The 57,671-nt window shown below is 40.6% G+C and carries 61 protein-coding genes, 2 pseudogenes and 2 riboswitches (2 of these 65 running past the window's edge); of the genes and pseudogenes, 9 read left to right on the forward strand and 54 right to left on the reverse strand.

All coding sequences use genetic code 11. The features are described from left to right. A protein-coding gene (locus NYE63_RS16965) for a WD40 repeat domain-containing protein (protein WP_342601997.1) crosses the window boundary here: on the reverse strand, positions 1-51 show its beginning. The gene continues 912 nt to the left of window position 1, outside the view; 51 of the gene's 963 nt are visible here — the first part of the coding sequence; its start codon is at positions 49-51; the stop codon falls past the left edge of the window. Between the two features lie 118 nt (positions 52-169). Next, a complete protein-coding gene (locus NYE63_RS16970) occupies positions 170-436 on the reverse strand; it encodes a hypothetical protein (RefSeq protein WP_342601998.1) in 267 nt (88 codons plus the stop codon). A 109-nt stretch (positions 437-545) separates the two neighbouring features. On the opposite strand from NYE63_RS16970, the gene NYE63_RS16975 reads away from it, so the two are divergent. Then, positions 546-788 carry a hypothetical protein gene (locus NYE63_RS16975; protein ID WP_048688669.1) on the forward strand — a complete coding sequence of 81 codons (243 nt, stop codon included), beginning with the start codon at positions 546-548 and terminating at the stop codon, positions 786-788. Positions 789-845: 57 nt separating this feature from the next. Here the strand turns inward: NYE63_RS16975 and NYE63_RS16980 are convergent. The 7 genes and pseudogenes from NYE63_RS16980 to NYE63_RS17010 all read right to left on the reverse strand — a co-directional run. Next, positions 846-992, reverse strand: a pseudogene (locus NYE63_RS16980) (hypothetical protein); the annotation flags it as partial. Positions 993-1,058: 66 nt separating this feature from the next. Then, on the reverse strand, positions 1,059-1,985 hold the full coding sequence (locus NYE63_RS16985; protein ID WP_342601999.1) for a CobW family GTP-binding protein: 927 nt from the start codon (positions 1,983-1,985) through the stop codon (positions 1,059-1,061). 431 nt (positions 1,986-2,416) lie between these two features. Next, positions 2,417-2,950, reverse strand: coding sequence for a cupin domain-containing protein (locus NYE63_RS16990; RefSeq protein ID WP_342602000.1), 534 nt, complete (start codon positions 2,948-2,950; stop codon positions 2,417-2,419). A gap of 24 nt (positions 2,951-2,974) precedes the next feature. Further along, entirely contained in the window at positions 2,975-3,604 is a 630-nt protein-coding gene (locus NYE63_RS16995; protein WP_342602001.1) for a methylthioribulose 1-phosphate dehydratase, read from the reverse strand. Continuing rightward, entirely contained in the window at positions 3,601-4,260 is a 660-nt protein-coding gene (locus tag NYE63_RS17000) for a 2-hydroxy-3-keto-5-methylthiopentenyl-1-phosphate phosphatase (protein WP_342602002.1), read from the reverse strand. The genes NYE63_RS16995 and NYE63_RS17000 overlap by 4 nt, the downstream gene beginning before the upstream one ends. Positions 4,261-4,266: 6 nt before the next feature. Further along, the gene (gene mtnW / locus NYE63_RS17005) at positions 4,267-5,499 is read right to left on the reverse strand and encodes a 2,3-diketo-5-methylthiopentyl-1-phosphate enolase (RefSeq protein WP_342602003.1); all 1,233 of its coding nucleotides are present in this window, start codon (positions 5,497-5,499) and stop codon (positions 4,267-4,269) included. A 106-nt stretch (positions 5,500-5,605) separates the two neighbouring features. Next, positions 5,606-5,758: riboswitch (SAM riboswitch) on the reverse strand. 132 nt (positions 5,759-5,890) lie between these two features. Continuing rightward, on the reverse strand, positions 5,891-7,063 hold the full coding sequence (locus tag NYE63_RS17010) for a pyridoxal phosphate-dependent aminotransferase (RefSeq protein ID WP_342602004.1): 1,173 nt from the start codon (positions 7,061-7,063) through the stop codon (positions 5,891-5,893). Positions 7,064-7,162: 99 nt separating this feature from the next. On the opposite strand from NYE63_RS17010, the pseudogene NYE63_RS17015 reads away from it, so the two are divergent. From NYE63_RS17015 to mtnA, 3 genes and pseudogenes are all read left to right on the forward strand, one after another. Then, a pseudogene (locus NYE63_RS17015) lies at positions 7,163-7,945 on the forward strand (carbon-nitrogen family hydrolase). 71 nt (positions 7,946-8,016) lie between these two features. After that, a riboswitch (SAM riboswitch) is annotated at positions 8,017-8,170 on the forward strand. A 78-nt stretch (positions 8,171-8,248) separates the two neighbouring features. Then, positions 8,249-9,451 carry an S-methyl-5-thioribose kinase gene (gene mtnK / locus NYE63_RS17020; RefSeq protein WP_342602005.1) on the forward strand — a complete coding sequence of 401 codons (1,203 nt, stop codon included), beginning with the start codon at positions 8,249-8,251 and terminating at the stop codon, positions 9,449-9,451. A 14-nt stretch (positions 9,452-9,465) separates the two neighbouring features. Continuing rightward, the gene (mtnA, locus tag NYE63_RS17025) at positions 9,466-10,512 is read left to right on the forward strand and encodes an S-methyl-5-thioribose-1-phosphate isomerase (RefSeq protein ID WP_342602006.1); all 1,047 of its coding nucleotides are present in this window, start codon (positions 9,466-9,468) and stop codon (positions 10,510-10,512) included. Positions 10,513-10,689: 177 nt separating this feature from the next. Here the strand turns inward: mtnA and NYE63_RS17030 are convergent, their stop codons facing one another. The 18 genes from NYE63_RS17030 to NYE63_RS17115 all read right to left on the reverse strand — a co-directional run bounded on the left by NYE63_RS17030 (position 10,690) and on the right by NYE63_RS17115 (position 28,477). Then, a complete protein-coding gene (locus NYE63_RS17030) occupies positions 10,690-11,577 on the reverse strand; it encodes an LCP family protein (RefSeq protein ID WP_342602007.1) in 888 nt (295 codons plus the stop codon). 117 nt (positions 11,578-11,694) lie between these two features. Beyond that, a complete protein-coding gene (locus tag NYE63_RS17035) occupies positions 11,695-13,152 on the reverse strand; it encodes a S41 family peptidase (RefSeq protein ID WP_342602008.1) in 1,458 nt (485 codons plus the stop codon). A 289-nt stretch (positions 13,153-13,441) separates the two neighbouring features. Continuing rightward, positions 13,442-14,146, reverse strand: coding sequence for a purine-nucleoside phosphorylase (gene deoD / locus NYE63_RS17040; protein WP_034307509.1), 705 nt, complete (start codon positions 14,144-14,146; stop codon positions 13,442-13,444). Positions 14,147-14,380: 234 nt separating this feature from the next. Further along, positions 14,381-14,551, reverse strand: coding sequence for a YozD family protein (locus NYE63_RS17045; protein WP_064505166.1), 171 nt, complete (start codon positions 14,549-14,551; stop codon positions 14,381-14,383). A gap of 179 nt (positions 14,552-14,730) precedes the next feature. Further along, positions 14,731-15,438, reverse strand: a complete 708-nt coding sequence (locus NYE63_RS17050) for a hypothetical protein (RefSeq protein WP_207440174.1) — start codon at positions 15,436-15,438, stop codon at positions 14,731-14,733. A gap of 150 nt (positions 15,439-15,588) precedes the next feature. Continuing rightward, the gene (locus NYE63_RS17055; RefSeq protein ID WP_342602009.1) at positions 15,589-17,355 is read right to left on the reverse strand and encodes an ATP-binding protein; all 1,767 of its coding nucleotides are present in this window, start codon (positions 17,353-17,355) and stop codon (positions 15,589-15,591) included. Between the two features lie 14 nt (positions 17,356-17,369). Beyond that, complete coding sequence (locus tag NYE63_RS17060; protein WP_342602010.1) at positions 17,370-17,612, reverse strand: YozE family protein; 243 nt, start codon at positions 17,610-17,612, stop codon at positions 17,370-17,372. A 467-nt stretch (positions 17,613-18,079) separates the two neighbouring features. Then, positions 18,080-18,355 carry a YokU family protein gene (locus tag NYE63_RS17065; RefSeq protein ID WP_342602011.1) on the reverse strand — a complete coding sequence of 92 codons (276 nt, stop codon included), beginning with the start codon at positions 18,353-18,355 and terminating at the stop codon, positions 18,080-18,082. 1 nt (position 18,356) lies between these two features. Continuing rightward, the gene (ablA, locus tag NYE63_RS17070) at positions 18,357-19,760 is read right to left on the reverse strand and encodes a lysine 2,3-aminomutase (protein WP_342602012.1); all 1,404 of its coding nucleotides are present in this window, start codon (positions 19,758-19,760) and stop codon (positions 18,357-18,359) included. Positions 19,761-19,879: 119 nt separating this feature from the next. After that, positions 19,880-21,265, reverse strand: coding sequence for a sigma 54-interacting transcriptional regulator (locus NYE63_RS17075; protein ID WP_342602013.1), 1,386 nt, complete (start codon positions 21,263-21,265; stop codon positions 19,880-19,882). 84 nt (positions 21,266-21,349) lie between these two features. Further along, complete coding sequence (gene ablB / locus NYE63_RS17080; protein WP_342602014.1) at positions 21,350-22,198, reverse strand: putative beta-lysine N-acetyltransferase; 849 nt, start codon at positions 22,196-22,198, stop codon at positions 21,350-21,352. A gap of 79 nt (positions 22,199-22,277) precedes the next feature. After that, positions 22,278-23,549: a peptidase gene (locus NYE63_RS17085; RefSeq protein WP_342602015.1), complete on the reverse strand. Its 1,272-nt coding sequence runs from the start codon at positions 23,547-23,549 to the stop codon at positions 22,278-22,280. Positions 23,550-23,558: 9 nt separating this feature from the next. Beyond that, positions 23,559-24,224, reverse strand: coding sequence for a 3-oxoacid CoA-transferase subunit B (locus NYE63_RS17090; protein WP_342602016.1), 666 nt, complete (start codon positions 24,222-24,224; stop codon positions 23,559-23,561). Then, positions 24,191-24,901 (reverse strand): CoA transferase subunit A, encoded by a 711-nt coding sequence (locus tag NYE63_RS17095; RefSeq protein ID WP_342602017.1) that lies wholly within the window; start codon positions 24,899-24,901, stop codon positions 24,191-24,193. The genes NYE63_RS17090 and NYE63_RS17095 overlap by 34 nt, the downstream gene beginning before the upstream one ends. A 1-nt stretch (position 24,902) precedes the next feature. Beyond that, positions 24,903-26,267 (reverse strand): aspartate aminotransferase family protein, encoded by a 1,365-nt coding sequence (locus tag NYE63_RS17100; RefSeq protein ID WP_342602018.1) that lies wholly within the window; start codon positions 26,265-26,267, stop codon positions 24,903-24,905. A gap of 180 nt (positions 26,268-26,447) precedes the next feature. Continuing rightward, positions 26,448-26,777: a hypothetical protein gene (locus NYE63_RS17105; protein ID WP_076366028.1), complete on the reverse strand. Its 330-nt coding sequence runs from the start codon at positions 26,775-26,777 to the stop codon at positions 26,448-26,450. Positions 26,778-27,001: 224 nt separating this feature from the next. Continuing rightward, complete coding sequence (locus NYE63_RS17110) at positions 27,002-27,976, reverse strand: S66 peptidase family protein (protein ID WP_342602019.1); 975 nt, start codon at positions 27,974-27,976, stop codon at positions 27,002-27,004. A 336-nt stretch (positions 27,977-28,312) separates the two neighbouring features. Next, positions 28,313-28,477, reverse strand: a complete 165-nt coding sequence (locus NYE63_RS17115; protein WP_342602020.1) for a YjcZ family sporulation protein — start codon at positions 28,475-28,477, stop codon at positions 28,313-28,315. Positions 28,478-28,782: 305 nt separating this feature from the next. Here NYE63_RS17115 and NYE63_RS17120 point away from each other — a divergent pair, with 305 nt between their 5' ends. Next, positions 28,783-29,871 (forward strand): GDSL-type esterase/lipase family protein, encoded by a 1,089-nt coding sequence (locus tag NYE63_RS17120; protein ID WP_342602021.1) that lies wholly within the window; start codon positions 28,783-28,785, stop codon positions 29,869-29,871. A gap of 51 nt (positions 29,872-29,922) precedes the next feature. Here NYE63_RS17120 and msrB read toward each other — a convergent pair whose 3' ends face one another. Beyond that, entirely contained in the window at positions 29,923-30,351 is a 429-nt protein-coding gene (gene msrB / locus NYE63_RS17125) for a peptide-methionine (R)-S-oxide reductase MsrB (RefSeq protein WP_342602022.1), read from the reverse strand. Beyond that, complete coding sequence (gene msrA / locus NYE63_RS17130; protein ID WP_342602023.1) at positions 30,341-30,883, reverse strand: peptide-methionine (S)-S-oxide reductase MsrA; 543 nt, start codon at positions 30,881-30,883, stop codon at positions 30,341-30,343. Before msrA ends, msrB begins: the two co-directional genes overlap by 11 nt. A gap of 186 nt (positions 30,884-31,069) precedes the next feature. On the opposite strand from msrA, the gene NYE63_RS17135 reads away from it, so the two are divergent. Beyond that, entirely contained in the window at positions 31,070-31,819 is a 750-nt protein-coding gene (locus NYE63_RS17135) for a DUF4397 domain-containing protein (protein ID WP_342602024.1), read from the forward strand. Positions 31,820-31,878: 59 nt separating this feature from the next. Here NYE63_RS17135 and NYE63_RS17140 read toward each other — a convergent pair whose 3' ends face one another. The 11 genes from NYE63_RS17140 to NYE63_RS17190 all read right to left on the reverse strand — a co-directional run bounded on the left by NYE63_RS17140 (position 31,879) and on the right by NYE63_RS17190 (position 40,486). Continuing rightward, complete coding sequence (locus NYE63_RS17140; RefSeq protein ID WP_342602025.1) at positions 31,879-32,463, reverse strand: YpmS family protein; 585 nt, start codon at positions 32,461-32,463, stop codon at positions 31,879-31,881. Further along, a complete protein-coding gene (locus NYE63_RS17145; protein WP_342602026.1) occupies positions 32,460-33,302 on the reverse strand; it encodes an SGNH/GDSL hydrolase family protein in 843 nt (280 codons plus the stop codon). The genes NYE63_RS17140 and NYE63_RS17145 overlap by 4 nt, the downstream gene beginning before the upstream one ends. A 287-nt stretch (positions 33,303-33,589) precedes the next feature. Continuing rightward, positions 33,590-34,180 carry an SCO family protein gene (locus NYE63_RS17150; protein ID WP_342602027.1) on the reverse strand — a complete coding sequence of 197 codons (591 nt, stop codon included), beginning with the start codon at positions 34,178-34,180 and terminating at the stop codon, positions 33,590-33,592. A gap of 151 nt (positions 34,181-34,331) precedes the next feature. After that, positions 34,332-35,174, reverse strand: coding sequence for a DegV family protein (locus NYE63_RS17155; protein WP_342602028.1), 843 nt, complete (start codon positions 35,172-35,174; stop codon positions 34,332-34,334). Between the two features lie 230 nt (positions 35,175-35,404). After that, the gene (locus NYE63_RS17160) at positions 35,405-35,668 is read right to left on the reverse strand and encodes a DUF2535 family protein (RefSeq protein WP_306668291.1); all 264 of its coding nucleotides are present in this window, start codon (positions 35,666-35,668) and stop codon (positions 35,405-35,407) included. A gap of 136 nt (positions 35,669-35,804) precedes the next feature. After that, entirely contained in the window at positions 35,805-36,551 is a 747-nt protein-coding gene (gene tatC / locus NYE63_RS17165) for a twin-arginine translocase subunit TatC (RefSeq protein ID WP_063234362.1), read from the reverse strand. 85 nt (positions 36,552-36,636) lie between these two features. Beyond that, on the reverse strand, positions 36,637-36,828 hold the full coding sequence (gene tatA, locus NYE63_RS17170) for a twin-arginine translocase TatA/TatE family subunit (protein ID WP_034307557.1): 192 nt from the start codon (positions 36,826-36,828) through the stop codon (positions 36,637-36,639). Between the two features lie 194 nt (positions 36,829-37,022). After that, on the reverse strand, positions 37,023-38,291 hold the full coding sequence (gene ilvA / locus NYE63_RS17175; RefSeq protein WP_342602029.1) for a threonine ammonia-lyase IlvA: 1,269 nt from the start codon (positions 38,289-38,291) through the stop codon (positions 37,023-37,025). A 150-nt stretch (positions 38,292-38,441) separates the two neighbouring features. Then, positions 38,442-38,927: a dihydrofolate reductase gene (locus NYE63_RS17180; protein ID WP_342602030.1), complete on the reverse strand. Its 486-nt coding sequence runs from the start codon at positions 38,925-38,927 to the stop codon at positions 38,442-38,444. Further along, entirely contained in the window at positions 38,924-39,718 is a 795-nt protein-coding gene (locus NYE63_RS17185; protein WP_063234359.1) for a thymidylate synthase, read from the reverse strand. The genes NYE63_RS17180 and NYE63_RS17185 overlap by 4 nt, the downstream gene beginning before the upstream one ends. Positions 39,719-39,775: 57 nt before the next feature. Beyond that, a complete protein-coding gene (locus tag NYE63_RS17190; protein ID WP_342602031.1) occupies positions 39,776-40,486 on the reverse strand; it encodes a toxin in 711 nt (236 codons plus the stop codon). A gap of 223 nt (positions 40,487-40,709) precedes the next feature. Here NYE63_RS17190 and NYE63_RS17195 point away from each other — a divergent pair, with 223 nt between their 5' ends. Next, complete coding sequence (locus tag NYE63_RS17195; RefSeq protein WP_342602032.1) at positions 40,710-40,952, forward strand: hypothetical protein; 243 nt, start codon at positions 40,710-40,712, stop codon at positions 40,950-40,952. A gap of 568 nt (positions 40,953-41,520) precedes the next feature. Here NYE63_RS17195 and NYE63_RS17200 read toward each other — a convergent pair. The 3 genes from NYE63_RS17200 to NYE63_RS17210 all read right to left on the reverse strand — a co-directional run bounded on the left by NYE63_RS17200 (position 41,521) and on the right by NYE63_RS17210 (position 44,085). Next, complete coding sequence (locus NYE63_RS17200) at positions 41,521-42,114, reverse strand: dihydrofolate reductase family protein (protein WP_342602033.1); 594 nt, start codon at positions 42,112-42,114, stop codon at positions 41,521-41,523. Positions 42,115-42,507: 393 nt separating this feature from the next. Next, positions 42,508-43,272, reverse strand: coding sequence for a TerC family protein (locus NYE63_RS17205; protein WP_342602034.1), 765 nt, complete (start codon positions 43,270-43,272; stop codon positions 42,508-42,510). 201 nt (positions 43,273-43,473) lie between these two features. Next, positions 43,474-44,085 carry a YpjP family protein gene (locus tag NYE63_RS17210; RefSeq protein WP_342602035.1) on the reverse strand — a complete coding sequence of 204 codons (612 nt, stop codon included), beginning with the start codon at positions 44,083-44,085 and terminating at the stop codon, positions 43,474-43,476. Between the two features lie 437 nt (positions 44,086-44,522). Between NYE63_RS17210 and ggt the strand changes: the two genes are divergently transcribed. Next, positions 44,523-46,211 carry a gamma-glutamyltransferase gene (gene ggt / locus NYE63_RS17215; RefSeq protein WP_342602036.1) on the forward strand — a complete coding sequence of 563 codons (1,689 nt, stop codon included), beginning with the start codon at positions 44,523-44,525 and terminating at the stop codon, positions 46,209-46,211. Here the strand turns inward: ggt and NYE63_RS17220 are convergent, their stop codons facing one another. The 9 genes from NYE63_RS17220 to NYE63_RS17260 form a co-directional block, all read right to left on the reverse strand. After that, positions 46,212-46,991 (reverse strand): class I SAM-dependent methyltransferase, encoded by a 780-nt coding sequence (locus tag NYE63_RS17220; protein ID WP_342602037.1) that lies wholly within the window; start codon positions 46,989-46,991, stop codon positions 46,212-46,214. A 67-nt stretch (positions 46,992-47,058) separates the two neighbouring features. Continuing rightward, on the reverse strand, positions 47,059-47,496 hold the full coding sequence (locus NYE63_RS17225) for a BrxA/BrxB family bacilliredoxin (RefSeq protein ID WP_342602038.1): 438 nt from the start codon (positions 47,494-47,496) through the stop codon (positions 47,059-47,061). 172 nt (positions 47,497-47,668) lie between these two features. Then, a complete protein-coding gene (gene ilvD / locus NYE63_RS17230; RefSeq protein WP_342605804.1) occupies positions 47,669-49,339 on the reverse strand; it encodes a dihydroxy-acid dehydratase in 1,671 nt (556 codons plus the stop codon). A 354-nt stretch (positions 49,340-49,693) separates the two neighbouring features. Further along, entirely contained in the window at positions 49,694-50,830 is a 1,137-nt protein-coding gene (locus NYE63_RS17235) for a conserved virulence factor C family protein (RefSeq protein ID WP_342602039.1), read from the reverse strand. A 130-nt stretch (positions 50,831-50,960) separates the two neighbouring features. Continuing rightward, the gene (locus NYE63_RS17240) at positions 50,961-52,838 is read right to left on the reverse strand and encodes an ABC-F family ATP-binding cassette domain-containing protein (RefSeq protein WP_342602040.1); all 1,878 of its coding nucleotides are present in this window, start codon (positions 52,836-52,838) and stop codon (positions 50,961-50,963) included. After that, on the reverse strand, positions 52,835-53,479 hold the full coding sequence (locus NYE63_RS17245; protein WP_342602041.1) for an HD domain-containing protein: 645 nt from the start codon (positions 53,477-53,479) through the stop codon (positions 52,835-52,837). The genes NYE63_RS17240 and NYE63_RS17245 overlap by 4 nt, the downstream gene beginning before the upstream one ends. Before the next feature lie 53 nt (positions 53,480-53,532). Further along, positions 53,533-54,378 (reverse strand): DegV family protein, encoded by an 846-nt coding sequence (locus NYE63_RS17250; RefSeq protein ID WP_342602042.1) that lies wholly within the window; start codon positions 54,376-54,378, stop codon positions 53,533-53,535. A gap of 140 nt (positions 54,379-54,518) precedes the next feature. Then, entirely contained in the window at positions 54,519-54,995 is a 477-nt protein-coding gene (locus tag NYE63_RS17255; protein ID WP_063234347.1) for a glutathione peroxidase, read from the reverse strand. Between the two features lie 78 nt (positions 54,996-55,073). After that, entirely contained in the window at positions 55,074-55,607 is a 534-nt protein-coding gene (locus NYE63_RS17260) for a hypothetical protein (RefSeq protein ID WP_342602043.1), read from the reverse strand. A gap of 169 nt (positions 55,608-55,776) precedes the next feature. Here NYE63_RS17260 and metA point away from each other — a divergent pair, with 169 nt between their 5' ends. After that, positions 55,777-56,685 (forward strand): homoserine O-succinyltransferase, encoded by a 909-nt coding sequence (gene metA / locus NYE63_RS17265; protein ID WP_098369307.1) that lies wholly within the window; start codon positions 55,777-55,779, stop codon positions 56,683-56,685. Positions 56,686-56,791: 106 nt separating this feature from the next. Here the strand turns inward: metA and NYE63_RS17270 are convergent, their stop codons facing one another. Together NYE63_RS17270 and NYE63_RS17275 are read right to left on the reverse strand one after the other, a co-directional pair. Continuing rightward, a complete protein-coding gene (locus NYE63_RS17270) occupies positions 56,792-57,487 on the reverse strand; it encodes an AIM24 family protein (RefSeq protein ID WP_342602044.1) in 696 nt (231 codons plus the stop codon). Then, positions 57,487-57,671 carry the final stretch of a class I SAM-dependent methyltransferase gene (locus NYE63_RS17275; RefSeq protein ID WP_342602045.1) on the reverse strand. 511 nt of this gene lie beyond the right edge of the window, so 185 of the gene's 696 nt are visible here — the last part of the coding sequence; the start codon falls outside the window, past its right edge; the stop codon is at positions 57,487-57,489. The genes NYE63_RS17270 and NYE63_RS17275 overlap by 1 nt, the downstream gene beginning before the upstream one ends.

A 57,671-nucleotide genomic window follows, 5' to 3' on the forward strand; every position in this document is an offset into this window, starting at 1 on the left:
ACACCCAGTAAGCAGTAAGATGGCAAGAAAAAGCCCAATGCCCCACTTCATATTTTAAGCTCCTTATTCATTAAATATCTATTTTTTAAAAATTTTAACAATGATTTGTGAAAAAAGTATGAAGCAGAAAAGAATATTTGCTAACAAGCATCCGTATCACAACCGGAAATCATAATCTTTCCAATTCAGTGATATAGGCCACGACGATCGCATTTTTCATTTCTTCCGATAGCGAAGATTCCATCACGCGTTTAATACAGAGGTAAAATTTCTCCAATACCGGTTTTCGGGCACGGGGATGGGCATTTTCATCCAAAAGCTCACGGCGGATGAGCTCCGATAACACTTCCCTTCCACCTCCATCGGTCACCTTACGATTGTTCCATATACTTAAATAAGCCACCAGTAATTCTTCTTGCCTAACATTTTCTTTCATAATATCCCTTCCATCCATTACTAATTTATACATATTAATGATCAAGTTTGTAAAGACTATCTTAATAATACGATTATGTTTTTCAAAATTCAAAAAAGGAGTGAGTATAATGTCTCAAGTATACCGCTGTCCGAATTGCCGGACAAATAAATCTCGCTTCAATCTCATTCAGCAAGTAGCAACCCCCATTAAAAAGGATCCGCAATCCGGTGAGATTGTCGAACAATATTCGAACGATTCCCTTCAGCCATTCCATCTAGCATATAATGGTCCTGAAGTTCGGGTGCAATGTGCCGCTTGCGGATTAATAGAAGACGAAAAGACATTTGCCGCCTTTGGAATGCAACAATAAAAATGGTCAGACCCATAAATGGGTCTGACCATTTTTTCACTCTTTTCCCACCGACATCTTAGCCCGGTCTATGGCAATTGGAATGGCTTTTCCATCCTCATATCCTTCATCCAATAATGCATTCGCGATCTCTATAGCCTTTTCCCTGACACCTTTATCTAGATTCTTCATCGAAATTGGGTAATCGCTCTTATTCCAAGGCACTAATACCGCCTCCTTGATAAGAAAGTCTTCTTATTATGTTTCCCTTCTTTAATGGGCGGTAAACGTTTATCGTGCTGCTTTCGCTTCCAAAGCTTTCAACTGACCGATCAACATTTCCTTATCCAACTTTTCCCCGATCACAACGATATTCAATGGCATTTTCATCATTTCATTCATATACATCGGCATTCCATAGGAGTATTGGAATAAATGTGGGTATTGTGAATGTGTAAAGGAAATATATCCTTTCATTCGATAGACTGTTTCCGGTAGGGCCCTAAGCCACTCTTCAAAGTCGGTTTGTGCCACGGCACCTTCAAATGTATGAACGACTGCAGTTAAATGCAAATGGTCATGTACATCAAGCTTTTGATGTCCATTATGCCGTTTTCTTTGCATCTGCTGCAATGATATCAAGGAAACGGCTGCAAACTCCGTCAATAAACATACAGCATCCGTATTCAGCGCCTGTATCGTATATATCAGCTGTGCGGCCTCCATCTCACTTACTAAATCCGCTTTATTCAATAATATGAAATCGGCATGGTGGATTTGCTCGGCAAGCAACTGTCTAAGCTGCGGAGACAGTTGCTCCCGATCGCGCCACCTTAATAAATCGACAACCGTGATAATCCCTTTATACTCCAGCCTTTTGGCGAAAAGCGGCGACATGATGCCATCCAATACTTCAACTGGATGAGCTGCGCCCGTCGTTTCAATATAAACTGCATCCAGTTCATTTTCGGTTAGCAGTTCATGAAGCTGAACCTCCAGTTTATCTTGAATTGTGCAGCAGATGCACCCGTCAAACAACTCCTTCAGAGGCACTCCATCACCAATGAGTCCGCTGTCAACCGATACACTGCCGAGCTCATTTAAAAGCACGGCCACTTTTCTACCCGCTTCACTTTCCTGTTTTAAAATATTTCGAAGAAGCGTCGTTTTCCCGCTGCCGAGAAAGCCGCCCAATATGTACACTTCGGTTGTTTTCATTCTTATCTGCTCCTATGATCCGGTTAAATTCGATTCCGTTAAATTTTATCATACTTATCTTACTAAAGCACTTGCCGGATCCACATAAAAAACCAGCTCGTAAGCTGGTTTCAGACATAGACAAATTCGAAGAAAAGCGAGTTCGACTGCAGTTTTTTATTTAAAAACGTTCCAGTCGATTTCAGAAATCCGCTCCCTTTCCGCCGACTGTCTGCCAAGCCTCCTCGACGCAAGCGTCTGTGGGGTCTCGGCTAGCCAGTTATTCGGCAGGAGTGTCGCAAATTTCTTCAATTCAATAAGGATTACAGTAAAAAACCATTAAGGATAATCTGGTCTTGTTTTTTAAAATCATGGTTCGGGATGAGACCATTTCGATTTCCCTTTTGTCGACAAATTGAACCCAGCTCGTAAGCTGGTTTTTCAATAATGATTCATGCTTGAACTTCGTCTTTTTCGTAAATCGGAACCCACCCAGCCGCTGTAACGAAGATACGGACAGCAACAGTTTTCCGATCTTCTGCCAGCGTGAAATAATGTCTTGTTGATTCTGGTACACTAATAAGATCTCCTGGATTAAGACGTACATCAAACCACTGTTTATCATTGCCTTCAATGGCAAAGATACTCGTTCCGCCTGCTATGAAACGCACTTCATCATCTTCATGGTGGTGTTCCTGCTTAAAGTTTTCAAGCATTTGATCCAAGTTCGGATTAGCATCGGATAATGTGATGATATCATGCGCTTTATAGCCTCTTCTTTCGGAGATTTCCGCTATCTCCGTTTGGAATGTTACAAGGATTTCCTCCTTGTCAGCATCTGTTAGATCGTATTTTTCCACAAGATGGGCCGGTAATTTAGAAATGTCCCATTGCTCATAAATAACCCCTTGTGTTTCTAAAAATCCTTTTACCTGTCCACCGTTTTCAATAACCTCGTTTGTTTCATGGAATCTGATCGTCGCCATCATTCATTCCTCCTCTATGAGTGTTTATCTTAAAGAACCTGCAAACGCCTTATGTTGATTAAGCAACAGTTGATATTGAAATAAAAATTCGCAAGCTTCAAGTATTCTTTTAGCTTCGAGTCCGCTTTTTCCCCAAACCGTAATACCATGATTGCGGATCAGCACGGCGCCAGAGTCTTCTTCGACATGTGGCTTGAACTTATCGGATAACAGCGGAATATCAGCGTGATTATATATGATTGGAATCCGAAACTCCGAATCCTCTTCCCACCGACCGGTCGCTTTAATGATTTCATGATTACGAAAGGAAACTTGGCCTTCATCTCCGTACAATTCTGATATCACATTATTTTCCACTGTATGGACATGGAGTACACAGTTCGCATTGGTTTTCCGGTAAATGACTGTATGAAGTAAAGTTTCGGCCGATGGTCTTAGGTTCGTCTCTTCAACTGGTTTTCCTTTTAAGTCCACCAGTAAAAAATCCGAATCCGATTGCTTTCTTTTATCCTTACCGCTTGCCGTAATATAAAAGAAGGGGCTTTTGGGCTCGCGGATGGACAAGTTCCCGCTAGTTCCCATAAACCAATCCCTTTCAGCCAATTCAGCTTTAATATCTGCCAACTCCCGCCATTCTTTAGAATGAGTGTTCACGCTTTAACTACCTCCTGCTGCTTTAAAATGTCAATTACATCAAAAAATGTTTCAAATCCTTGATGTGGAATTCCTTCCCTATCGCATTTTTCAAGCAATATGTCACGGGCTATGACAAAATCGGCCTGTTTTGCCGCTTCAAAGTCCGTGACTGAATCTCCAATAACGAGTTTAAAATCTTCCGCACCCGCAATTTCCCTCATAATGGATGGCTTGCAGCAACCGCAAGCATTATTACATTGATCATCACAGGCATTTGGCCACTCAATATAAATCTTTTCCTTATCAAAAAATGCATGGTTACAATAAACGGACTCTGTTGGCAAGATATCATTTAGAAAAGGTGCAATGAAAAAATCCATGCCCCCGCTTACAATATATAAAGGGATATTGGCTTGTTTCGTATACTCAACGAATTCATAAAACCCTGGACGAATGCCAGCCGTCTTTCTTACATATTGGATGATGTCATCCTTCAAGCCACTATCAAGCAGGGAAAACATATCCCCAACTCCTGAAGATATACTGATTTTTTGCTGAAGGACACCGTCTTTCAACGCTTCCCATTCCGGAGGCGCAAACTCTTTCATGATGGAAATGATATTATCTGTGTTGGTGATCGTTCCGTCAAAATCACAAAAGATGATCGGTTTCATTATTTCTTATAGGCCTCCCCATAATACAAGAGCTTTTTTTAGTGTTTCTTCCTCAGCCGCTGCTTCAGATAGATCCTTTCCTGCTAGAACGGCTTCCACAGCAGAACGGAAAGCCTTGGCCCCGCCCTCTGCTCCGTCAGGGTGTCCGTGAATTCCACCTCCGGCATTAATCACACTATCGAGTCCAAAATCCTTGATTAGGTCCGGAACCATGCCCGGATGAATGCCTGCAGAAGGGACAGGGAAGGCTTTTTTCCAGGAAAGTTCATCTTTTGTCAGAGCTTCAGCAATTGCCAATGTCTCCTTTTTTTCCAATGCGACATTTCCATATGGGGATGGGAACAAGGATAAATCCGCACCTGATAACCTTACTAATTTACCAAGTAATAATGGATAGCCGATCCCATAAAATGATGAGGATGCCAATGCCCCGCTATATGCGGGGTGCGCCATGATCGGCAGCTTGATACGATCATGTTCACTCAAGGCCTGCAATACATCCAAACCATATGTATGAACGTTGAACAATAAAGCATCTGCCCCTGCTTCAGCCGCTTGCTCTGCCTTATCCAATAATTCAAATGTTTTCCCTGATAGATTGACAGCATATAAAGTTCGGTGGCCAGTGGTTTCATAGACTTCATTCAATATTCTTTTTCCCGTTTTTATTCTATCGAAAAATGGAGTCAGTTCCTGGTCGAAGAGGATCTCATCATCTTTAACTAGGTCGACACCTCCTAATGCTTGTTGCCTCAGTTGCTCATTATGGAATGTTAGGTCCCTTCCTAATACACCTTTAAAGATGCTCATCACCAGGGGCCGGTTAAATACGCCAACCTTTTCCCTTATGCCTCCAATGCCAAATTGCGGCCCGGGAAAGGCTTTTTGAATGTCACCGACAAAATCCAAATCGATAAGTTTTATTTCTCCATCCAATGAAAGTTTGCCGAAGACCGTCGTGAGGATTGCAGGGAAATCATTGGAGAAATTCCCTGCCGGATAGGCAATTTTAATAAGCGAACGGTATACTTTACGATTAAAGTAGCTGTTTGCCCTCTCTTCTTCAGAAAGTGGTGTCACCGATACGACGCGTCCCTTATGTTTTTCCAGTTGTTTCTGGACCAAATTGGGAAGGTCCGTCCATGTCCCGACAGTCAAACCTAAGGCAATGCTCTCTGCTTTTTTCTCATGATTTCCATTGAAATCATGAATTAAATAAGTAGCGACTATCTCGCTCATCTGATCACTCCTATATCACGTTAGTAAACTCTCGATGTCATTGACCTGAAAATGGTCTCAAAATGGCAAAAGCCTCTTCATAAAGAAGAGGCTTTAAAAAGCCATCTTCTTATCTCCCAGCCATTGGCTGCAAGAATTAGCACCGTGCCTTGTGGATTTCAAGAAAATCCGGCGAAGAATTCCGCCCCATTTTACAATGGAATTACGGTCGGTTGCTGGGCTTCATAGGGCTAGTCCCTCCACCTGCTCAAAATAAGAAAACGCTGATATATAAATTGCATTCAAGTATCGAAAGATTAAGAATTTATTTTGTATTCTGACAGGTAATCCCTACTTTGTCAATAAGTTTTAACGATTTAAAGGTGAATAAATCGGATATCCCATTGCATCGTTAAAATAAATTTAATTTACGTATCCGTTCCACGGCTTCTTTCAGCCGTTCTTCCGTAGTCAGTAGCCCTACCCTGACGTAACCTTCGCCAAATTCTCCGAATCCATTCCCTGCGGCAACGGCTACGTGGGCATGCGTTAATAAATAGTCTGCAAAACTCTCAGACGTAAAACCTTTAGGTACTTTGAGCCAGGCAAAAAACGATGCCGCAGGAGCTTTGACATCCCAGCCGATTGCCCTCAATCCCTCAATAAAAACATTCCTTCGCCCCTCGTACATCTGCACTAACTGCTCTACACAGCTCTGCGAGTCAAGCAAAGCGCTTGCCGCAGCTTCTTGTATCGCCGGGAAGAGACTCACATAAAGATGGTCTTGTAATAGTTCAAGAGCTTCTATTACACTCTTATTTCCCACTGCGAAGCCGACTCTCCATCCTGCCATATTGTATGTTTTCGATAGTGTGTATATTTCTATTCCTACATCCTTCGCTCCCTCTGCCTGGAGAAAGCTTATCGGTTTTTTTCCGTCGAATCCTAACGCGCCATAGGCGAAATCGTGGACCACGCAAATTGAATGCTCTTTTGCAAAGGAGACGGTTTCATCAAAGAAACTTTCAGTTGCAGAAGCACCTGTGGGATTATTGGGATAGTTCAAGAACATCATTTTGGCTTTATCAAGAACTTCTTTATGTATGTCGTTGTATTTCGGAAGAAAATCATTTTCTTCTGTCAAGGGCATCAGTTCTGTCTTTGCCTGGGCTAAAACAACACCGGAAAGATAATCCGGATAGCCGGGATCTGGAACAAGGATCGTATCGCCTGGATTCAATAAACACTGCGGCAGTTCGACAAGACCTGCCTTTCCCCCGAAGAGAATCGCTACTTCACTATTCGGATCCAGCTTGACACCGTATTCACGTTCATAAAAGACGGCAGCAGCATCTTTTAAATATTGATGTCCCCGGAATGGCGAATATTTATGATTAATCGTTTTTTCAGCGGCAGACTGCAAACTTTTCACGATATGTTCTGGCGTCGGCTGATCAGGGTTTCCCTGGCCTAAATTAATGACATCATGTCCTTGCGCCGTGATCGCATTGACTTTTGCGACTAGTGAAGCAAAAAACTGCTTGGGCAGGTCCTGAAGCTGTCTGGATTTTTCAAATTGCACCATTTATACACCTTCTCTGAAATTTCTTGAAATTCTAGTCACAAATGATATATGTTTATCATAGTCTTGTAAAGCATTTTTTACATATGGTCGTTTTAAGCGATGAAGTGGAAAATAGCTTGTATTCAAATGGATATAGCCTTCGGGCAACCTGATTTCAATTTTCAGGTTGCAGAACAATGGATGGAAAAAGCTGCACGGTCAGAACCCGATATCGTCATATTACCAGAGCTTTGGACAACCGGATACGACTTGACCAGGTTAAATGAGATTGCTGATCAAGAGGCAGAAAAGACGAATGAATTTTTTAAAAGACTGGCAAAGAAACACCAGATTAACACAATAGGCGGGTCCATTGCGAAAAAGACAAGCAAAGGGATCTATAACACCATGATCATCATAGATTAACATGGAAATCTCATTAAAGAATATGATAAGCTTCACTTATTTCAGTTAAAGGATGAACATCATTTCCTGCAGCCAGGAGAAAAAGATGGTTTATTTACTCTTGATGAAAAAATATGTGCTGGATTCGTTTGTTATGACATCCTTTTCCCTGATTGGCAGCGAGTCCATACCGTACAAGGCGCGGAAGTTCTATTCGTTACGGCTGAATGGCCAAAGCCGAGACTCGATCACTGGAGAGCCTTATTGATTAGCCGTGCCATCGAGAACCAAGCCTATGTTGTAGCCGTAAATCGTTCAGGTTCGGATGTCAATAATATATTTGCGGGTCATTCCTTAATTTTTGATCCATGGGGGAATATCATAAGTGAAGCCGGAGAAGGAAACGAACTCTTGACAGGCATCTTGGACTTCAATAAAGTTACGGAAGCCCGTAACAAAATACCCGTATTCGAACATCGCCGCCCTGATTTTTATTAATTTACCCATTGACAAACTATTTAAAATGTTGATATTATTTTCCCGAAGATTAAAATTTCAGAAAACATTTACTCTTATCAAGAGCAGGCTGAGGGATAAAGGCCCTATGAAGCCCAGCAACCGACTGTAATACCATTGTGAAATGGGGCGGATTCACCGCCGGATTATAAAATCCACAGAGCACGGTGCTAATTCCACCAGAATTCATTTTCTGGAAGATAAGAGGTCCGAAGCCAAAACTTCTGCCTCTTTCTATTTGAAAGAGGCTTTTTTATTCTTATTTTGAATCTGGAGGGAAAAAGAATGACTCAAAACCATTCAAATTTTAAGAGATTGACAAACGAAACAGCTATAACCCTTGCAAAAAAACTTGGGTTGGTCAATGCGGATGCAAGTTTAAAGTGTAAAGAAATCGGCGATGGAAACTTAAATTATGTTTTTCATATTACAGACACAGTCACAAACAAAGGAATAATAATCAAACAAGCGGTCCCTTATGCCAAGGTACTTGGTGAAAGCTGGCCGCTGACATTGAAAAGGGCTTCCATTGAAGCGAATGCACTGATTCATTTCAGAAGCTATTGCCCCGAATTCGTACCGCAAGTCTATTATTCGGATGAGCAGCTTGCCATCACAGTCATGGAGGATTTATCACACTTGAAAATCGTAAGAACAGGATTGATCGATGGCGATTCATATCCTTTGCTTTCACAGCATATTGGTGAATATGTTGCGAAGACGGCATTTTATACATCCGATTATCATTTAGAACCATCCGCGAAAAAGGAAGTGGCCCGGCATTTCACCAATCCGGAACTCTGCAAAATCACTGAGGTCTTTATTTTCACAGATCCATTTTTTGAGGAACTCCCGGGAGATTTCGAGGTGGAATTGACTGATGCCGCCAAAAATATATGGAATGACCAAGATGTGATACTTGAGGTCGCTAAGCTGAAACAAAGCTTTGAAACCGAGCAGGAAGCCTTGCTTCATGGAGATTTACATACTGGAAGTATATTTGCAAGTGAAACTGAAACAAAGGTTATTGATCCGGAATTCGCTTTTTATGGGCCAGTTGGTTTTGACCTTGGTCAATACACCGCCAACCTTCTCTTTCAAGCAATTACACGAAATGGCGCTGGAAAGGAAGAGATTTTCTCACACCTTCATGAATTTTGGAATGCCTTTGAAGAAACTTATACCGAATTATGGGAAGACCAAAATAAAAGCCCATTCCGTCATGTGAAAGGGTATCTGCCTTATTTACTGACAAAATTCAAAAAAGATGCATTCGGTTTTGCCGGCTGTGAACTGATTCGGCGAACCATTGGCCTTTCCCATGTTGCCGATTTAAACGTCATTGATGATAAAGAAACAAGGATCGCTGCCAAAACGGCAACATTGGAAATTGGTGCTTTTTTAATTAAAAAACGGGAAGAATTAGATGTTCCAGCTGTCATTGAAGCATTGAAGCAACGTACACTGCCATCTTATTCAACCATTTAAAAGGAGACCTGCACATGACTACACTAGCACCCTTACCATATTCGGTACAATGGGATGATACCCATATTACATTATTAAATCAACAAGCCCTTCCTTCCATAACTGAATTTATCGAACTTCATTCTGTTGATGATGTATATGACAGCATTTTGACTTTAAAAGTTCGCGGTGCCCCTGCAATTGGACTGACGGCAGCATTTGGTGTTGCACTTGGTGCCAAACAGGAAACAACCGCTGAATTAGAGGAGTTCAAGAAAAATGTAACGAGGCATATTGAAAAACTCGCCTCTTCACGGCCAACTGCAGTCAACCTTTTTTGGGCTTTAAGGAGGATGGAAAACACCTTGCAAGCTGCGCAAAGCATTTCAACTGCCAAGGAAGCACTTGTATCGGAGGCTAAAGCAATCTTTGCTGAAGATGAAGAAATGTGCAGGAAAATCGGGGAACATGGTTTATCCTTATTCACTAGAGGAGATTCCATTCTAACGCATTGCAACGCTGGGGGAATTGCCACAGCTCGGTATGGCACAGCCTTGGCTCCCTTCCACCTGGCTAAAGAAAGGGACTTTCCGCTAAAAGTGTACGCATGTGAAACCAGGCCTGTCCTACAAGGGGCGCGTTTGACTGCTTGGGAATTGATGCAAGCGGGGGTTGATGTCACCTTAATTTCTGATAATATGGCTGCCCATACGATTCACCAGAAACGAATAAATGGAATTATCGTCGGGGCCGACAGGATTGCGGCTAATGGAGATACAGCCAATAAAATTGGGACATTGGGATTGGCCATATTAGCCAAGCACTTTGGTATCCCCTTTTATGTGGCTGCACCATCAAGCACATTCGACCTATCTATCGAATCCGGCACATCCATACCGATTGAAGAACGGAATGAAGCGGAAATCACCTTCATTCAAGGTGTAAGGATCGCTCCGGAAAACGTGAAGACTTTCAATCCAGCCTTTGACGTTACTCCGAATCATCTAATTACAAGCATCATTACCGAAAACGGCATCATAACACCTGATTTCATCAAAAACATTCCTCATTTTGTTAATTGATCAGGCTCCTTTAATGGTGATAAAAAACGAGAAGGATTTCGTATCCCTCTCGTTTTTTAAAGATGATCGATTATGATTATTCTTGCGAGGTCTATATTACAATAATTTAAGTGAATTCGAACATATTCGCTTAATATAAGGATGTTTTCGATAACAAAAGAGAATTGGAAATTCTTATTATTTTGAAAAGAATTCCTGAAGTTCCTTCTTATTTTTAGTGTAGTCCATTTCCAAAACAGCTCCGGACTGGGGATATATTTCATCTTTAAAGCTTCCTTCCACTGGAACCCTTAAGGTTTCGACAGTGTCCGGTGTATGGATGACAACTTTTGGACCCATCTCCATTATTGTTTTCAGTCCAATATCTGTATCCAAGTACGAGAGTCCTTGTTCGATGATACTAGGAAGGGCTGCCATCCCTTCGAAGGATGAGATCTGATTTATAAACGCTGTTTTTAATTGAACCATTACTTCTTGTTGACGCTCTACCCTTCCAAAATCACTTTCATCGTCATGTCTAAAACGGACATATTTCAATATTTCCTCACCATGTAAAACATTTTTACCGACGCTTGCTTGAATGCTCATATCATCAATGATTTCCTGATCCACATTCACCGCTACCCCCTCAGGTGCAAGTAAATCGACCATCTTCACAAAACCCTGGAAGTCAATTACCGCTACATGATCGACCTTCACACCGAAATTTTCCTGTATGGTTTTCTTGAGCAGTTCCCTTCCACCATAATAATAAGCTGCATTTATTTTGTTGTATCCTGATTTATTCCCGGGGATTTTCACATAACTATCACGCATAATGGAAGCCAGCTTCAGTTTCCCCTGCTCAGGAAAGTATTTTGCAAGGATAATCGCATCTGATCGAGATTTTTGCTCTCCCCTTGTATCAACACCGATTAACAGAAATGTTTTCACGCTTTCCTGGTTCTCTTCTTTGGTTAGTTTTTTTTCCGTACCTGCATTTCCATTTTGTTTGGGTAAAGGGGCATAGGTGCAGCCTGCCAGAATCAAGATCAATAGATATATGAACAATACCTTTTCTTTCATTACCTCACCTCATTGGAAAATTACCCCTATTTTCCGCCTAATGTTGGAATCCTATGCATTAAACGACAAAAAAGCCGGCTAACGATAATCGTTGGCCGGCTTTTCGGGCAAAATCATTTATTTGATTTCTTTCTTTAATACTTCTACCGCTTTTTTCACTTGTGTGTCGTTCTTAAGGATTTTCTCACGGATGACCTGCATCAATTTCACGGTAGTATCATCTTTAATCGTGCCAGTTTCTTTAATTTTTTGTTCCTTTTGGAATGCTATGACCGCATTCGAAGTTGCTTCATCAAAGAATCCATCTATCTTACCTGGATCATGACCCGCTTCCTTCAGCATCTCTTCAGCAGCTTTCACTTCACTCGAAGAATCGGATGCTTTCAATTCCTTGTCAGGCGAAATGTACGGAAGGCTGGCATAATCAGGAAGCTTCACGGTAATATCCGGCTTGATCCCTTTTTTATGAATCCAATTACCTTCAGGAGTCAACCATTTAGCTGCCGTATATTTGAAATTAGATCCATCTTTAAAGTCTTCGGCAGTCTGCACTGTCCCTTTCCCAAATGACTTGACCCCAATCAATGGGATGTCCGCAGATTCACTAACAGCCGCTGCAACGATTTCAGAAGCACTGGCACTTCCGTCATCAATCAACACGACTACCGGGATTTTCAGTTCTCCATCATTCTTCGATTTTTCGACTATTTTTTCCCCGCTGCGATCCTCAACTTGAAGGACCACTTCCCCATTAGGTATGAACAGGCTTGCCATTTCTATTGCTTGATCAAGCAGTCCCCCCGGGTTTCCCCGCAAATCCAATACGAGACCCTTCATATCCTTCTTGGACATTTCTTCAAGCGCCGTTTTCAGCTCTTGGACTGTATGTTCGGAAAAACTGGTCACTTGAATCTTGGCAACTCCATCATCAAGCATTTCCGCATATACCGTTTCAATCGGAATTGTATCCCGTTTAATGGTGAGCTCAAGCGGTTCCGACTCACCAGCTCTTGAGATGGATAGATCCACTTTCGTACCCTTCTCGCCCCTGATTTTCAGGACAGCTTCAGAAGAGCTTAGCCCTTCAACGCTTTTACCGTCCACACTTAAAATGATATCATTCGGTTTTACCCCTGCTTTTTCTGCTGGGGACCCTTTTATCGGTGAAACGACCATGATTTGTCCATCCTGCTCCTGAATCTCAGCACCGATTCCTTCAAAAGATGAAGAGATGCTCTCATGGAAACTCGATGCTTCCTTTTTATCCATATAAGCAGAGTAGGGATCATCCAATGATTTGATCATTCCATTAATTGCGCCGTCAACCAGCTTTTCTTCATCAACCTCTTCATAATAGTTATCTTTTATCTTATCGTATGTAGTATACAGCTTTTCAAATTCCGCATGCTTATCCGGTGCTAATGACTCTACTTTTTCATCTCCAAAGGTCAAGGCTATTGTAGTAATCCCTGCAGTTAGAAATATGACTAAGAAAATCCCCATAATGAACGTAAACTTCTTTATTTTAATGAATTTCCCTGCCTCTTTTGGCTGTTTTTGATTTTCTTCTTCCACTGAAGCCTCACCACTTTCATTCTTCATGACGATATAAACGATTTCTTTCTATTTTATCAGCTTTCATGCAAATCGAAAAATAATAGTTATCAAAAATAACAACTTATGTTCATATGTATTTTTTTACCCCTTCACAAAACGTTCAATATAGAGAAAACCTCCAAGGGAAACAGGCATCTCCTGACATTACAAAAATGCGGATACCAAGGAATAAATGAGCCTGTATCCAAACTGTCATTATACAGCATCACTTATTCCTGGTCACCCGCCTGTCATTCACATCCAATTATCAGTCCTGGATAGCTGCTTCCAATGCCACTTCAACCATTTCGTTAAAGGTTGACTGGCGCTCATCCGCCGACGTTTCCTCACCGGTTAAAATGTGATCGGAAATAGTTAATACAGATAAAGCTTGGCGGCCAAATTTAGCAGCAAGCGTGTATAGGGCTGCTGATTCCATTTCTATCGCAAGTATTTGGTATTTTGCCCATTTTTCCAATTCACTATTATCGTTATAAAACTGATCGGCCGTAAATACATTACCGACCTTCAATTGCAAGCCCTTAGCCGTGCCGGCGTCATAAGCTTTTCTTAGTAATTCGAAATCTGCGGTTGGGGCAAAGTCCACCCCGCCGAAAGTCATGCGGTTCATTTGGGAATCGGTGGAAGCACTCATGGCAAGGATCACATCCCTGACTTTTACATCTTTTTGAATCGCTCCTGCAGTTCCCACACGAATCAGCTTCTGGACATTATAGCTATTCATCAATTCATTCACGTAAATCGAAATGGATGGGACACCCATGCCTGTACCTTGTACAGAAATTCGTTTCCCTTTATATGTCCCTGTATATCCAAACATGTTACGAACTTCATTATAAAGTTTAGCATCCTCTAAAAATGTTTCAGCAATATATTTTGCACGCAACGGGTCCCCAGGAAGTAAGACCGTTTCCGCAATTTCATTTTCTTTTGCACCAATATGTACGCTCATACGACTATGTCCTCCTTAACTTGTGGTTGAAATGATATTCAAAAACTACTATACCATATCCACCACAAGTTAGGAAAATTGAACCTTATCCTAGAACTTGAAAAACTGGAAATCAGGAAAAGCCTTTTGGCACCCTCCCTCTAAACCGCAAACAAAACGGCGGAAGTCCGCCGTCTTTTTTTTAATGGTTAATAAAATTAAGGGAAAGGAAGCTGCTAACCGTCTAATGACAGGTTACTCATCGACTTCTTCATCAATTATGCATTTTTCAAGAAGATATTCGAATGTGATGTCAGCAAGATCTTCAACTTCAGCTTCTGTTGGAAGATAGCCCCGTCTTATCAATTCTTGAAAAAAGAATTCCGCTATCTCTTCTGTATCAATAAAAACCTCAATTTCTCGCAAATCATCGCCCCCTTATTTAAAGGTCTATGAATGTGTAGAGACAAATATACCAGTAAGGCATCCCATAATGGAAAATCATATGAAGTACCTATAGTTATCATGGTCCATTCGTGTTCAATTTGAATGGATGCTTCTATAGGACATTTAAAAATTGCCCTTTAAAAAGTTTGGGATATCTTTCACTTCGTTTGCTTCTTTTTATGATCTGGATAAATTTCCTCTGCCGCTTTTTCAATTTTAGCGAGGGCAATCTTCATGATATGACGATATTCATCATCGCCAAAATGTTCGTAGAGCTTACAATAATCATTATATAAATCCAACAGTCCATCAATCATTTCCTTTTTTTCATTTTTTGTCATTGTCATATCTCGCTCACCTTTACCAGGGTTGTTTTGTTTAGCAATGATAGCAAGCTCATTTTTCTTTTTAGGAAGGAGCAGACCCAACTTTTTAATGATTCCATCTGCACGTTTAGCATCGGCTATCAATGTCAGTTCTTCTTCATGCGCTTCAAGCCATTCACCATCCGAGATTCTTGATAACTCATAGATTACATCCTCCCAGGCATTTTCCTTATAGCGCCAAATTTCTGTTCGATAGCCGATAATCTTGAAATAATCCTGTTCATATCCATCCACCTGGACCAAGTCACCTAATAAATATTTATATTCAATATCGATTTGCTCTTTTTGATAAAGGATTTCACCTTCATATTCATTTATCGATTGCAATGTTTTTTCGATATAAAGACCTTCACTATAGTTCACTTCATACACATAAGCACCATCGAGAAATTTTACATCGGTTATATTCCCGACTGTCCCATACATTGTTATTACGACTGTATCGCCTAATTTAAATTTCGGCTGTTTTTTTTTGCCCATAAGAGACATCCCCCAATATGGTCCTTATCGTTTGATTAGTAAATTATATGCACAAACAAACATGGAGGTTAATGGAAATGAGAGGGCATTTTGCTCATTTAGATAAGTAACCTGCCAATTTATTAAAAGGCACTACAACCAAAAACCGCCTCATTTAATGAGACGGTTCGTAGTGGGGATGATGAGCGTCACTTTCGTTCCTTCGTCGAGAACGCTCTCAATTTGGAATTTCCCTTTTAATTCCTCCATTATCTGAATGCACGTCGCCACACCTAATCCGTTTCCATCCGGTTTGGTAGTATAAAAGGGCATACCGATATTTTTTAAATTCTCTGGACTGATTCCTTTTCCATCATCACTGATCACTAATTTTACATATTGGGACACCGAGGTCTGTTGAACTTCAATCTGCCCCCTTGCTTCGATGGCTTCACAAGAGTTATTCAAGACATTCAAGAGAACTTGCCTTAACCGGTTCCTGTCTGAATAAACAATGACGGATTGTGTCACCCTATCAATTATTCTTACGTGATAACTCGGCATTGAGGAAGTATATGTATCTATAAGTTCATCAAGGAAATCCTTTAAATCGATTCTTTCCCATTCCAGTTGATGTGGTTTTGCCAAATCAAGAAGTTGTGTCACGAATACATTCACCCGATCCACTTCATGAAGCATGACATCACTATATTTTTCTATTAATGTTTTATCATGATCCTGGCTCTTCAAAAGTTGGAAAAAGCCCTTTATTGTCGTCAGCGGGTTCCTGATTTCATGGGCGACACCGGCAGCAAGCTGGCCAACATATTTCAATTTTTCCGTACGGACGATTTCCTTCTCACGATCTTCTATCGTTTCCATCATTCTTAGAAAGGCAAGGTTCAATTTTTCCATTTCCTCGAAGCTTCTTTTGTCGGAAATGATGAATTCCTTTCCTCCAATGAAATCCTCTGTCGCTTCGACAAGCTCCTGAACTGGCCGCACGAGGGTCTTTGTTAGTAAATAGACAGCCAGAATGATAGATACAAAAACGATGCTGTAGATGGTCAGGTACCGTGTTAATAGGTCATTCAAAGGCTGAAACACCTGTTTCTTATCAGCACCCACAACAACAAACCATTTATTCTCCGTTTCTGCTATCGTATGGACAGGCTGGATGGAATATATTTTTTCCCCATTCTCTGCGCTGTACAAGTTATCCGATACCGAAGCTTCCATCAGCTTATCTTTCGTTAATCCCATCTCTTTCAAGGCAGAATCCTGCATGACGCCATGCGGGTCTTTTTTCGAAATCATGATACCTTCTTGATTGATCATGAAAAAGTTCACTGGGTATTTATCGCTAATTTCATTAGCCTTTTTCTCTATCATCTCCCAAAGGCCTTCCAATCGGAAAGCTGGAGATACGACACCGATCATTTTCCCTGCATTATCATATACCGGCGCACTCAGAGCTATTATGGGTTCTGAGTAAGCCCGGGTTTTATAAACGTCAGAAAGGAATTCATGACCCTCTATGGCCTCTTTGAACCATATTTTCTCCGCTAGGTTGTCCCCGATCATTTTATTGGATGTATCTGCAATGACATTTCCTTTCATATCCAAATGCAAGACACCGTAATAATTTCCTTTTGCATCGATAAACTTTTTTAGTTCATCTGACTTCTCTTCTTTTGAATGGCCAGGATTGATGATTACCGAATTTGCACTCATTAACTTCACATCACTGATTCGTTCGTTCAAATAGCTATATGTTTCATTTACTATATTCAGTGAACCTGCATTCAGGGCATTTTCTGCTTCCTTTTCCAGCAGGGACCTTTGCGATCCATAGGATATGATCCCCAATATCAGAAGCGGAACACTTGCTATAAGTAAAGAATAAAGCAAAATACGGGTTTGAAGGCTTTTAAGCATCCTTCCGATCCTCCCTATTCCTGATCTCCCAATATGAGTCCTTCTTCTATTTGGACATACTGTTCCCACGTTTGATCGAATACTGACATACTTTCGAGATAGTCTGCATTCAATTCCAAATAACTGCTCAGTTCATTATAATCAGTCGATTGTTTTGGGAAGCCATGATCCTCATAGGCATGATTGGCAAATTTAGTGATTGCATCAATTTCCTTTGGTTGTCGAAATTTCATTAAATATAAATAAAATGGTCTCATGATGTCGAGCCCCCCCTAAAATAACTATGATTTCTGCTTTAATATATCGGAAACTTTCGCTTCCGTCCACTTTTTTAAAAATCAATTTGGTTTTTTCTTCCTCATTTTATGAAATCCACGATTTTTCAACATAAAAAGCATTCGTTATATTACGGAATTACACTTAAATATCGTACTCATTCCATATTGATTACATCCTTTCGATAAAGGAAACAAAGTGTTTCAAACTTTTTTAACCTACTTCTGCAATCAAATGCCCAAGTCCCATAAAAACAGGCGGAGCATGTTTTGTCATGCAGCTTGAAGGATGGCGGAATTTCTTCAAAACCTTATTTTCCAATTTACCCGCAGGCTTTCATTTTGTGAAAGGGAAAATCCCCTTCATCTAAGATAGAAATAGTGGTTTACACTGTTCTGTCTAAAATGAGGGGATTTATTCATATATGGAAAAGTAATACACCCTGCCACTAAAAGTCAAAGTAATTACGTTTCAACAGCCTTTTCATGTTCATTAGCTCACTGTACTTCGTTTGTTTTTCAAGCTGTTTCGAATCAATTAAAAATAGTTGATTTTCAATTTCCTTCACTATTTCATCACTTTGAAAAAGAGCATCGCAACTCTCGCAATGAGATGAAGGGGTTTCCGTAATTTCAACCGCCCTCGTACCATCCGGCAGTTCCCAATACACAGTCCCCTTTACTGATGAAAGCTTACCTTTCTCACACCATGGACACGTCTCCATGCTATTCATCCCCCTTTGGAGTGCTCTTTTTTTGCTGTGCCTGGAATTTCTTTTCTTTTAACAGATCCCGCTTTTCCCGTTGGTTTTTCAACGAAGCATGCTCTGGGTTGGTCACGTAATTTTCCCGTCGATTCATTCGCTTCAGCCCTTCAGGCACTAAATTGAATTGCTTGTCGTTCATTAAACCCGATACACCTATATCTGACTGTTTTTCTTCCATATCAGGATATACCCCTTTGAAATAATCATCTGCAAGTCCCGGTGTATACTGCTCAGGTTCTGGATATGTGGTTATCACACCTTCAAAATTACGCAGCACCGTTTTTGTTGGAGATTGTGAAAGGATATAATTCGGCTGCAGTGTGATTTTCCCTCCCCCTCCTGGGGCATCGACGACGAAGGTGGGTACAGCATACCCGGATGTATGGCCTCGGAGCCCCTCGATGATTTCAATCCCTTTTGAAATGGGAGCCCTGAAATGACCGATGCCTTCCGATAGATCGCACTGATAAATATAGTAAGGGCGGACACGGATCTTAACAAGATCATGCATCAGCTTTTTCATGATTGCTACACTGTCATTTATCCCCGCTAAAATAACTGCCTGGTTGCCCACAGGTACACCTGCATCGGCAAGCATCTCACATGCTTTCTTTGACTCCTCGGTAATTTCTATCGAGGTATTGAAATGAGTATTCAGCCAAACCGGATGATATTTTTTTAAAATGGCACATAAATTTTCAGTGATTCTTTGAGGAAAAACAACCGGAGCCCGCGTACCTATCCTGATTATTTCAACATGAGGAATTTCCCTTAAGTTTTTGAGGATATATTCAAGGATCGTGTCATTGATCAATAATCCGTCTCCGCCGGAAATAAGAACATCCCGTACTGCCCGTGTGTCACGTATATAACCGATTGCTGCGTCCAATTGTTTTTTTGGCACACCCATGCCAATTTGGCCTGAAAAGCGTCTTCGCGTACAATAACGGCAGTACATGGAGCACTGATTCGTCACCAAAAAAAGTACGCGATCTGGATATCTATGGGTCAGTCCCGGTACAGGGGAGTCCTCATCCTCATGAAGGGGGTCTTCCATGTCATATTTGGTTTTATGCATTTCTTCCGAGATTGGGACCGATTGCATTCTGATTGGACACCTTGGGTCATCTTTATTCATTAACGAAGCATAGTATGGGGTGATATTCAATGGAATGGTTTTTGTGGAAATCCTCACACCTTCCTCTTCATCCGGAGTCAGGTTTATCACTTTTTTCAAATCATCAACAGTTCGGATCGTATTCGTAAGCTGCCACAGCCAGTTATTCCATTGTTCTTCGGTTACATCTTTCCATAGCTCTATATCTTTCCAATTGCGATCTGGCTTATATAAGTCAAATAACATGGTTATACCTCCTGAGTTATGATAGTAGTATTAAATGCAAGAAGGGTGCCAAAATGACCCAAAAATTCGAAGGCCCATAAAAAAAACCGGACTGCTGGCTGCATCCGGATTTTTTCCATTCAAATATGTTTTTTTATTTTATATTGCAAGGTCTGTCTTGGAATCTGCAATAGCTTCGATGCCTGAAAAACGTTACCATTCGTTTGAAGAAGGGCCTCGGTAATCAATTTCGATTCCATCTCAATCATGGCCTCACGAAGCGGAAGTATTTTTTCTGATGAAGAAGTGATGCGCTTTTTTAAAAACTGGGGGAAATCTTCATGGTTCAAAACATCTTTCTCCGTATGGTTCATCATAAATTCTATCGTATGTTTAAGCTCCCTTACGTTTCCAGGCCAATGATATTTCCGAAAAAAAACCTTTGTCTTCTCATCCATGCCTTTTATGGACAGTCCTAATTTACTGTTAAATATTGATATGAAATGTTCAGTAAGAAGCTCTATATCATCAATCCGCTCCCTTAGCGGAGGCAGCTCGTAGCTCAATACGTTCAATCGGTAAAATAAATCCGGCCTTAGCCTGTTTTCCGATACGGCCTTTTTAGGATCTATATTCATCGCTGCCATGATCCTGACATCCACCTGTACACTCTTTGTACCGCCTATCCTCCTGATGAACCCATCTTCAAGCACACGCAGAAGCTTTGCCTGCAAGTCAATCGGCATCGATTGCAATTCATCCAAAAATAAGGTTCCGCCATTGGCTAATTCAAACAATCCCTGGCGTTCCAAAGCACCAGTGTAGCTTCCTTTAGCGGTACCGAATAGAAGCGATTCCAATAGATTTTCTGGTAATGCCGCACAATTTTGCGCGATGAATGGTTCTTTACTGCGGCTCGAATCCTGGTGGATACTTTGAACAAAAAGCTCTTTCCCCACACCGCTTTCCCCATAAACCAATACCGATGAGGAGGAGCGGGCAGCCTTTTTCCCTTGTGATATCAAATCTTTAAACCCAATATCACTTGTCATGATTTCAGTGAATGAATACAATCCGCCGGTCCCAGGCGTTTTCCTTTCAGGACTCTTGATTGTCTTGAGCGAGCTTTCCAGGTCAGCTAACCTTTCAGATAATTGCTTCAAGCTTGAATAATCCTTGGCAATTTCTATTGCACCTATCATAAACCCATCAACATATATGGGGAGCGTCGTATTTAGCGTCTCAATGATTCGCCCATGTGCATTTACGTACGATTGACTATAGTTGTAGATTGGTTTTTCAGATTTAATGACCCGGAGTAAGGTCGATGATTTGTGATTCAAAGAAGGGAAGGCTTCAAGCAACGGTTTCCCAAGTACCTCACTTCTTTGCATCCCATCATGATTGGCCGCCACCCTGTTATAAAAGATGGTCTGTCCTTTTGGATCTATCACATGAATGCCTTCATCAATGGTTTCTAATATCGCTTCCAACACTTCACTTGTATTAAAAAATTCACTTGGCAAGAATATCCCTCCTTAAGACCTTCTTGCTAGATGTATATGAGGAAAATGCCAAAAACTTGTCATGAACCGCCTAAAAATGAGCATTCAAGTAAGATTTTTCACCCAAAGGTTCATATCTTCCAGTTTATCGAAAATATAACAATTATTAGCTAAACGTCCACGGTACGAGTATCCATGCTGATGCAATGCAGCATTCATGCCGAATGAGAGCGACCGGGCAATCGAATAGATACAATAAATCCCATGTGAAATAAGATAGTCTTCAAGCGCGGAAATCAAGTGTTTCATCAAGCCGTACTGCCGATGTTCCGGCAATGTCGCACAGTCAGTGATTTCTGCATTATGGTAAAAGGAATCAATTTCTGCGGAAGCAGCACTGACGATCCTCTCTTCATGGACATAAATATAAAAAACCGTTCCCATTTCCATGCACTTTTTCACATATACCGGATCATTCATCGGTGTGGGATACACTTCGAAAACCTTCCCATACAATTGGGCAAGCTGAAGTGCATCGGTAACTTCTGCTTTACGGCCTTGATAGGCTGACGGCGGATCATCTTTTCCGGATTTTATCGGCAGACTCTTAACATCGGTAAGGATTTGATCTTCCTTTTCCCATACTGCACTGTTGCGCCTTTCATTCCGGTTATACTTAACAAGGAAGAAACAATCGCTTCCCAAAAAGAATTTATCTATGCTTCCTTCATATAGAAAGCCCTGAGCAAGCAAGTCCATAACGTTTTCCTTGCGTGACTTGAAGATGATTTTTTCTGCTGATATGCTTTTAGCCACCTTCAAAGATTCCTCCACACATTCTTGAAAATGACCAAGATAATCATCAACCCTTATTCGCTTATTAAAATGGTCGATCGTAATATGTATGGTACACCTTGGCTTTTGAATTCTTTTTTCAATGATTCCAGCCTCCATTTGTCCCACTCCTTTCACATCTTCGAAAATTGTTGCGAAAGGCCTGACCCCTCCTGGAATCAGACCTTGGGAAAAATGATTATTCCTGGTCCACCCCACACCATTCAATAATGGTCAATGCGATGATTTCCGCAACCTCCATCATTTTATCCACCTCTATATATTCGTTCGAATCATGGGCCATCTTCGTTTCCCCTGGTCCAAACACAACTACTGGGGTAGAGCCAATTGATGAAAGATACCCTCCATCCGTCGCCCAAGGGGATGCTTCGACAAGCGGTTCTTCCCCTACCACTTTTTCATAGTATGTGCCAATTGTCTTCATGAGCGGGTGATTTATTTCGAGATTGCCAGGCAGCCATCTGGCCCCAAACCACTCTAATTCAATAGGTTTTTCTAAGAACCATGCATCACTCTGGTTTAAAGCATCTATTCGCTCCTTCAGCGACTTTTGTGCCTCTTCCATGGTTTCTGTCGGGGCGATGCCGAATCTACCTTCCAGAACGGCTGTATCCGGCACGGAGGAAGGCCAATTCCCGCTTTGAATGCTTCCTATGTTGATTGGAATGGGGATAGGGACATTTTTATAGAGTGAATGACGGAGTGACTCATTCCGTTCTTGTTCAAGCATCTTGATTTCCTTCATTACACCAACCGCTTTATCTATTGCACTGACACCTTCATACCTCGTGCCTCCATGTGCAGACTTGCCTTTTATTCTCAGTCGAAACCACATCGAACCTTGCTGTAATGGGAATAGCTTCATATTTGTAGGCTCTGGAATGATTGCACCATCAGCTTTGTACCCCCGTAAGACTGCCGCAAGTGTGCCGGCACCGCCGCTTTCCTCTTCAATCACACTCTGGAATATCACATCTCCCTTCAATTGGATTCCAGATTCGACGATCGCTTCAATGGCCAGCAATAAAGATACATTGCCGCCTTTCATATCTGCAGTTCCCCGCCCGAAAACTTTCCCCTCTATTAACTTGCCGCTATAGGGTTCATCGTGCCATGCTTCAGGATCTCCTTCAGGAACTACATCAATATGTCCGTTTAAAATAAGGGATTTACCCTCGCCTGTTCCTCTTTTAATAGCCACAAGGTTCGGATTTCCTTTAAAATCCCTGCGGTCGCAATAAAAATGGGGATGTTTTCTTAATTGTTCATCCCCGATTTCCCAAAGATCTATTTCCAGACCAAGTTGTCTGCACTTCTCGACCACTATGGCTTGTGCACTTCCTTCTTGCCCCCTTTTGCTCGGTTCCTGAACCAGTTTTTGCAAAAGCTGAACCCCATTCATCTGATGTTCATTCAACCATGTTCTTATTTTTTCCTCATACATATCCATTCTCCTCTCTCATTCTTTTAAAATATGGATGTTTTCAGAGACGGTAAACGAGGCTTCGGTCCGATGCCTGATTTCCTGAATGTTGGACGTATCAAATACATCAGTTAATAGGAGGCCCTCCGAAGTTACGGAAAACACGCCTAATTCGGTGATGACCATATGTACGCATTTCTTGGCAGTTAACGGCAACGTACATTTTTCGACTAATTTAGACATGCCCGTTTTATCGTTATGTTCCATCAAGACAATGACCTTTTTTGCCTTTGCAGCCAATTCCATGGCACCGCCCATGCCTGGCACCCGCTTTCCCGGTACAATCCAATTAGCGAGATCCCCCGCTTGACTTACTTGAAGGGCTCCTAGAATCGTGATATCCACCCTGCCTCGCCGTATCATCCCAAATGCAACAGTACTGTCGCAGTACGAAGCCCCCGCTCTAATGGTGATCGGCAGTCCCCCAGCATTGCAAAGATGGGCATCTTCCTTCCCCGTTTCAGGAGTACTGCCAATACCCACAAGGCCATTTTCAGCATGAAACATAACTTTATGGTCACTCGAAAGATGATTCGGTACAAGTGATGGAATGCCAATTCCCAAATTGACCAGCATCCCATCACTTATTTCTGCTGCTGCCCGTTTTGCTATTCTATTTCTATCTTCGGTTCCCAAGCCCATTTCCAATCGACTCCTTTTGATGGAATGATATAATCCACAAAGGCACCCGGTACAATGATGTCCTCTGGATCCAAAGAGCCAAGCGGAACGATTTGCATGGCTTCGACTATAGTGATTTGTCCGGCCGCAGCTACGATTGGATTCGTGTTCCTGGCACTTTTATCAAATATAAGATTTCCATAAGGATCTGCCATTTCTGCGTAAACAATGGCGATATCTGCAGTTAATGCCGGTTCCACCAGATAATTTTTCTTACCTAACTTTACGGTTTGCTTGCCGTCCCGGACGATATCGGCCTCCATTCCAATATCGGTCAATATCCCGCCTAGTCCCATCCCTCCGGCCCGGATTCGTTCGACAAGTGTCCCTTGCGGAGAGAACTCCACTTCGAGTTCTCCATTGTTCATTAGTAGTCCTGCATTTGGATTGGAACCGATATGGGACACGATGATTTTTTTTGCACGGCGTTGGGTGACCAGTCTTCCGATTCCGATATCAGGGAAACCTGTATCGTTCCCAATCAAGGTTAAATCCTTTATGCCTGATTCCAAAATCAGATTGATCAATCCCGGAGGCGTTCCTATGCCACCGAACCCCCCAAACAGGATGGACTGATCATCTTTAAAGTGATGGCGGACATCCTCCAAACGACAAATCTTCTGGAATGTATTTTCCACCCTATGACTCACTTCCTTGTTGTGATGGCCGTTTACCTATCGATTCATTAAATTGCCCAAAAGTTATATCGACTCTCATTAACAATTCAGCACACTCCTCTTCCGATATCGTTAACGGTGGGGAGATGATGATGGCTGCCCCGGTTACACCGTCAAGTCCTGCTGCAGCGGGATAAAGAAGTATTCCATTCCTCATTCCCAATTCAATGATTTCATTGGTCACGTCGGCCTCCTTCGGAAATGTGACCTTCGTTTCTTTTTCCTGGACAAATTCGATGCCAATCAATAAACCTCTCCCGCGTATATCACCGATAAAGGAATACTTCCCTGCCAACTTTTTCAGGCCCCTAATCAGGTAATTCCCTCTGTCGGCTGATTTTTCGACAAGTTCATTTCTTTCGACATATTCTAAAACGGCCAAAGATACCGCACACGATAACGGATTTGCACTAAGCGTATGGCCTCCTATTATTGACTTCGAGCCTTTCATTATTGGCTCCATCACGTTTTTGGTCATAACTGCGGCCGCTATCGGGGTATATCCGCCACTCATTCCTTTACCAAATGTTACGATATCAGGTTCCACATCCCAATATTCGGAAGCAAGCATCTTACCGGTACGTCCAAATCCGGTCATTACTTCATCGGCAATGAATAAAATATCATTGTCTTCGCAGATTTTCTTGAGTTTTCGAAAATAACCATCAGGAGGAACAATGGCCCCTCCTGCTGCGCCGATAACTGGTTCTGCAATGAACGCCGCTATATTTTCACTGCCAATTCGCCTGATTGATGTTTCCAATTCCGAAGCACAAGCCATTCCGCACGTATGTGGATCAAGTTGAAGTGGACACCGGTAACAATATGGAGGCGATACAGAAGGATATGATTCAAGCAACGGAGTAAATCGTTCCCGGCGAATCGGATGGCCAGACATGGAAAGAGCTCCCATCGTGATGCCATGGTAGCTCATCCACCTCGATATAATTTTTTGTTTCTTGGGCTTCCCTTTTTCCTGCCAATGCTGAATGGCAATTTTCAATGCCGTTTCAGTCGCTTCGGAGCCGCTGTTTACAAAAAAGCTGTATGTCAGTTCCCCTTTGGTCAATTCAGCAATTTTTCCGGCAAGTTTCTCTGCAGCATCGCTGGTGAATTGGGAACGATACACAAATGAAACCTGTTTAGCCTGTTTTACCATCGCCTCTATGATTTCCTGGACTCCATGGCCAATATTGGCTGTAACAGCACCGGAAGAAGCATCTAGGTAATCCTTTCCTTCTTTATCGTATAAAAACACTCCCTGACCATGACTGATAGTCGGATAGGCTCCTCCCAGGACCGGTTTGATCAATGAAGACTGCTCCATAAGCCCACACACTCCTTCTCTAAAAAAACAAATGCAATATAGTAAAGTGTATGTCCAGATTAAGTCAATCTTGCTAAGGAAATTGACCAAAGCATGTAAATTGATAAATTTCTTGGTTTCATGGGGGTGTCCAAAAAATGGCGACAAAAAAAGTGTATCCGCGAGAGATACACTTTTTTCTTACAATGCGCTATTTAGTTTTTCTTCACGAATTGACTCCAAAAAACTTTCATCCTTTAAAACAGCCAGCACATTTTTATAAAAAGCAGTTTTATCGATAACTGAAGTATGCACATATTCATACTCTTTTAAAGACGGATGACGCAAAACATTTTTCATGCAGGAATGACAAACTTTTTTAGTTCCTAACTTATAGTAGTTTAAGTTACTTGCATCCCCATTAGAAGTGTCTTCGTTACAAACGAAGCATGTATGGCTCACACGGCCTTTTTTATTATACTCGGCCAATGCCCCTTCTAAACGAATGGATGCGGGAATTGTTAATAACACATAATCACCTTTTCTATTTTAAATCTCTTAGTATTATATCAGAAAAATATAGAATTTGAACTATTAGACTCATATTCCCTAATAATGCTTGTAAAATAGGACATTTTCCAGGGCTGACAAGAGGAAAGATTCCTAAAATACACCAAAATGCAAAATATATTCATACAAATCCCGAACAGAATAAAACACCGTCCACTTTTTGAACGGCGTCTTCAAACTGTGTGTCATGAATGGATCTGGATCGTCGCTTTTCCGTTCTTCACTTTCATTACAGCTTTTGAACCAACCGGCACCGTTACGAATGGATGAACATGACCAAAGTTGGCATTAGCGATCACAGGTATGCCATTTATCTCCCTTTTGGCAGCGATGATTTCCTGCAAAGCATATTCAGTCATTCCTGAATCCTTTTGGAAACGGCCGATGACAATTCCTTTAATCCCACTTGCATCTGGCTGATGGAGCAAGGATTGTAAATCCCGATCAAAACTGAAAGGATGGCTTTCTTCATCATCTTCTATGAAAAGGATGCTGTCCTCTAATGAAGGCATGTACTCTGTACCTTGTAATAGATTGAGTGTACAAAGATTCCCCCCAATGATTGTCCCAGCAGCGTCACCTTCCTGAATGACCATATATCCAGCATTCGGGTGGAAAGTTCGGTCATCCTGTTCCAAATGCCAAGAATCATCACTCCACGTCTCACTTGGATCAAGATAAAAGTCTGCACTTTCAATTACAGCCTTTTTAAAATATTCCATCGTATATTCCAGACCAGCCTTCATCCCGAACGTCGAGAAATCTGGACCTGAATATGTAGTTAAGCCTGTTTTATTATAAATGGCCAATAAGATTGCGGTTATATCACTATACCCGATCAACACTTTTGGATTTTCCTTAATCAAATCATAGTCGATATACCGTAACAATTGGTTAGCGTTATACCCCCCGATTGCTGTAAAAATCCCCTTCACATTCGGATCCCTGAACGCCTCATGCAAATCCTCGATCCTGTCTTCAATCGAATTCGAGAAAAAGTCATCATGGAACAAAGCCGTTTTACCATATGTCACTATAAAACCAAGCTCAATCAATCTTTCTTCTGCCAATCTGCGTTGTTCTCCTTTGACAATCGCCAAGCTTCTTGAAGGAGCAATTACGCGAATTTCATCCCCTGCTTGTAAACGGGAAGGTTTCATATCTTTATCCCCCTAAATTAATTACATTCTGTCGTTATTTTAGCAGAAATGGTGAACAAAGAAAAACCAAGACCCTTTGGTATGTCATTCACACAACTTATTTTCCTTGCAGAACCTTTAGACCTGTTTTTCCACATCATTTTTTCATCATACCCGTTGTGCCGGTATCTGGATTGGAAAAAGGAATGGTTATGTATCGCCTGTCCCATGATTTCCTGGATTTATCCATGCCTTTTCAGTCAACTGCCATGGAATCAGAAAGCTCCACCGTCAAACCTCCATTTTCCTTACATAAAGAAAAGACCAGCTTTATCAACTGGTCTTTGGGTTATTCAATTAGCAGCAGAATGAAGCACCGATGATAATCAATAGAATGAACAAGACAACGATTAATGCGAAGCCTGATCCAAATCCGCAGCAACCACCGCCGTATCCGTATCCACCTCCACCTCCACCATAACCGTACCCTGGTCCTGCAACGTTTCCACCATATCCGTACATTAAGTTTCACTCCTTTTAGAATTCTGATTTCTCTTTACACCTTACCATATGTCATTACGCCCGCCTTGGTCTGTGTATTTGCCTATTTTTCTTGATTTAAGATAAAACTTCAATCAACACCTTCATCACCGTTCATCATTCAATGGCTGAAATACCAAGAGTAACCATGAAAAATGTCAAAAAACGTTTCATTTTTATTGTGTTACTTTAAAATTGGGATATAATAAGGAAAAAACAATTCTTAGCCTCTTAAAGCTATCTCATACCCAGTTAGATACATAAAAGGTTAATACGGGGGAACATAATTGAAAACGAACGCAAAATCCTTCATCCCTTTCGCTGCAATCGCCACGATCCTTCTAATCAGCTATATCCTTCAAAAAGTTCCAAAAACATATGGATCAGATGATTCGATAAATGTTTATCAAAAATTCCAATCAGGCCAGCCCATTCAGTATCTCGTTATTGGTGACAGTATCGGAAGAGGGTCGGGGGCAGAAAGGCCTTATCTTACATGGTTCAAACAGTTAGAAAATAAGATGAATGAAACCAATGATATTCCTTTACGTGGAGACTACGTGGTGCAAAGCGGAGCCACTGCTTTTGAAGGTCTATTCAAGCTTTCCCAAAGAAGGGAACATGATCATAAAGATCTGATTTTCTTCGTTTTTGGTGAAAATGATCGCAAATATATGAATGTCGATGATTTTACCATGACATATGAAGCTTTAATGAGAAAGGCAAAACGTCTCCACCCTAATGCTGAATTATTCACTATAACAGAGAGTTCCTTGAAATATGAGGAATTTGCGTCTGCAATTGGAACTTTATCCAAACATTACGGTGCAACTAATGTCGATATGCGACCGATATTCAAAAATTCAGGATATACGGAAAAGCAGCTGACCAGAGATTTGATTCATCCAAATGGGCTTGGTTATAAATTATATGCTGAAGCAATTTATGAACGGTTCCTCGATAACATCAAACGGGAGAAGGCTGTAGCAGGTCTTCCATCTAAGCTTCATGCCCGTTCTGGATTTGAATTATCGGAAATTGACCACTATCAAAAAATGAGCGGTTTCCGTCCAAGGGGCGGCTATTTCACAAGTAGTGAAAAGGGTAGTGTGATTGAATATAATTTCAAGGGAACTATGCTTGGTGTGAAACTGCTTAGAAGTCCTGATGGCGGGGAAGTGAATGTATGGATCGACGGAAATGAAATCACGACTTTGAATACGTGGTGGCCATTTGCCCGTGAAAGATATTTATTTGTCAAAAATGGGCTCCGTCCCGGTTCACATACTGTCCGTTTTGAGGTGACTGGCAGGACTAAAGCAATGGAACTTACCACCATTCCATATGTCCGGATCGCGTCAATCATCACAGATTGAATATTACCCAATAAATAACCCCCTATCATTATCTGATAGGGGGTTTTCCATTCAATCAAAAAGCTTTTTGTATTCTCCGTACCCTTCTTTTTCAAGATCTTGGAGCGGGATGAACCTTAATGATGCAGAATTGATGCAATAGCGTAATCCCGACGGTCCCGGCCCATCATTAAAAACATGACCCAGATGAGAATCGGCAGTTTTTGAGCGAACCTCGATCCTTCTCATTCCATAACTCGTATCGAGGTTTTCCACCACTTCCTCTTCTTTAAGCGGTTTAGTGAAGCTTGGCCAACCGCAGCCTGAATCGAACTTTTCCTTTGAAGTGAAAAGAGGATTACCTGAGACGATATCGACATATAATCCTTCCTCCTTCAAGTTCCAATATTCATTGTTAAAGGCTGGTTCCGTTCCATTATTTTGCGTGACTTCATATTGAATCGGAGTGAGCTTCTGTTTTAATTCTTCTTTACTGTTCATTTTTTTCCCCCCAGTGATGTTGTATAAATGCTTTGCGTCCTGAGCCAATCGAATATCTTTCATAATGCTCAGGTTGCTTTTTATAATAATGCTGGTGGTATGTCTCGGCTGGATAAAACGTTTTGGCTGGTATAATCGGAGTTACGATCGGTCCGGAAAATTTCCCGCTCGCCTGCAGCTTAGCTTTGGATGCTTCTGCAATTTCACGTTGGTTTTCGTTATGATAAAAAATGGCCGTTTGATATGAACTTCCCCGGTCATGAAATTGCCCGCCAGCATCTGTCGGGTCAATTTGCTGCCAAAATAACTCGATTATCTTCTCATATGGATAAACGTTTGGATCAAAGGTGATCTGAACAGCTTCATAATGTCCCGTGGTTTCAGAACAAACTTCTTTGTACGTGGGATTTTCCTTAGTCCCGCCTGTATAGCCAGAGATAACGGATTCGATGCCAGGCTGTTCATCGAACGGTTTCACCATGCACCAGAAACAACCACCTGCGAATGTTGCTTTCTCTAATTGCTTTGTCAAATGAAAATCCTCCTTTTTTACAAACAATCCATTGAATGCATTTTAACGCTTTTATATTACCCTGTAAAATAATATGCTGATTGACCCATTTTACCAAAATGATCCCTCCCTTTTTAAATGGTAGAAACACGCCCAAGCATAAAAACATATGATAAGAACATATTGGAAAAATGAGAGGTGTTGGAAATGAGCGATAAACAATCATATTCACAAAAATCGGTAACATATGATTTACTATCGTCTTATTATAAAAACAGCAATCCGCAATTGCATGATTATTATTACCATAAGCATTTGAAAAGTCTCGAAAAATCAACACAACAATTAAGATATGAACAAATGAATGTCCTACTGCCTGCACAAATTCGCTTTTTACATGCTGCCCCAACAGCTCCCTCATTTGATGTTTATGTAAATGAAATGAGTATCCTCAAAAATTTCTCATATAAAGAGACCAATGGTTATTTACCACAGCCCCCTGGCAAGTACCAATTGGATATATACCGCAGAGGGCAAAGCACCTCACCTCTATTAAGCTGTGAAGTGGCTCTCGAAAGCGGGACTTCCTATACCATTGCCCTAGCACCTACCCTGGATTCTGAATCGTTGAAAATGTTACCTTTCGAAGATAATCCAACTGTTCCTCCAAATGAAGCAAAGGTTCGATTCATCCAGCTTTCACCTGATTTACTATCGGTGGATATTGCCGTCAAAGATGGAGATGTCGTTTTTGATCGACTCCATTTCAGGAAGGCAAGCGAATATCTTAATATTCATCCCATGATAGTAGACTTCGAAGTGAGGATAGCTGGGACAAAAGAGATCGCATTCCCTTTGCCAAACAGGGCCTTCCAAGAAAATACTCCCTCAACCATTTATATAATCGGATCGAATCGGCAATCATCCTCACTAGAAACCCTAACGCTCTCTCCATAAATGGAAAAAAACCAGGATGCATCGATCCTGGTTTTTTATCCATTTATTCACTATCACTATCACTGTAATGATGATGGGACGGTCAACAAAAATGAAATATCATCATTTTCTAGATCGAATTCTTTCGCCTTCACCCTAACATCGCTTTTCAGTTCCATATCCTGTAATGACACATAAATACTTTCGTCATTGGGACTGATGCTAACCCAATCCGGCATGTTATAACGCTCATTTATTAAATTCATTACATATGAAACAGGAAGGTTCAATTGCCCGACTGCAATTGATTTTTGTTTTAGGATCAAATCCCCATTCTTTTGGGCAATTGGTTCAAAAGTCAATTTCATTTCCACTTCACGGTTGAAAAATGGCATTGTTCCATATAACTCGACTTCATCCGTTAAATACACTTCATAGTGCATGGATCCAGTCAACCCCTCTTTATCCAGATACTGGTTGATTAATCTTGTCAAATCTTCCCGATTCGTGTGAATTTGAAATTGGATATCTTCTTCGTGGCTAACTTTTGGTATCAGCTCTTTATCTTTAGTCGGCAGATTAACTAAAATCGTTACAAATAGGATGACCAGGATGTTTAGGGCTAATAGGGAAATAAACAAAGTCTTCCATTTGACATTTGTCATTCTTGGTCATCATCTCCTTTGGCACTCGCTTCCAATGTGTCCTTTCCGATAGTGGTAATATCCATATCATTATAGATTCTTGTCGCGATTAATTCATATCCGCGGTCATTTGGGTGAAAATAATCCTCGGCATACAGCAAATCTTCTTCGGAATTCTCGAAAATGTCTGCAATTTCAATAAAATAGGCTGAATCATATTCTTCGATAATCTCTTTCCCGCTTTCATTCCAATCATTCATGATCATATCAAGTTCATAAAAATCTGCGAACCATTTGGAAAATGGATTATAGACGCCCACCAGGTAAATTTGTGCATGATCATTTTCGGAACGAACCTTATCAAGTATCTGCCTTAATCTTTTTTCATACCCTATTTTTGCCGAATCAAACTGATTCAGTTCCAAGTTCGAGAAATTCTGCTTAAAGACCTTCATGATATCATTTCCACCGATTGTGACGACAATCGAGTCAGCTTGCTTTATGTCTTCTTTAATCCTAGCTTTATCCAGTCTTTTCAATAGTTGGTCGGTCCTATTTCCACGAATGCCATGATTAATCATCTCAACGGAAGTAATCGATGGTTCTTTTTCCAGCTTATTTTGTAGATAAGGCAAATACCCGCCATTATCTTTACTATCACCGACACCTTGAGTCAAGGAATCGCCAATCGATACGATTTTAACAGGGTCCGGAAAAAAGCTGGCAGGAATGGTTTCCTTTTTACTCAGCTCAACTATGCTTTTCTGCTGAACAGATGGCTGATTCGAGGCTGTTTCGCTTTGACCGCAGCCTGAGATCCAAACTAGGCATATGAAAAGACAGGTGATTCTGTACCTCATGACCCTCACCTTCCTACCCATATATTATATCATGCAGAAAACGTAAGATTGCAAACAATATACCTTCGTTGTACTTCTAGCTTGAGCATTCCTTACTATACGATATGAAAAATGTAGTGATTTAAAGCTAGTCCTATAAAAATTAGCATGTACTGAGCATTCAAAATCATTCTTCGCTGCCGCTGTTTCTTCAAAAACAAATTGCCTCATTTTCACCATCGCTAAAGCTTTAATGAAAACATATTAAAGACTGGATGAAAACAGAAAGAACAGGTCATTTAACCTGTTCAATAATTCTGTAAAATCTTTATATGCTTAATGATTTCATCAAAGGGAATATCCTGCAGACCTGTGTAATCCATGATGATCTTTCCTTCTTGATCGATTAGAAAAAAGCTGGTCCCATGAATCACCTGATCTTCTGCTTCTGGTTTTTTGACGATCGTTTTAAAGTTATCCAACGCAAACTGCTCGATTTCTTCCTGACCATAACCGGTCAGAAAGTGCCAATTGCCGTAATCCACATTAAATTGGTCACCAAACCTTTTTAAAACATCAGGTTTGTCAATTTCCGGGTCCACGGAAAATGAAACGAACTCTACATCCGTAATACCTTCATCCTTCAATTGCTGCTGTAGCTTCGACATATTCGAAGTCATTGGGAGACAGACAGTCTCGCAGCTTGTGAATATAAAATCCGCTACCCAAACCTTTCCTTTAAGATCACTTTTTGAGAAAAGTTTACCCTCCTGATCCGTGTAACTGAAATCTTCCAGGTCCCAATTTTTAGCATCAGGTACACCATTGGAACCGCATGCTGTCAACAGCAAAAAAATTGATGCTCCCATAGCTGCCATAAGCAAATGCAGCTTTCTCATCCCTACCCCGTCCTTTATGTATAAAATATTCTGTTACTTCATTTATTCTAACAGACCAATTGGAATGAGAACAGCAACTATTTCTACGAATTAAAGACAATTGTAAGTGACCAAACCTCCGCGATTGACAGTTTATAATGGTTTATCCATATCAGTCCCAATAATACATGATTGCCATAGCGCCTTCACCTGTATGAGTACTGACAACAGCAGTTGTTGCTTCTATCTTTATATCTTGATATCCCGATAAGTCTGCAATGGCCTGGCGGACCTTATCCGCTATTTCAAGACCATTCGCATGTACAAATCCAATGCCCCTAATATTTTTGCCTTGAGTATCTTCTTTGAATTTCTTGATGATGAACTTCACGACCTGTGACTGGCTCCTAGCTTTGGATACAGGATTCAATACACCCTCGTCCAGAAGCGCAATCGGCTTTATGTGCAGCAATGAACCGATAAAAGCAGAAACTTTGCCAATCCTTCCACCCTTAACGAGGTTATCAAGTGTTTCTATGACAATGATTAAACTTGACTGCTTTTTAATATGTTCCAGTCGATCAATTATCTCCGCTACGGATTTCCCTTCCTTGGCCATCTTCGCTGCCTCGATCACCTGGAATGACATCGCTTTTGAAATGAATTTCGAGTCAAGAACGGTAACCTTCGCTTCGGACATGCTAGCTGCGCTTTCCGCTGAGCGAACTGTGCCGCTCATGCCACCTGTCATATGTATGGAAATAATCTCGCTGCCGTCCTTTCCGAGTTCATCATATACCTCCACAAAGGTACCTACGGCCGGCTGTGAGCTTTTTGGCAATTCTTTTGACTGGTTCATCCTTTTCAGGAATTCTTCTTGTTCGATTTCAACCTTATCCAAAAAAGTCTCTCCATCTATAAAGATCGATAAAGGGACCATTGTTATATCATATAATTCCAGTTCCTCTGGTGTCATATCTACTGTCGAGTCTGTTACTATCTTTACTTTATTCATCATTACACATCCCTAAGTTAACATATCTATTGTATTATACCTATTCAAGGTACGCATTCAAACCAAAGGTCTTTTTTTTTTCAAGTGAAATGATACTTATCTTTTGAAATGATTACACAAAAAAAAGACCGTTCCATGGAGCTAACCTGAACACATGCCGATTTATTCGTAACTTCATGGCATTCGTGTCATCTCTTTTAACGGAGAAGTTAGCTATGGAACAGTCCGCATTAAGCATTATTGAGTAAACTTCCAAAAAAAAGCTTGTTATAAACGGGCCATTTGAGTACAGATGCTAAATAATGCTTAAATGAGTAATTTTCTTTATGATCTTTATTGGCAAAAACCTTCTTAACAAATATTTCCAAACGCACGGTCAACATAAAAAAATTCGGATCACTAGGCAGTAAGACAGGTATTTCTGAAATTGTGACCTTATGTCCAAAACAATCTTTGAATTCCAAGCATTTGAACATCAAAATATCAATCCTCATTTTTTACCGATTGCTTATATTATACACAATAAATCCAAAAGTATAAATATTCAAATGTGTAAAAAAACAGATAAATCAGATTGACTTTCATTAAAAAAAAGACCCATAAGGGCAAAATGCCATTATGGGCTTCTTTTTATAAACCTTCCTCGTAGGTGCCTTCCCGCAAGCTTTCACGTTTCACCCTTCGTTTATAGACGACTTTAGATAAAGAAATACTGATTTCGTATAATAACAGCAGTGGAACCATCACCATAAAGTCTGACATAAAGTCAGGCGGTGTAATCGATATCGCAATGACAACCAGTACAAAGTATGCATATTTCCTTAACTTTTGAAGCACATAAGGATTAATTATGCCAAGTGAGGTCAAAAACATGGTAACGACTGGAAGCTCGAATAAAACAGCAAAAGGTATCGTCATATTAAATACGAATGAAAAGTACTTATCCGCTGTAAAACTGGTTATGAACATCCCATCGCCCAATTCAATCAAAAATTGAAGAATGGTCGGGAAGATGACAAAATAACCGAAAGCAAGCCCTCCGATAAAAAGCAGGAAAAGTGCTGGAATATAGGCAAGGGTCGCCCTTACTTCATTTGGCATCAAAGCGGGTTTAACAAATAACCAGATTTGCAGAGCAATTACCGGTATCGTTGCCGCAATGGCTACGACACCTGAAAGCATAAAGTAAATCCAGATAATATCACTCGGTCCCAATACCATCAGGTCAAAATCGAGATCTTTCACGAACCAATTATAAATCTCCTCAACATAAATAAAACTGGCGATAAAAAAGATGACAAACGCAACAGCCGTTATGATGAGCCGTTTTCTCAATTCATCGAGATGATCGATGATATTTAATTCTTTATCTTCCAAAGTTGATCACGCCTTCATCTGAAAATCCGTATCTTTGTTCCAGCAAAAAGGCGCAAGACGATTCCATCTTACGCCCAGCATTCAATCATTCATGATTTTTTTGTTGTAGCTTCTTATCCTCTTCATAATCACCTTTTGTTAAATCACTCGTGGACTTTTTAAACTCACGAAGTGTTTGTCCAAATGCGCGTCCAATTTCTGGAAGTTTCTTCGGCCCAAAGATAATTAAAGCCAATATTAAGATGAGAATTAGACCAGGTACTCCAATGTTCGACATGGATACATCCCCTTTGGTGTTGTAATTAGACCTACCCCGATTATAATACCATTTCCAACCAATTGAAAGGAAACTGGCAATTCGTCATAGAATGGTAACAATTATCGATAGTATGCCCATATAGGACTGGGCCGGCAGAATAATATGTAAAAACATAGGTATTATTCTATCCTAATTTAACATTTAATCCATGATTAAATCAATAAGTGAAATAAATTACTGTCTTTATTGACCTCTACGAAAGAGAATCCTTTCTTGTTCATCCTCTGAATGAGCCCATCATAATCATTTTTATCTTTTAGTTCTACACCAACCAGGGCCGGACCGCTTTCTTTATTATTTTTCTTCGTATATTCAAAACGGCTTATATCGTCATTCGGTCCTAACACCTCATCAAGGAATTCCCTTAAAGCTCCTGCACGTTGTGGAAAATTCACGATAAAATAATAAAGCAGCCCTTCATATAATAAGGATTTCTCCTTAATTTCCTGCATACGCCCAATGTCGTTATTCCCTCCGCTGACCATGCATACAACCGTTTTGCCTTTGATTTGTTCCTTGTATAAATCCAACGCGGCTACAGATATAGCCCCTGCCGGTTCAGCGACAATCGCATGCTGATTATATAAATCGAGAATCGTCGTGCAGATTTGGCCCGAAGGTACGACAACGATATCTTCCAGGTTTTCCTTACAAAGCTGATATGTCAACTGTCCCACACACTTGACAGCTGCCCCGTCAACGAATGTATCTATGTTTTCAAGCTCAGAAACTTTTCCTTCCTTGAAGGAGTATTCCATCGAAGCAGCACCTTGCGGCTCAACTCCAATGCATTTCGTATTTGGGGAAACCGATTTGAAATAACTCGATACTCCGGCCATTAAACCGCCACCGCCCATAGCGGCAAATACATAGTCGATTCCATCTTCACAATCATTCAGGATTTCTACAGCCGTTGTACCCTGCCCGGCGATTACCTTTTCATCGTCAAATGGATGGATAAAGGAACGCTCTTCTTTTTCACAGCATTTCATCGCCATGGCAAATGCATCATCGAAAGTATCCCCGACAAGGATGATTTCCACATTATCCCTTCCGAATAACTGCACTTGATCGACTTTTTGCCTTGGAGTTGTAGCAGGCATATAAATTTTCCCATGGATACCTAATTGGCTGCAGGAAAAAGCTACTCCTTGTGCATGGTTTCCTGCACTGGCACAAACGACTCCATTCTTCGTCTCTTCCTCGGTCAGGCTTTTCATTTTATAGTAAGCCCCTCTTAATTTAAAGGAACGTACGTGTTGTAGGTCCTCGCGTTTTAAATAAACATTACAATCATATTTTTCAGAGAGCCTCTGATTTTTTTGTAAAGGAGTATGCAAAACGATTTCTTTCAGTTCTCTATAGGCAATTAGAATATCTTCCAATTGAATCCCCCTATTCTTAGATGCAGTCTGATTCATAAAATCCCTCATTTCCTTCCTTAATGAATTCAATCATTATAGCACTTTACTGTTATTAATGTAATTGATTTTTCTAAAAATTCTTGCTTTTGTTCGTTTCATACCAAAAAAATCCGATTATGGTCATTTCCCCATAATCGGATTAGCACTTTATTTTTTTTGTAGAATAATAAAATCATGTGCATACCGATTTTTTTCATCGATGCTGCCTGGGTTTGAGGAGATTTTATCCCATTCATTTTCATCAATCACGGGAAAGAAAGTATCACCTTCAAAGTTTTCATGAATTTCCGTTATATACAGACGGTCGGTAAAAGGAAGGATTTCCTTGAAGATTTCGGCTCCGCCAATCACGAATACTTCCTCATCATGGTTATCTGCAAACGTTTTGATTTGGGCAATATCATGTAAAACTTCGCAGCCTTCCGCTTTAAAATCCTGATTGCGGGTAACGATAACATTTTCCCGGCCAGGCAGGACCCTGCCGATCGATTCAAATGTTTTTCGGCCCATGACGATCGGATGGCCCATCGTCACTTGTTTAAAATACTGCAAATCTGCCGGTAAATGCCATGGCAGTTTATTATTTTTACCTATCACACGATTTTGATCCATAGCCACTATCAACGATATCATATGCTTACCTCACCTTTTATATGAGGATGGGCTTCGTAATTTTCCAGAACGAAGTCCTCAAAGCTAAAATCAAAGATATTTTTCACATCTGGATTGATTTTCATGATTGGCAATGGTTTAGGATCACGAGTCAACTGAAGTTCCACTTGTTCAAGGTGGTTAGAGTAGATGTGGACATCCCCGAATGTATGTACAAATTCGCCAACTTCCAAATCACACACCTGTGCGATCATCATCGTTAAGAGCGCATACGAAGCTATATTAAAAGGAACACCTAAGAAGACATCCGCTGAACGTTGGTATAGCTGGCATGAAAGCTTGCCATCAGCCACATAGAATTGAAAGAAAGCATGGCAAGGCGGCAAGGCCATTTCGTCCAGTTCCCCAACATTCCAAGCACTGACTATCAATCTTCTTGAATTTGGATTCGTTTTGATTTGGTCGATCAATTCACTGATTTGGTCGATTTGCCTTCCATCGGCCGTTCCCCAAGAACGCCATTGATGACCATAAATCGGACCTAATTCCCCCTTTTCATCAGCCCATTCATTCCAAATGCGCACGCTGTTTTCCTGAAGGTAGCCAACGTTTGTATCACCCTTCAAAAACCATAATAGTTCATGGATAATCGCTTTTAAACTAACCTTTTTCGTTGTAAGTACTGGGAATCCATCTTTCAAATTGAATCTCATTTGATATCCGAAGGTACTGATCGTTCCTGTTCCCGTACGATCACCTTTTTGCGATCCATTTTCGAGTACATGCTTACATAAATCTAAATATTGCTTCATGATAAACCACCTTTTCTACTTTCATTCTCCTTATTTTAACGTATTATTGCCCAATGTTTAATCTAATTGTTTAATAAAATTATAAGTCTTGGGTGCTTTTTGTCTTAGCAATTGATTTTGTTCATTGTTCACATAAAACATGGCAAACGTTTCTGCAAAGTATTCCTCAGGGTAATTGGAAAAATACGTCTGTCCAGGAAACAGCCCATCCACTTCCTTCCCCCAAATCTTCAAATAATCCATGTCTTCACGGATTCCATCAAACACTATATTATCAATTGAATGCCCCAGCTCATGCAATTCCAAATTAACGGAGCCATGCCCATTGCCCTTGTCACTTGCTCCGATTTTAACCAATACCGTATGTGATCCGCCCATACCAGGCACATCATCCCAAGTTGTTTCTTTATTCAAATACCCCCGCGGAGTTTTCCCCTTTAATTTTGCCGCGGATTGATTTTCTGTTAAATCACCATCGAACAGTTTGATCCTCACACCACTTTCAGCAGTTTTCACCAAAAGGGAATGAGGCAGTTTATTAATGGTTCCAGCAATTTTAAGTGCTTCCCCTTCATCGTACTCCTCTTCTGGAAATAAAAATATTCTTTGCAATTCTTTATTTCCCTTAAAAAGTTCCGCTTGTCTTAAAAGATTATCTTTGGGTAAATTCCGCCATTTTACTCCTTCACCCTTCGCTAATGAATAGGAGAGCATTGAGAGTAAAAAGACAAATAATGCAAGTATGGATAACCATTTCTTCCTTTTCACACTCCTCTCCCCTTTCTTTATTCCACATTATTGTTAAGAAAATATATGTAATTTAAAATCTCTAAATCTTTCATACTATTATATTAGTATAACATATTGTCCTATTGTAAAAACTCTATGTTTTTTTGGTAATTTCGGTTGCACAATCATTAGGAGAAGAACCATTAATCCGTTCTTTTCATATATCAACAGTATATAAACGTAAAAGGTTTAAGGTGATCGCATGGAAACCAATAATAAAAAAGCCATCTTGAATGAGCACCGTGAACTTGCTGAAGAAGTCCTTGATATTTACAGTTTAAGAGTGTTTATCATTCTCGACCTTTTTCTGTTCTCCATTTTCTTTGGCATACTGCTGCATCCGCTATTGTCTTCTCTCTGGCTTAACTTTTTATTGCCTTTACTTTTCTTCACTACATTTACAGCCCTTCTTCAAATACTTGATATTTTCCTAAAAAAAAGCTGACATCATTTTTGATGTCAGCACTGACTGTAGGCAAACTCGATGAAAATCGAGTTTGCCTACAGTTTTTTTATGGGTGTACAATTTTTGATTTCCGCTCCAGGCACTCGCTTTTCGCGGGCGGTCCGGGAGCCTCCTCGGCGCCTTTGCGCCTGTGGGGTCTCCCCTGGACGCGCTTTTCCCGCAGGAGTCTCGCACCTTCCGCTCCAATCAACTTTGTTTTAACTTTTAGATTGAACCCTTTTACCTAAAGTCTTTATTTTTTTGAAATAGAATTATTAAAACTTGAGGTGATGAGGATGCTTTCTAAACATGATTCTATTCAGCGAGATCAACTTGAAATGATTTTCAAAAGGGGTTCGGAATTTTTTAATTCCGAACCCCTTTTGTCTACTAACTGAAGCACCGTTCATTAAACTGTGCTCTTCCCCATATTTATCTTTATTAACTAATTGTACTAAAGCTCACCGTTAGTTATATGAACATCCATTAATTTTGAACGGTTTTCTGTAAAAAAGTAGTTGAAAAGGCAAAAACTTGCCCCGCTAAAAAAAGGGAAAGATGATGAAAATTATTTTTTTATATAATGAAGCATAGCAAGTTGACCTAATTTTTCTACTTTGGTTAATGTGTATTTTAGAGTAATATCATCTCCGATATAAAGGGAGATTCCTTTCCCTAAAATAATTGGTGCAATGGCTAGTTGGAATTCATCAATTAAATTTTCTTTAAAAAATTCACGAGCTAAGTTTCCTCCACCAATTAACCATATATCTTTACCAGGCTTTTGTTTTATATTTTTAATGAAAGTTTTGACATCTTCATCAATAAATGAAGCATATTCATCTGATCCACTTACTGATTTAGAAAATACATAATTTTCATAATCACTATAAGGGTATTTCATATCAAATCCACGAATGACATCATAAGTTCCTTTTCCCATGACAACAGTGTCAATTCTTTCTAAAAGTGAATTGTAGCCAGAATCTCCTTCTACTTCTGTTGATTCTAACCACTCTAATGTACCATCATCATTTGCAATATAGCCATCAATTGAAGTGCCAATGTATAAAATAATGTTACGCTGTTTTTTCATCAACCAACTGATCCCCCTCGGAACATAAACTTGATATTTCCTCATATAAACCATCGTTAATTCCATTGATACTTCCTCCAGGTAAGATACCAATCGTAACAAGAATAATTCTTCACTAAATTTAATTCTCCTTCTTTCACTAACGAGCGTTGCTAGTTCATGATAAAGTACCGCACTTTTATTCGCTAATGCAAAAGAAAAACATAGCATTCGGTTGGACGACTTTTAAAGGACTTTAAAAATGGACATGCAGGCGATGCTGATTTTTGCTGCCATGAAATTAAAGAAAAATACTAACTGGCCATGGAGAGATCGGGAAATGGTTAAAAATTGAAATTGGAGAGGTCTAATTAAGAGAAATAAAAAAAATCGTGAAAGTGGATCGCGATGAGACCAATCCAAACTCTTTAATTAACAAAAAGCTGACATCATTTTTGATGACAGCTTTTTAACTAGGGCTCAACCATGTTCCTTGAGCCTTTTCCTTTTCTTCAAATGAAATACGATCGTGGTGCCGAAAATCAGCAAAATAAAGGCAAAAAAGATCGGAGGCGGGATTTCGATTCTAGCAACGGCCATTAACATTTTTATTGCAATGAATCCGATAAGGACATATGCGGCAGTTTCCAGTTCAGGAACCTTATCTATCAATTTTAGAAATAAACCCGCCACTCCCCGCATCATCAAGACACCAATCATTCCGCCTGTCAAAAGGACCCAGACTTTTTCACTCACTCCGAATGCGGCCAAGACACTATCGACGGAAAATGCTATATCCATCAATTCTACAGCTGCAACCGTTCCCCAAAATGCACCAAACATACGGATCAGTAAGCTGTTTTTACTCATTCCCTGGATATCTTCATCAGCTTGTTTTTTTCTTTTATCCCTAAAGTATTTAAATGAGAGCCAACCAAGATAGGCGGCTCCAATCACTTTCACCCACCAAAGCTTAATGAGGAATACACCGATTCCAATCGCTATAAATCTAAAAGCGTAAGCACCTAATAAACCGTAAAAAAGTGCTTTTTTCCGTTGTTTTTCCGGAAGGTGCCTGACCATTACAGCTAATACCAAAGCGTTATCCGCCGATAGCAATCCTTCCATTAATACGAGCGTTCCAATCAATCCCCAGCTCACCGGGTCGGATAAAACCTCCACCCACATATGCCAGTCAAAAAATTGAGCATACGTTTGTATGATGTTATTTAACAACTCTGACATGATAAAGACTCCTCTGCTACTATAACAGCAAAATTAGAAAACCTTTTAAAATAACATTGTTCCCCGTTATGATAAAAAGTCTACTTTTATTTACACACAAAATAAATACGTTGCATGACAACGTATCATTCGATGCTTATTAATAATTCATTTTCTTTTCATCATACTCTTACACTAAAATAAAATCAACGAAACCAACCACTATGAGAGCCTTTGTTTACTCGTCCACTCTGGCGGCGTATTTTTATCCCAATATATTTTCCCTATATTATAATGGGTGGCAAATGAATCATGATGGGTATGATAGTGAAAATCGAACCAATACCCTTCTAGTGGAGGATTTTCCTGCCTGACATGGAATCTGATGATATCCTTGCCGCTGTTGGAATCATAAATATGAAATATTTTCTCGGCCCTGCCCGCACTCGGCTGCTCAGTGATGGTTAATTGCTGTAATTTTTCATCTGGAAATTGAGCAGCCATTTCTGTAATGGCTTCTTCCATTTTTGGTAATATGGCCATTTTGAACTCATCGCCAATTTTAGGATTGATCTTATCGCCAAATTTCATAAAAGCGTTTTCCTCCGCCTTATTCAGAATGCCCGATAAAAATTCTTCCCGGTTGAATTCCTCTTCAGTTGAATTCTGCGAAGGAAGATAGGCTAATCCCTCTTCTTCCACTAACCCTTTTTTAGTATCCTTTAACGAATCGGCTTCCGCAAGCCACGCCAGATCTGAAGGAGTGACAAGACCAAACGTCAAAACGGATACTAAAATGACGAGACTTTTCCTGAACCAAACCGCTGCTTTCAACTCACACTCCCCCTCCTTTTTTTGTATTGTCTTTATATTTAGTATACTTTTATTTTTTGGTAATTACGAATATATAGTTACCCATGTTTTAAAAATCAAAAAAAAGGATAAATACCTATATAAACCTTATGAACCCGTACTTTTTTATTAAATATCAACAATTTTACAATATTATGAAGGATTTTGACGATTTTTGGAGAACTTAATTAGATTCAAGTCTTTTTAAGGAGGGGTCTTATATGGCTTCGACTGCCATGGTGGCTTTATGTCTTGTAACATTAGCATTTTTCGTATATTTATCATTTGCTGATTAAGAATAAATGAATACCTACGAAAAATCACCTTGTCATTTTTCTACAATGGCAAGGTTTTCTTTTCACTCAAACATAAGACTTACCTTTTGGCAGATAAAAGGGCTGAATAATGGAGGAATCATTTTGGAAAACAACAATGAAAACATTAAAGATAAGGATTACAAAAGGGAAACAGCGAAAGGAAACGCAGGTATGGTCGTTACAGCTCATCCCGTAGCCACTTCCATAGGGGAAAAAATATTACGTGAAGGTGGAAATGCTGTCGATGCGGCGGTCGCCATCCAATTTGCCCTAAATATTGTGGAACCCATGATGACTGGTATCGGCGGAAGTGGTTTCCTTATGGTATATAACGCTAAAGATAAGGAAACGAAAATATACGATGGCCATGTAAGAGCACCTAAAGCCGCACATCGAGACATGTTTCTTGATGAAAAAGGAGAAGTCATCCCATTTAAAGAAAGATCAATCAAGGCTACAGCTGTTGGCATACCCGGAATACTGAAAGCTATGGATAAAGCACTCACCGAAAATGGAAGCAAGCCATTAGCTGACCTCATCGAGCCATCCATTGAATTTGCTGAAAAAGGGGTTCCCGTCAATTGGGTTCTTTGCGATGCTCTTAAAAATTTTGAATATCGATTAGGCGATGAAGCGCGTAAATTCTTTATGCCAAAAGGAAAACCCTATCAGGAAGGTGATTTGCTGATAAAAGAAAAACTGGCGAATACCTATCGGATTTTACAACGTGAAGGAATTTCCGCTTTTTATGAAGGTGAAATCGGAGAGGGCATCATTTCATGTATACAGGAACTTGGAGGGTTCATGGAGCTTTCTGATTTAAAAGACTATAAAGCTACAATCGATGAACCAATATATGGGAATTATAAGGATTATCGAATTGCATCATCAAATGCCCCAAGTGCTGGCGGATTCACGGTCATCCAAATCCTGAAAATATTGGAGAGCTTCCATATAGAACAATATGACGTCCGTTCTTGGGAAAAATATTATTTAATAGCAGAAGCGATGCGTCTGGCTTTTACAGACAAAAAGGCATTTCTCGCTGATCCTGAATTTGCCGAATTGCCATTGGCAGGTCTCATGCATGATGAGTATATTGCTAAACGCCGCTCATTTATTAATTTCAAAGCAAGGAATAATGCCATTGACTTCGGAAACCCTTGGATTTATGATTCCGTGCAACAAAGGGAAGTCATTCCGCAGCCTAATGAAGAAGATATCAGTGAAACGACACACTTCACTGTCCGTGACAGATGGGGCAATATCGCAGCATGCACTTCTACAGTGGAACATCCATTCGGATCAGGCATCATGGTTTCCGACTATGGTTTCATGCTGAATAACGAACTGACTGATTTTGATTCCATTCCAGGCGGCATGAATGAAGTGCAGCCCAATAAACGCCCCGTCAGCTGTAAAAGCCCGACCATCATCTTTAAAGACGGCGAGCCGATCTTGACGTTAGGTTCACCTGGAGGACCAACCATCATCAGTTCAGTCGTACAAACTATCATCAATGTCCTCGATTTAAAAATGAATTTGAAAGTTGCCATCGAAGAACCTAGAATTTTCACTCCAATGGGCCCTCATATTGAATGGGAGCCTGGAATGGATATGACTAGCAAAGGCCACTTGGAATCAATGGGCTTCGCCTTTAATGAAGTTCCTCACTCTATAGGGAATGTCCAAGCGATTCAAATCAACCCTGATGGCTCGAACTATGGTGCTGCCGATTCTAGCCGAGAAGGCTGTGCCATGGGTCTGGACGAAACAGATTATAAATCGTGATCACTGGATGGAAATGAAGCCAAAATGGAATTTGGATGTTTTTCTCTTTATTACCTCAAATCCAAATTCCTCAAAGCGGGAGCTGCGAAAATGGTCTTTCAACACGACTCTCTTGCGCGCAACCCGCTTGGCTTCTTTCATTATTTCCACAGATAAATCCTTACCTTCCGCAAAATGAGTCAGTCCTCTAATTCCATTTGATTCCTGAATCGTTTCTTCAAACATAGGATCGAAATATACGACATCAAAATGATTATCGGGCAATGTTTTCAAAATTTCGTAATGATCACCTTGCATGACCTCTATTCTTCTCATCGCAGAAATCATTTTTTCTTCTGCATCGTCCCATGTCTTCATCCCATGGTTCACGAGCAAGGCCAAATATTGATTTCCTTCCAATGCGACAACCTGTCCATGTTCACCCACTGCGAAACTTGCGACAATTGCATCAGAGCCCAAGCCCAAGGTACAATCGAGCACAGAATTCCCTTCATTTATATCTCCGGCAATGAGAAATGGATCACTTTCGCCGCGAACTATTCTTTTTAGACGGATCATCGCCAGGTTCGGGTGAAAAAAGAATGGTTCTTTTTCCTGGTATCGATATAACTCCATCTTCTTTTTACCAAAAACAAGGCAATCATCTTCATTCTGTTCCGATTGGATATCTCTCACCGACCGTTTTCTTCGGGCTATAAAGGGGATATGTAATTCTTCAGCTAATCTTTTGGCTAATATCATCGTTTCTTTATCGGCTCTTCCTACTGTTGTGACAAACATGAATCCTACCCCTTCATACTCTCTTAAATTTGAAAAGAATGCCCTGTTTCCAGGACATTCCGCTACATCACTTATTTATTTGACTGAAAGCTGCCAATAAATTTTCCATAATAGCTTCCATTGGCTGTCCTTCTATATCATGGCGTGGAATGAAATGTACGACCTCTTTGCCCTTTAAAAGAGCCATGGATGGTGAAGAAGGCTCTATTCCATCGAAGTATTCCCGCATTTTAGCTGTTGCTTCCTTATCTTGGCCAGCAAATACAGTTACCAAATGATCTGGCTTTTTGTCTGCTTGGAGTACGGCTTGAGTAGCAGCTGGACGGGCTAACCCGGCAGCACAGCCGCAAACTGAATTCACGACCACAAGTGTTGTACCTTCTACCGATTCCATAAAGTTTTCAACGGCTTCAGCGGATTCCAACTCATCAAAACCAGCTTGCACCAGTTCCGCACGCATTGGTTTCACCATTTGTTTCATATATTCATCATATGCCATCGACATAAAAAAAACCTCCTTGGTTACAATTCTTCATTTAGTATAATCATACTATATTCTTGAGAGCATATGCAAAAATGACGCTTAAAGCTTTGGAAAATTTAATTGTTCTTCACAAAGAAACATGGTGACAGAATCCTCTTTCATTCTGCCACCATGTTTTAGTCATCCTTTTAACTTAAACTTTCATTACTCCGCCTGAGCTCGCATTCGTCACAAGTTTGGAATAACGCGCTAAATATCCTGTCCTGACTTTTGACTCGAAGCCTTTCCAATTGGCTTTGCGTTTTTCGAATTCTTCATCGGAAATTTCCAATTGGATTTTACGATTATTCAAATCCAATTCGATGATATCTCCATCTTCAACAAAGGCGATCGGGCCTCCCTCAGCTGCTTCGGGGGATATATGACCAATGCTGATGCCTCGGGATGCGCCTGAAAAACGGCCATCAGTGATCAAACCGACTTTCGCTCCAAGTCCCCTCCCGACGATTTGGGAAGTGGGTGCCAACATTTCCGGCATACCCGGCCCACCTTTAGGTCCTTCGTAACGAATGACCACTACATCCCCTTCTTTAACTTTTCCAGTAATGATCCCGGAAAGTGCATCTTCCTGGGAATCGAAACAAATGGCAGGACCCCTGTGGTAGCCACCAACTGATTCGTCAACCGCCCCCACTTTTACGATGGAGCCTTGAGGAGCAAGGTTACCAAACAATACCGCAAGCCCGCCACGCTCAGAATGCGGATTATCCAACGGATGGATAACATCCTTGTCCAATATTTCACAACCGACAACATTTTCGCGGAGCGTTTTACCCGAGACAGAAAGGCAGTCTCCATTAAAGGCACCTGGTTTTTTGAGTAACTCATTAATGACGGCACTTACACCACCGGCATTATGTACATCTTCAATATGATAATCGGAAGCCGGTGCGATCTTCGCTAAATGCGGTACGCGGTTGGCTATTTCATTAATGCGTTCCATTGGATATTCAAAACCTGCTTCATGTGCCAATGCAAGTGTATGCAAAACGGTATTGGTAGAACCGCCCATCGCCATATCCAATGCAAATGCGTTATCAATTGCATCAATCGTTACGATATCACGAGGCTTGATATCCTGTTTGATTATCTCCATCAACTGTTTAGCGGATTTCTTAACGAATTCCTTACGTTCTTCGGCTACCGCCAAAATCGTTCCATTTCCCGGAAGCGCAAGTCCCAATCCTTCAGCCAGGCAGTTCATGGAGTTTGCAGTGAACATTCCTGAACAAGAACCGCAAGTAGGGCAGGCAACTTGCTCGATTTCCTGCAAATCTTCTTCATTGATATTACCTGCTTGATAAGCACCCACCCCTTCAAAAACGGATGTTAATGAAAGAGATTTACCGTTTTTATCTTTACCTGCTTTCATGGGTCCGCCGCTTACGAATATTGTAGGAATATTGACACGAAGTGCTCCCATCATCATTCCCGGCGTTATCTTGTCACAGTTTGGAATGCAAACCATACCGTCAAACCAATGTGCTGATACAACAGTTTCCACGGAATCTGCGATGATCTCACGGCTTGGCAATGAATAGCGCATACCAATATGACCCATCGCAATTCCATCGTCTACTCCAATCGTATTAAATTCGAAAGGAACACCGCCTGCTTCGCGAATCGCTTCCTTCACTATTTTTCCGAATTCCTGAAGGTGGACATGACCTGGAACGATATCGATATATGAATTACAAACCGCGATGAACGGTTTACCGAAATCTTCTTCTTTAACCCCTGCTGCCCGCAACAGACTTCTATGTGGAGCTCGATCGACCCCTTTTGTAATCATGTCACTTCTCATATTTGATGTAGACATTTGTTGTACCCCCAATTTCCACTAAATGTTTAATGATTCAATATAATATAATTTTTAGTATACTCTAAAAATTCTAACATATTTACATACAAATGCAACCATTCAACACTAAATATCTACAAAAATCATTTTACTAAAATAATAGAGATCCAATTTATATCTAAAAAATTTCTGTATATCGAAAAATTGGCCATTTTGAATGTTTTTGAATTCCACCTGAGGGGAACTAATTTCATACTACTTGAAGATCCGCTTCAAAAATAAAAAGGCATGCGAATGAAATCATTCGCATGCCTTTTGCCTGTACCATTTTATATCCCATTAAGTTACCATTAAATCTCACTTGTCATTCGCTTGTCTTGATTCTGTCATTTGCTTCCAAACCGAACCTTTTGCTTCTTCCCCATTTTCTATACGGTCAATGGCCATCTTGACCTGCAGGGCCACTTCGAATTCAGGGTCCTGTTCCGCTTGTTTAAGATAAGGGAGGGTCGTTTCATTTCCCGCTTCGTATAAAAACATCGCCGCCCTCCATCTAACCAATTTATTTTTATCTGAAAGTGATTGAGACATTTCCCCCATCGCTTCTTCAAAGCCAAGATCGGATAAACAATCACCAGCCGTACGTCTTACAGCTGCACTTTTATCTTTCAATGCTTTATACAAACTCGGAAGCACTTTTCTATCCTCGATCATACCCAAGTATACAACCGCGAGCCTTCGAATGGAGACCTTAATGTCGGAGAGTGCCATATCCAATACTGGAATATCATCAACTGTTGGATCTTCCATTTGTTCCAAAGCCTGATAACGCTTTTCCCAGCTTTCGTCATTCAGCATTTCTGCAGTCAGTTTAATTTTCGGTCGTTTCAAAAATGCCTCCTTCGTATCCACTATTTCTTTTGCAGCGGCTACTAGCCGATTAATTCGTTCTTCCGGATAAGCTGCAATCAACTCATCCGATACTTCCTTCACGATATCTTCCATATCACCATATCTTACGCCATAATCCTTCCATTTTCGAAGCAGGACTACATTATCATCTTCCTTTTGGGCAGCGGCAATGCCCTTTATGAAATAATCCGGTAAGGCAAAACGTTTTTCATGTTGGCTATCACTCGCTTTAATTTGCATCGGAATGCCCTTGAATTGTTGAATGGCTACACTTACTTCACCGTAATGTTCATTTAATGCCGTTTGTTGATTTTGTTCTTCAGTTTTTTCCCCGAAAACCTGACGGATTTGGACCAAGATATCTTTCCAATCATATTTCGCATTTCGCTCAACGGCTAAGAAGTCCGCAACATGATATACCCCTTTCACTCCCTCGATCGTAAATAAATCTTTGATCAGTTGGGGTGCTTGGTCAGCTTGATCTTTCTTATAATTATTGCTTTTACCAGCTAATAGCTCTTCAGTTAAATTGATTTTCATTGTATTCGGACTTGGTGTAGGTTCTATCGACTTAATTTTCAATGCATTTCTCTCCTTTTACAAGACGTTTCCATGTACTAGATATTATCACATCGGCAACAGATTCTCATGCAATTGAGATTGGCTAAAAAAAGACCGATCCAAGTTTGCTCACTTGGACCGGTCACCACGCTCATTCTTCTTCCAATTTTTCCGCTAAATACGTCCATCTTTCCATCAAATGGTCTAATTTATCCGTCAGTTCCTTTTCTTCTTCAAGCAGCAGGCGGACTTTTTCAAAATCGCTTCCCGCTGCTGCCATTTCTGATGTAATGTCTTTCAGGCGCAGCTCGGCCCGTTCCATGTTACCTTCTATCTCTTCCCATTCCTTGCTTTCCGCATAAGTTAGTTTTTTCTTTTTCTTTTCGGTCCTGTTCAGCTGAGGTTCCGGTGCTTTTACTGGCACGGCCTCTTCCGTCTTTTCTTCCAAGAACTCTGAATAATTGCCGTAATAGAAATCAATTTCACCTTTATTCTTGAAAACAAGAAGCTGATGGCACGTTTTATCCAAGAAATACCTATCATGTGATACAGTAATGACTACACCTGAAAACGTTTCTAAATAATCCTCCAGAACGGTCAAGGTTTGCGTGTCCAAATCATTTGTCGGTTCATCCAAAAGAAGGACATTAGGTGCCGACATCAATATGTTAAGGAGATATAAACGCCTTTTCTCCCCTCCGGACAGCTTGCGAATTGGCGTCCCATGCGATCCCATTGGAAACAAGAATCTTTCAAGCATCTGCGCAGCCGATATGAAACTACCATCTTTAAGGGCGATTGAATCTGCCGTTTCACGAATATACTCTATCATGCGCAAATTCTCATCCATATCGACGCTTTCTTGCGTATAGTAGCCTATTTTCACAGTTTGCCCTTTTTCCAAAATTCCTTCCTCTATAGATTCCCGTCCGGCAAGGATATTTAACAAGGTTGACTTTCCACTGCCATTATTACCGACGATCCCAATCCGATCACCTGGTTTGAAGAGGAAAGAAAAATGGTTGATGATGGTTCGATCACCGAAGGATTTAGAGACATCCCTCATCTCGAGTACCTTTTTCCCAAGACGGGCACCGCTTAATTCCATTTCCAGGTTGTCGGTTTTTTGCTTATCCTTTACACCTGATTCCAATGTTTCGAAGCGTTGGATCCTGGCCTTTTGTTTCGTTGTACGGGCCTTGGCACCTTTACGGATCCAGGCCAGTTCTTTTTTGAATAGACTTTCCTTTTTCGTTCTTTCTGCCGATTCATTCTCTTCACGTATGGCCTTTGATTCTAAATAATCAGCATAGTTTCCTTTGTATTCGAAAAGCTGCGTTTGGGCAATTTCCCATATTTTATTGGACACACGATCAAGGAAATATCGATCATGGGTTACAAATAAAACAGACTTTTGATATTTCCCCAAATATTCTTCAAGCCAAGTGATGCTTTCGAAATCGAGATGGTTCGTAGGCTCATCCAAAATCAGTAAATCAGGGGTCTCAATCAAGGTTTTTGCCAGAGCCGCACGTTTCTTTTGGCCACCTGACAGTTCCCCCAATTTCCTTGAATGATCAGGAAGACCAAGCTTGGTCAGAATCGTTCTGGCATTGGCACTAGTATCCCAGGCGCCAAGCGTGTCCATATCCTGCTGCTGTTTTAACAAACGGTCCTGTATTGCGCTATTCTGCGGGTCTATCTGGAGTTGAACGAGCGTCTTTTCATACTCTTTAATCAATGAAAATACAGGAGTTGAACTTTCATACATATATTCCATGATCGTCAATTTCTCATCAAAATGCGGATCTTGCGATAGATAGGAAATCGTATAATCATTCGGATGATCCTTCGTTCCTAAATCACTGTCTTCCAACCCTGCGATGATATTCAATAATGTCGATTTACCGGTGCCGTTTATACCAACGATCCCGATTTTTTCCCCTTCGGTAATGGAAAAAGAGACATCTTTAAAAAGCAGCTTTTCCCCTTGAGTTTTCATTACATGTTCCATGCTAAAAACTTTCATAATCGTACATCCCATTCCTTATTAAATTCCTCTAAAAATCCAACCATAAATTCATGCCTTTCACTTGCAATCTTCTTGGCTGTACAAGTATTGAGCATATCTTGCAAACGCAATAATTTTTCATGAAAGTGATGAATGGAAGAGCTTTTACCATTCCTGTATTCCTTCTTGGTCATGTTTTCCCTTATGGGCAATGCAGGATCATACATAAGTTGTCCCTTTTTTCCGCCAAATGCAAATGTCCTGGCTACGCCAATGGCACCAATTGCATCCAAGCGGTCCGCATCCTGAACAATTTCAGCCTCGATCGAAGGAAGCTTCAACTGCCCTGCACTATATGAAATTGTATTGATGATCTGTTTGATGGCATCCACACTATCAATATCCAACTTTATTTCATCAAACCAAACGTCAAGCTTTTTCCAGCCTCCATCGGCATCCTGGTTTAGTTTATCATCCGGGATATCATGAAGCAGAGCCGCCAATTCAATGATGAACTCATTTCCTTTTCGTTCTTCTTTTGCAATATGTAAAGCCAGCTTACGAACCCGATCGATATGGAACCAATCATGGCCGCTGGCATCAGAATTCAGTTGGTCATATACATACTTCTCCGTTAATTCAATCATCTTTTGTTTCATTTCACCACTCCATGTCCTTTCTATTTTACCATGGTTCTCAATAATGGTGTGCTTTAATCTTCATTGAACCAACTGATCCCAATCGTCTGTTCACCGGTATGCACCCCGATGGCACTGCCCAGTGGGGATACATGGGTCAACACATGTGGAAATTCTTCGGAAATCATCTTTTTCCATCTATGTGCCTGCTCCGAAACTGCACCATATAATATGGTGCATTCTTTTACTTTTCCCGCTTCGACTGATCTGCGAAAATCAGTGAAGATCTGTTTTTCCGCTTTTTTAAGGTTCCGAGGTTTGGATTTAGTATGAAGCAGACCGTTTTCGATTGAAATGATGGGTTTAAAGCTCAATAGGCTTCCTAGAATATACTGTGCGTTTGTTAACCTGCCGCTGCGGTGCAGCTGATCTAAAGAACCTATTAATACATAGGTTTCATGGTTATCCGCATACATCCTCGTTTTGACGAAGGCCTCATTGATGGAATCGCCATTATCAATATAATGCATGAGCTTTTTCAAGATTAATAGCATTGGAAAGGAAATAAGTAAAGTATCAAAAACGTCAACGGGGATCGTAACCATTTGTGCAGCTTGCCTGCTCGCGGAAACAGTCCCGCTCAATTCACTTGAAAGGTGTACGGCTATGATTCGATCATAGCTTTTTTCAAGCTCCTTATATAACTCTTGGAATCTGCCCACCGAGGGCTGTGACGTAGTGGCGGTGATTTTTTCCTCACTCATCCGCCGGTATAATTCCTCAGGTAATAGGTCGACGCCATCTTCATATTCCTTCCCATCGATGATGACGACCATTGGAACGACGTATACATGTTCATTCAATGATAATTCTTCGTCTAAAGTTCCCGTACTATCTGTTACCCATGCAATTCGTTCCATGGTTTCCCCCCTTATTTGTGTCTTCTATTATATTCAACATCCCAAGCATCTGTCCCCTTTAAAAAACGGATGCATGTATTAAATTTCTTACCTCAAAAAAAGAGTCCAACTGATGCTTACGTTGGACTCGATATCATTCTTCATAATATTTTTTTTAAATCCTCTTCCATTTCCAAAGGTTTTGTTTTAGGAGCATACCGACTGACGATATTTCCATCACGATCAATCAAAAACTTTGTAAAATTCCATTTTATGGATTTAGATCCCATCACTCCAGGAGCATTTTCAGTCAGATAGCTGAATAAGGGATGGGCTTCCTTTCCATTGACATTCACTTTTGCAAACATCGGGAATGTTACACCATGATTCAATTTGCAGTATGAATCGATTTCTAGATCATCACCAGGCTCCTGATTCAAAAACTGATTACATGGAAAACCAAGCACGACAACCCCATCCTCTTTATATTGTACATACAGGCTTTGCAAATCATCATACTGTGGCGAAAAACCGCATTTGCTTGCGGTATTCACTATAATCATCACTTTCCCTCTATATTCCTCAAGCGAGATGGTTTCGCCATTGATTTTATTGACTTCAAATTCGTAAATGGACATGTATGATCTCTCCCTTTAGTATGATGATTCATTTTACCGTATTTAAAGGTAAGTTTACCAACTTTTATCCTTTTCCTATCATCCCGGAATCTTCACTGCTTGTATGGATTGAATCAAATACTCTACCATGTCTTCCAAATCATCCATTTGCTCTTCTTTTACAAGCCTTCCAAATGAAACTTTATATATAGAAGAAGTAACGGGTAGCATTTTTTTACTGACCGTATCGCTGGTCGTCACTGTAATGATTCTCTGATCTCCCCAAATTTTTTCCAGATCGTTCAACAATTGTTCCGCATTCACTTCATCAAGCTTTTTGGGAAAAGAAATGAAAATATTGACCGTGCAGCCCGAATGCATATCATCATTATCGGCATCGAGTAACTCCGAACTTAGGTTCTTGAGTGAAGCGTGTAACTCAATGGCACCGCTAATCGAAATAGGTACGATTGGTTTTTTCAATTCAATCTCAATCTTATATGATCTGGACATGGTTGAGAGATTCACTATATCATCACGGTTTATGACCAATATATCTCCAATGAAGTCACGATCGTAAACCGCTCCTTCCAATACCACTTTCATGTTCTCAAATGCTGTAGGATCAAACAATCTCAAAACACCTCTCCAACCTTCATAGTTTATGTATTCATGATCTTCCCATTTTACCATTCCTAGGCCATTTCCTTCGGGATTTACAAGAAATTATTAAAATAGCTTTTCTATTCAATAATTTTCTATATAATTAAAATATTATGATTTTTGAAGAAGGAGGCTAATCATGCCAATCAGAATTCCGGAACAACTGCCAGCAAGGGAAATTTTAGAACAGGAAAATATCTTCGTAATGGATGAGGAAAGAGCTACCAATCAGGAAATCCGTCCATTGAATATATTAATTTTAAACCTAATGCCAGAGAAAGAAAAAACGGAGGCCCAGTTACTGCGCTTTCTTGGCAATACTCCGATTCAAGTAAATATATCATTCCTGCGCTTGAGCACACATGAATCAAAAAACACAAGTAAATTTCATTTAGATCAATTTTATAAATCATTTAATGATATCCGCACGAAGAAATATGACGGCTTGATCATTACAGGCGCTCCAGTAGAAAAGCTGGAATTTTCAGATGTTAATTATTGGGAAGAACTGCAGAGTATCATGAACTGGTCAAGCGAAAATGTCACATCCACCCTACATATTTGTTGGGGGGCACAAGCTGCCCTGTACCATCATTATGGAATAGGCAAATACGAACTTCCAGAGAAATGCTTCGGGATATATACTCATGAGGTCCTTGAACCGAATGAAAATCTAGTCCGCGGATTCGATGATTATTTTATGGCCCCTCATTCTCGCCATACGGATATTGACTATCAAAAATTAGTTAACCATCCGGAACTGAAGGTTCTCGCACAGTCCGATCAAGCTGGTGTATTGATTGCTGCTTCAGTTGATGGAAAAAGAATTATGGTTACCGGCCATTTCGAGTATGATGCCGATACCCTTGGTGAAGAATACAAGCGCGATAGGGAGCGTGGAATCAATACGCAACTCCCTGAAAATTACTTCCCTGATAACGATCCGACCAAGGTACCTCTTCACCGCTGGAAGAGCCATTGCAGCCTGATGTTCTCGAATTGGCTGAACTATTATGTCTACCAATCAACCCCTTATGAGTGGGATTGAAAGGGTAAGAAAAAAGAAGCTTTCACTTTTAAGTGAATCGTTTTTTGGGCAGCCGATTCCGATAATAATGGGAAACAACCTGAGTTTCTGACTCAGGTTGTTTGTTTCAAGATTCCTTATTACCGAAATAAACCTCTTCAAAAGGTTGGACGACCACAAATCCTTGACCTTCGAATTTCATTTGAACGGATTCGCCGCTTCCCCTTCCAAAAAACGACTTCAGTGAAACATCCGTTACGAATTCAGGCTGCAAATCCCCTGACCAAGCCACTGTGGCATTCGGATCCGTATAGACCGGATTCCCATGTTCCACCATTAAAGTAAGCGGCTCATAATGGGAAGTGAATGCGACCATGCCTCTCCCTTCGAGCCTTACGTTGAACAATCCCCCCGCCAATAACCCGGCAATGCGCCGCATCATTTTTATATCCCATTGAATTCCCGGCTCAAATGCAAGTAAATCATTTCCGTTAACACAGATCGATTCACCATTTAATTGTAAAATGGAAATCTTCTTTCCTTGATCCGCGACGTATAGCTTGCCGCTTCCGGTCGCTTTCATCAAGGATGCACCCTCACCAGTCAAAGCTTTTTTAAAGAGCTTACCAAGACCATGCTCCAAGATACCTTCCCGTTCGAATTTAATATGTCCGCGATAAGAAACCATCGTCCCCATTTTTGCCCAGATCTGCTGTTCCAAATTAATCTCCAGAATTCGTTCCGTTTCAAGTTCGAATAAACCTTGCCCTTTATCCTGCTGTTTCGTCTTTTCAACGAATTGATCGATTTGATACTTTTCCATCACTGCTCCACCTCTTTTTGAAGGAGAAAAAGCCACATAAACGATACAGCTTGCTTTAATTCCTTTGAAAAATGCCCCAGTTTTGTATAGTCCACCCCTCTCTTTGCAACTCCGGTATCAGCCACTGCCTTCCATCCGGTTTCTAAAGCCATTTTTTCAAATTCCCAAGGCTGCATTGTATTCA

Origin of the sequence: Peribacillus sp. FSL E2-0159, assembly GCF_038643155.1 — a bacterium.
Taxonomy (GTDB): domain Bacteria; phylum Bacillota; class Bacilli; order Bacillales; family DSM-1321; genus Peribacillus; species Peribacillus simplex.

What these genes read in the sequence shown, in the direction of transcription:
- NYE63_RS16970 (WP_342601998.1), bottom strand. Translation starts at nt 436, where the DNA reads ATGAAAGAAAATGTTAGGCAAGAAGAATTACTGGTGGCTTATTTAAGT.
- NYE63_RS16975 (WP_048688669.1), top strand. Translation starts at nt 546, where the DNA reads ATGTCTCAAGTATACCGCTGTCCGAATTGCCGGACAAATAAATCTCGC.
- NYE63_RS16985 (WP_342601999.1), bottom strand. Translation starts at nt 1,985, where the DNA reads ATGAAAACAACCGAAGTGTACATATTGGGCGGCTTTCTCGGCAGCGGG.
- NYE63_RS16990 (WP_342602000.1), bottom strand. Translation starts at nt 2,950, where the DNA reads ATGGCGACGATCAGATTCCATGAAACAAACGAGGTTATTGAAAACGGT.
- NYE63_RS17000 (WP_342602002.1), bottom strand. Translation starts at nt 4,260, where the DNA reads ATGAAACCGATCATCTTTTGTGATTTTGACGGAACGATCACCAACACA.
- mtnW (WP_342602003.1), bottom strand. Translation starts at nt 5,499, where the DNA reads ATGAGCGAGATAGTCGCTACTTATTTAATTCATGATTTCAATGGAAAT.
- NYE63_RS17010 (WP_342602004.1), bottom strand. Translation starts at nt 7,063, where the DNA reads ATGGTGCAATTTGAAAAATCCAGACAGCTTCAGGACCTGCCCAAGCAG.
- mtnK (WP_342602005.1), top strand. Translation starts at nt 8,249, where the DNA reads ATGACTCAAAACCATTCAAATTTTAAGAGATTGACAAACGAAACAGCT.
- mtnA (WP_342602006.1), top strand. Translation starts at nt 9,466, where the DNA reads ATGACTACACTAGCACCCTTACCATATTCGGTACAATGGGATGATACC.
- NYE63_RS17030 (WP_342602007.1), bottom strand. Translation starts at nt 11,577, where the DNA reads ATGAAAGAAAAGGTATTGTTCATATATCTATTGATCTTGATTCTGGCA.
- deoD (WP_034307509.1), bottom strand. Translation starts at nt 14,146, where the DNA reads ATGAGCGTACATATTGGTGCAAAAGAAAATGAAATTGCGGAAACGGTC.
- NYE63_RS17050 (WP_207440174.1), bottom strand. Translation starts at nt 15,438, where the DNA reads ATGGGCAAAAAAAAACAGCCGAAATTTAAATTAGGCGATACAGTCGTA.
- NYE63_RS17055 (WP_342602009.1), bottom strand. Translation starts at nt 17,355, where the DNA reads ATGCTTAAAAGCCTTCAAACCCGTATTTTGCTTTATTCTTTACTTATA.
- NYE63_RS17060 (WP_342602010.1), bottom strand. Translation starts at nt 17,612, where the DNA reads ATGAGACCATTTTATTTATATTTAATGAAATTTCGACAACCAAAGGAA.
- NYE63_RS17065 (WP_342602011.1), bottom strand. Translation starts at nt 18,355, where the DNA reads ATGGAGACGTGTCCATGGTGTGAGAAAGGTAAGCTTTCATCAGTAAAG.
- ablA (WP_342602012.1), bottom strand. Translation starts at nt 19,760, where the DNA reads ATGTTATTTGACTTATATAAGCCAGATCGCAATTGGAAAGATATAGAG.
- ablB (WP_342602014.1), bottom strand. Translation starts at nt 22,198, where the DNA reads ATGGAGGCTGGAATCATTGAAAAAAGAATTCAAAAGCCAAGGTGTACC.
- NYE63_RS17085 (WP_342602015.1), bottom strand. Translation starts at nt 23,549, where the DNA reads ATGGATATGTATGAGGAAAAAATAAGAACATGGTTGAATGAACATCAG.
- NYE63_RS17090 (WP_342602016.1), bottom strand. Translation starts at nt 24,224, where the DNA reads ATGGGCTTGGGAACCGAAGATAGAAATAGAATAGCAAAACGGGCAGCA.
- NYE63_RS17100 (WP_342602018.1), bottom strand. Translation starts at nt 26,267, where the DNA reads ATGGAGCAGTCTTCATTGATCAAACCGGTCCTGGGAGGAGCCTATCCG.
- NYE63_RS17110 (WP_342602019.1), bottom strand. Translation starts at nt 27,976, where the DNA reads ATGAAACCTTCCCGTTTACAAGCAGGGGATGAAATTCGCGTAATTGCT.
- NYE63_RS17115 (WP_342602020.1), bottom strand. Translation starts at nt 28,477, where the DNA reads ATGTACGGATATGGTGGAAACGTTGCAGGACCAGGGTACGGTTATGGT.
- msrB (WP_342602022.1), bottom strand. Translation starts at nt 30,351, where the DNA reads ATGAACAGTAAAGAAGAATTAAAACAGAAGCTCACTCCGATTCAATAT.
- NYE63_RS17135 (WP_342602024.1), top strand. Translation starts at nt 31,070, where the DNA reads ATGAGCGATAAACAATCATATTCACAAAAATCGGTAACATATGATTTA.
- NYE63_RS17140 (WP_342602025.1), bottom strand. Translation starts at nt 32,463, where the DNA reads ATGACAAATGTCAAATGGAAGACTTTGTTTATTTCCCTATTAGCCCTA.
- NYE63_RS17145 (WP_342602026.1), bottom strand. Translation starts at nt 33,302, where the DNA reads ATGAGGTACAGAATCACCTGTCTTTTCATATGCCTAGTTTGGATCTCA.
- NYE63_RS17150 (WP_342602027.1), bottom strand. Translation starts at nt 34,180, where the DNA reads ATGAGAAAGCTGCATTTGCTTATGGCAGCTATGGGAGCATCAATTTTT.
- NYE63_RS17155 (WP_342602028.1), bottom strand. Translation starts at nt 35,174, where the DNA reads ATGAATAAAGTAAAGATAGTAACAGACTCGACAGTAGATATGACACCA.
- NYE63_RS17160 (WP_306668291.1), bottom strand. Translation starts at nt 35,668, where the DNA reads ATGAGGATTGATATTTTGATGTTCAAATGCTTGGAATTCAAAGATTGT.
- tatA (WP_034307557.1), bottom strand. Translation starts at nt 36,828, where the DNA reads ATGTCGAACATTGGAGTACCTGGTCTAATTCTCATCTTAATATTGGCT.
- ilvA (WP_342602029.1), bottom strand. Translation starts at nt 38,291, where the DNA reads ATGAATCAGACTGCATCTAAGAATAGGGGGATTCAATTGGAAGATATT.
- NYE63_RS17180 (WP_342602030.1), bottom strand. Translation starts at nt 38,927, where the DNA reads ATGATATCGTTGATAGTGGCTATGGATCAAAATCGTGTGATAGGTAAA.
- NYE63_RS17185 (WP_063234359.1), bottom strand. Translation starts at nt 39,718, where the DNA reads ATGAAGCAATATTTAGATTTATGTAAGCATGTACTCGAAAATGGATCG.
- NYE63_RS17195 (WP_342602032.1), top strand. Translation starts at nt 40,710, where the DNA reads ATGGAAACCAATAATAAAAAAGCCATCTTGAATGAGCACCGTGAACTT.
- NYE63_RS17200 (WP_342602033.1), bottom strand. Translation starts at nt 42,114, where the DNA reads ATGGAATTAACGATGGTTTATATGAGGAAATATCAAGTTTATGTTCCG.
- NYE63_RS17205 (WP_342602034.1), bottom strand. Translation starts at nt 43,272, where the DNA reads ATGTCAGAGTTGTTAAATAACATCATACAAACGTATGCTCAATTTTTT.
- NYE63_RS17220 (WP_342602037.1), bottom strand. Translation starts at nt 46,991, where the DNA reads ATGTTTGTCACAACAGTAGGAAGAGCCGATAAAGAAACGATGATATTA.
- NYE63_RS17225 (WP_342602038.1), bottom strand. Translation starts at nt 47,496, where the DNA reads ATGTCGATGGCATATGATGAATATATGAAACAAATGGTGAAACCAATG.
- ilvD (WP_342605804.1), bottom strand. Translation starts at nt 49,339, where the DNA reads ATGAGAAGTGACATGATTACAAAAGGGGTCGATCGAGCTCCACATAGA.
- NYE63_RS17240 (WP_342602040.1), bottom strand. Translation starts at nt 52,838, where the DNA reads ATGAAAGTTTTTAGCATGGAACATGTAATGAAAACTCAAGGGGAAAAG.
- NYE63_RS17245 (WP_342602041.1), bottom strand. Translation starts at nt 53,479, where the DNA reads ATGAAACAAAAGATGATTGAATTAACGGAGAAGTATGTATATGACCAA.
- NYE63_RS17250 (WP_342602042.1), bottom strand. Translation starts at nt 54,378, where the DNA reads ATGGAACGAATTGCATGGGTAACAGATAGTACGGGAACTTTAGACGAA.
- NYE63_RS17255 (WP_063234347.1), bottom strand. Translation starts at nt 54,995, where the DNA reads ATGTCCATTTACGAATTTGAAGTCAATAAAATCAATGGCGAAACCATC.
- metA (WP_098369307.1), top strand. Translation starts at nt 55,777, where the DNA reads ATGCCAATCAGAATTCCGGAACAACTGCCAGCAAGGGAAATTTTAGAA.
- NYE63_RS17270 (WP_342602044.1), bottom strand. Translation starts at nt 57,487, where the DNA reads ATGGAAAAGTATCAAATCGATCAATTCGTTGAAAAGACGAAACAGCAG.